Here is a 55,424-nt window from a genome sequence, read left to right as displayed (position 1 = left end):
TCGTCGGCATCGTAGCCCGGCGCCTCTTTCTGCGACGGCATCGTCTCGCGCATCAAGGTCGTCCGGTGCGCTCTCACCGCATCCTCGACATACGCCGGCGGCTGCGTCGAGGCGACCACCTTGGTGACCGCGATCGGTCCGAAAATGCCGTTGGCCAGCCAGCCCGCCGCGACCAGCACGGCCGCCGCCGCGGCGCGCTGCAGCACGGCAAGCATACGCCCCCTCGCTAGCGCCCGCTCCAGCCGTCGCGCCGCTTCGGTCGTGGCCGGACGGGCCATGCCGACGGGTCCGGCAAGCGCGACGCGAAGTTCGTCGCGCGTCCTCAGGTCCGACATCACGCGCGCCGCCGCTTCCGGGCGCGCGGCGAGGTGCGCCTCGACCTCGATGCGGCGGGCGACATCGAGCTGGTCGTCGACATAGGCGTCGAGATCGGCATCGGTCACGGGGTCGACACTAGCGGTCATTGATCGTCTCCCACGATCCTGAGATGTGGCCGGGCTTTCTGCGGCCCGCTATCCTCCATCTCGCGCAGCGCGGCACGCGCGCGGCCGATGCGCGACATCAGCGTTCCGAGCGGCACGCCGATGACCTCGGCCGCCTGCTGATAGGAAAGCCCTTCGATGGCGACGAGATGGAGCGCGGAGCGCTGTTCCTCGGGGAGCGAAAGAAACGCCTCCCTGACCTGCGACAGGCGCACCGAATGGTCCTGCGACGCCGGCACGCTCCGGTCGGCGACGAGACCGGCCTGTTCGATGCGCGCCGTCTCGGAGCGGCGCGAGCGCATGCGGTCGATGAACATGTTGTGCAAGATCGCCAAGAGCCAGGCGCGCAGATTGCCGCCCGAGCGAAAGGTCGTGCGCCGCTCATAGGCGCGCACCAGCGTGTCATGGACGAGATCCTCGGCGTCGGCGCTGTCGCGCGTCAGCGAGCGCGCGTAACGCCGCAGCGATCCCAACTGCCCGACAATATCGAAGCGTGCCATCGACCGTTTCATGCCCTGTTTACGGAGCATGTAGGGAATTTAATCCCCTGCCCGGCATTCTTTTCGTGTCGCCGTCTGTGAGGAAACCGCTGGCGCGGCGGGGGCGATTTGCGTATCACTCCGCCGCCATTGGAGTCCTTTTCGATGTTCGAGACCCTGCAGCCCGCACCCGCCGACAAGATCCTTGCCCTGATCGGCCTCTATCGCAACGATCCACGTCCGGGCAAAGTCGACCTTGGTGTCGGCGTCTACAAGGACATCGACGGCAAGACGCCGGTGATGCGCGCCGTGCGCGAAGCCGAGAAGCAGATGCTGGCCACCCAGGACACCAAGACCTATCTCGGCCTTGCCGGCGATACCGGCTTCAACGCCGCCATGACCAAGCTTACCTTTGGCGACAAGGCCGACCTGTCGCGCATCCGCGCAGCCCAGGCGCCGGGCGGCTCGGGCGCGCTCAGGCTGGTGGCGGAGCTGCTGCAGCGCACGCGCCCGGGCGCGACCGTCTGGCTGTCCGATCCGACCTGGCCGAACCATCCGCCCGTGATGCGCGCCGCCGGCCTTGAGGTTCGCAACTATCCCTATTTCGATGCCGCTTCGGGTTCCGTCCGCTTCGACGAGATGCTGGCGACGCTCAGGACGGCTAACAGCGGCGATGTCGTGCTGCTGCATGGCTGCTGCCACAACCCGACCGGCGCCAATCTCGATCTCGATCAGTGGGCGAAGGTCGCCGACGTTCTCCTGGAGCGCGGCCTGCTGCCTTTCGTTGATATCGCCTATCAAGGCTTTGGCGAGGGCCTGGACGCCGACGCCGCGGGTCTGCGGCTGCTGGCCGGCAAGGTTCCTGAATTGGTCGTCGCCTCGAGCTGCTCGAAGAATTTCGCCGTCTATCGTGACCGCGTGGGCGCCGCGATGATCATGGCCAAGGACGGCGCGCAGGCGGACGTGGCGATGAGCCAGATGCTGGCGGCGGCGCGCGCGCTTTATTCGATGCCGCCGGATCATGGCGCGGCGGCCGTGCGCATGGTGCTGGAAGACGCTGGTCTGAGGAAAGACTGGGAGACGGAGCTCGAGGAGATGCGGCTGCGCATGCTGAGACTCCGCGTCGCCTTCGCAGAGGCGCTGCGCCGGCAGTCCAACTCCGACCGCTTCGATTTCGTCGCCAGCCATCGCGGCATGTTTTCCAGGCTTGGGCTGACGGAGGCACAGGTCGAGCGCCTGCGCACCGAGCATGCCGTCTATATGGTCGGTGACAGCCGCATCAACGTCGCCGGCCTGCCGGAAGACGGCATGGACGATCTCGCCAAGGCGATCGTCTCGGTGCTCGACTGAAGCCTGCGACAGCTGTGGACAAGTCACGCCAGCGAGCCGCCGAGATGGTCGGCTTGCGGGCTGCGCGTTAGGCTTGAGGCTATGAAACCCTCGAAAGACATTTCCCGGCTGATCGAGATCATGGCGGCGCTGCGCGCGCCGAAGACCGGCTGCCCCTGGGATATCGAGCAGAATTTCACGACCATCGCGCCCTACACGATCGAGGAGGCCTATGAAGTGGCCGATGCGATCGCGCGCGGCGATTTCGACGACCTGCGCGAGGAACTGGGCGACCTGCTGCTCCAGGTCGTCTATCACGCGCAGATGGCCGAGGAGATCGGTGAGTTTGCTTTCGGCGATGTCGTCGAGGCCATCACCACCAAGATGATCCGCCGCCATCCGCATGTCTTCGGCGATGAGAAGGCGCGCAGCGCCGGAATGGCCAAGGGCATGTGGGAGAAGATCAAGGCGGCGGAAAAGGCCGAGAAGCGCGACGCCCGCATCGCGCGCGGGCTCGATCCGGAAGATCACGGCAAAGGTTTTCTCGACAGCGTGCCGGTGGCGCTCCCTGCCCTGACACGCGCGCTCAAGCTGCAGGAGAAAGCAGCGCGCGTCGGCTTCGACTGGAGCGAGGCAGCCCCCATCCTGGACAAGATCGAGGAGGAAATCGGCGAATTACGCGAAGCGCTTGCCACCGGCGACGCCGCTCCGATCAAGGACGAGTTCGGCGACATGCTGTTTGCCGTCGTCAATCTCGGCCGCCACCTCAAGCTCGATTCGGAAGTGGCGCTCAGCGGCACCAATGAAAAGTTCCGTTCGCGCTTCCACTATGTCGAGCAAGCCCTGGCGGCTTCGGGCGGTTCCCTGGAGAAGGCCACGCTCGACGAGATGGAAGCGCTCTGGCAGCAGGCCAAAAGCGCCAAGTAATCAGCCGGTTAGCTGCCGTTCTTGCGATGCAGGCGGCTCTCGATCTCCTGCCGGGCGCTGTGCGTGGCCGTCAGCGACAGGGTGACGCTGCCGTCCTCGTTGTCGGTGCGCGAAACAACATCGCCGTTGCGGTAGAGCCAGTCGACCTGGCCGAGCTGGGCCGGGCTCAACGTCACCGTCATCGTTTCCAGCTCGCCCGACACCCGTGTCTCGATGAGCGCCTTCAACGTGTCTATTCCCTCGCCGGTCACCGCCGAAATGGCGATCGGCGGCGACTTGCCGCTTGCGCCCTCCGCAAGCAGCCGCTCGCGATTGCCCTCGTCGAGCAGATCGATCTTGTTCCAGACCTCGATCACGCGGTTCGTGTCGGCGGCGTCGACGCCGAGATCGGCAAGGATGCGTTCTACATCCTCGGCCTGAGCCGCCGTGTCCGGATCGGAGATGTCGCGCAGATGCAGCACCAGATCGGCCTCGACAACCTCTTCCAGCGTCGCCCGGAAGGCGGCGACCAGATGAGTCGGCAGGTCGGAGATGAAGCCGACCGTGTCCGACAGGATGATCGGCGTGCCGTGCGGTAGCCGCACGCGCCGCAGCGTCGGGTCGAGCGTCGCGAACAGCATGTCCTCGGCCAGCACCCCTGCCCCGGTCAGTCGGTTGAACAGCGTCGACTTGCCGGCATTGGTGTAGCCGACGATCGCCACCACCGGAAAAGGCACCTTCTTGCGCTTGGCGCGGTGCAGGTCGCGCGTGCGCCGCACCGTTTCCAGCTCGTGCTTCAGCTTGGTGATCTTGTCCTGCAGGATGCGGCGGTCGGATTCGATCTGGGTTTCGCCGGGACCGCCGAGGAAGCCGGCGCCGCCGCGCTGCCGCTCGAGGTGGGTCCAGCTGCGCACCAGCCGGCCCTTCTGGTAGTTGAGATGAGCTAGCTCGACCTGCAGCGTGCCTTCCTTGGTGCGCGCCCGCTCGCCGAAGATTTCGAGAATGAGCCCGGTGCGGTCGAGCACCTTGGCGTTCAGTTCCTTTTCGAGATTGCGCTGTTGAACCGGCGTCAGCGGATGGTCGACAATGACCAGCTCCGCCTTGCGTTCTTTCACGATGTCGGCGAACTCGGCCACCTTGCCGCTGCCGAGCAGCGTTGCCGGCCGCGGGTCGGCGACCGTCACCACCGCGGTGTGGACCGGATCGAGGTCGATGGCGCTGGCAAGCCCGACCGCCTCGTCATGGCGGGCATCCGCCGAGCGGGTCAGACGCGGACGGCTGGTTTCCTCGTCGCCGCGTGGCTGGCGGGTAAGCACCGGCACAATGACGACAGCCCGGGTCGGATCCTTGGCTTCCGGCCCGAGTTGATGTCCTTGTTTTCCGCGAACGCTGCGGTCCGCGTCCTTATCACGTGCCAATCAGGCGCCCTGGCTTTCCTCGCCATCGAACATCTGAACCGGCTGGCTCGGCATGATCGTGGAAATGGCGTGCTTGTAGACGAGCTGGGAGTGCCCGTCGCGCCGCAACAACACACAAAAATTGTCGAACGAAGTGACGACGCCGGTCAGCTTCACGCCGTTGATGAGGAAGATGGTAAGTGGATTTTTGCTCTTGCGAACTGAATTCAGGAACAGGTCCTGAAGGTTTTGCGATCGTTCCGCCATTTTTCTTGTCTTTCGCCGATCCCCTTCGGTTTGCGGCCAGTGCGCCAAATTACGCGGCACCTGTCAAGCGCACAAACCCCCTCTTGCCGATACAAAGGCAAGCAGAACGAGATAGTTGAGGTTCATTCCAGTTGTGCGGTATCAGGCTGGACTTTTTTCCGCAACGTCAAAAAAGGCCTGCCGCAACGAAAGTGTCATAGAGCCGGGATGGCCATTTGCGATCGGCGCGCCGTCGATTTCGATCACCGGCATGGCGATTGTGGTCGCCGAACTGATGAACGCTTCCCTGGCTGCCTTGGCCTCAGTGACCGAAAAACCGCGCTCCTCGATCTTGAGGCCGAGCTTGGCGGCGACATCGAAAAGCGTTGTGCGGGTGATGCCGCGCAGGATGCCGTGCTCGGCCGGCCGGGTCACCAGGACGCCGTCCCGGGTTACGATCCAGGCGTTCGACGAGCCGCCTTCCTTGACGTTGCCATCGGCGTCGACGAACCAGGCTTCCTGGGCGCCGGCTTCCTTGGCCTTCTGCTTGGCGAGTACATTGGGCAACAGGCCCGTGCTCTTGATGTCGACGCGGTCCCAGCGATTCTCAGGCACGGTGATGACCTTGATGCCGGTCTCCACCCGTTTCGCCGCCGCGGCCGGATCGGCCTTTCTGGCGGTTATGACCAGGGAAGATTTCGTCCCCGCCGGCGGAAAAACGAACTCGCGGCTGGCGACGCCGCGTGTCACCTGCACATAGACAAGGCCGTTCACCACGCCGTTGCGATTGACCACCTCGCGCAGCAGCATCGGCAACACGCCTTCCGATACCGGCCAGGCGATCGACAGTTCCTTCAGCGAGCGCTTAAGCCGGGCAAGATGGCGCGGCATGTCGACGATATGGCCGCGCGCCACCTCGCAGACCTCATAGACGCCGTCGGCGAACTGATAGCCGCGGTCCTCGATGTGGACGCTGGCTTGGGCATGGACGACATAGCGCCCGTTGACATAGGCAATGCGCGGCATGGGCATCCTCAGGGAAAAAACGTCCGGCTTTCTTAGGCGATTCCGCCGTTGCCGTACCGGACAATCGGCTAAGCCACGCCGGTCCTACACACCCAGCGACTTCAGCTTGCGATGCAAGGCCGACCGCTCCATGCCGATGAATTCGGCCGTCTTCGAGATGTTGCCGCCGAAGCGGTTGATCTGGGCGATCAGATAGTCCTTCTCGAACTGCTCGCGTGCCTCGCGCAGCGGCAGCGCCATGATGTGCTGGTCCGACTGATTGGGCGTGCGTGGCATCACGTCGCCGATCTCGGAGGGCAGAAGGTCGGCGGTGATCGGGGCATCGGGATTTTCCCCTCGCGCCAGGATCATCAGGCGTTCGACGTTGTTGCGCAGCTGGCGAACGTTGCCCGGCCAGTTATGGGCCTGCAGCACCGCCAGCGCGTCGTCGCCGATGCGGCGCGGCTTGATACCGGCCTGGCGCGCGATCTGCTTCATGAAATTGTCGACGAGATAGGGAATGTCCTCACGCCGCTCGGCAAGCCCCGGCACCATGACCGGGACCACGGCCAGGCGGTGGTAGAGGTCCTCGCGGAAGCGGCCGTCGGCGATCATCGCCTCGAGGTTTTGCGAGGTGGACGAGATGATGCGGACATCGACCTTGACGCGCTTGGTGCCGCCTACCCGCTCGAACTGCTGTTCGACCAGCACGCGCAGGATCTTGTTTTGCGTCTCGCGCGGCATGTCGGCAACTTCGTCGATGTAGAGGATGCCGCGATGCGCTTCCTCCAGCGCGCCGACCTTACGCTCGGTGCCGTTCGATTCGGTACCGAACAGCTCGATCTCCATGCGCTCTGGCGTGATGGTGGCCGCGCTCAGCGTCACGAACGGGCCAGCCTTGCGCGACGACAGCGCGTGGATGGCGCGCGCCGTCAGTTCCTTGCCGGAGCCGGACGGGCCGACGATCATGACGCGGCTGTTGGTGGGCGCGACGCGCTCGATGGTTTGCCGCAACTGGCTCATGGCCGACGACATGCCGATCAGGTCGAAGGTCTCGCCGCTGCGCTGCTTCAGGTCGGAAACCTCGCGCCGCAACTTGGACGTTTCGAGCGCTCGCTCGGCGATCAGGATCAGGCGATCGGCCTTGAACGGCTTCTCGATGAAGTCATAGGCGCCGCGCCGGATGGCCGAGACCGCGGTTTCGATGTTGCCGTGTCCGGAGATCATCACCACCGGCATGTTCGGATGCATGGTCTTGATCTCGTCGAGCAGCGCCAGGCCGTCGAGGCGCGAGCCCTGCAGCCAGATGTCGAGGAAAATCAGCCGCGGCGCGCGATCGGCGATCGCCGCAAGCGCGCTGTCGGCGTCATGCGCCGTACGGGTTTCATGACCCTCGTCGCTCAGGATACCGGCGACAAGTTCACGGATGTCTTCCTCGTCATCGACGATGAGAATGTCAGACGCCATTACCGACCTTTTCAGTTTCTCGTTCGTGTTCGTTTCGACCTTCACCGCGTGGCGGCGCGGCTACGACCGTCGCCGGCGGCAGGATGATCGAGATCATCGCGCCCCGGCCACCATGGAAATCCACTGGCGCGTCGTGCAATTCGAGACGGCCGCCATGGTCTTCCACGATCTTCTTGACGATAGCGAGGCCAAGTCCGGTGCCCTTCTCGCGCGTCGTCATATAGGGCTCGAGAAGCCTTTGGCGATTCTCGCGCGGCAGCCCCTTGCCGTTGTCGATAACGTCGATTCGTATGGCACCATCTTGGCGCCCCGCTTGAATCCGGATTGTGCCGTCCGAGCGATCCTCCGGATCAAGTCCGTCGATCGCCTCGGCGGCGTTCTTGATGACGTTGCCGAAGGCCTGCGCCATCAGGCGGCTGTCGAAAGTGCCCTTCAACGGCTCGCTGCCGAAATCGCGCTGGAAAGCGATGTCGGGGCGGCTGACCTCGACCAGGAAAGAGGCCTCGCGCAGCGACTCACGAAGGTCGATCGCCTTCATCTCCGGCTTCGGCATGCGGGCGAAGGCCGAGAATTCGTCCACCATGCGGCCGATGTCCTCGACCTGGCGGATGATGGTATCGGTGCACTGGTCGAAGACCTCGCGATCCTCGGTGATGACCTTGCCGTAGCGGCGCCTGATGCGCTCGGCCGAGAGCTGGATCGGCGTCAGCGGGTTCTTGATCTCATGCGCGATGCGCCGCGCCACATCCGCCCAGGCCGAGGAACGCTGCGCCTGGACGAGATCGGTGATGTCGTCGACCGTGACCACGTAGGATTTCTCTTCCTCGCCGTCGTCGCCGGACTCGACGGTGACCTGGACGTTGAACGTGCGCTCCAGACCGGTGCGGAAGAAGGTCACCTGCTCGCGGTAGACCGGCTTGCCCGACTGGCGTCCGATCTCGAAGACCCGGCCGACAAGGGGCAGGACCGCCGAAAGGTTCTGGCCGAGCGTCGCACTTGCCGAAATCGCCAGCATGGTTTCGGCCGAGCGATTGACGATGGTGATAATGCCGTAGGGGTCGACGCCGATGACGCCTGCGGTGACGCCGGCCAGCACCGCCTCGGAGAAACGCCGGCGCTCGTCGATCAGATCCTTGGCCGAAAGGAGCTCGTTGCGCTGCGATTTGAGCTCGAGGATCATGTTGTTGAAGGTCTCGCCGAGCGAGGCGACATCGCCGTCGGATTGGCGCACGGGCACGGCGACGTCGAGATTGCCGGTGGCCACTTCGTCGGCGGCGCCGATCAGCTGACGGATCGGCCGCACGATCCGGTCGGCAACGGCGATGCCGGTCCAGATCGCCGACAGGATAATGATCAGCGTGAGCGACAGGTAAGGCAATGCAAAGGCGACCTGCGAGGTGCGGCGGTTATCCTCGAGGTTGCGGTATTCGTCGGTGTTGGAGCTGACGATCTGGCGCGCCTTGATGACGTCCGGATCTACCAGCCGGATCGTATAGAGGTAGAGCCCTTCGATCTCGCGCAGCTTGATGATGGCGCCCATGATGTTGCGGGTGCGCGGCTCGATCAGCACCGGCTTGCCGGCCGCCGCGGTGTCGACGGCGCCCGCCGGCGGCTCAGGCATGGCGAAGTCGGCGTCGGTCTTGGCTTTCATGACGAACGAGCCGTCAGGCTTGATCAGGGCGGCGTGCGCCAGTCCGCGGCCAACGGCTTCCTTGTTCAACAGATCGAGGAAACCACTGCGGTCGAGGCCGTAGAGCGTGCGCGAGGCGTCGAGATCGTAGGCCATCGACAATGTCGTGCCCTGCAGGTTGCGCGCGTTCTCCTGCACATAGGCGTCGGCGATCGACAGCGACGAGTTGACGATCGTCTTGGTGCGGATCTCGAACCAGCGGTCGAGGCCGATGTCGAGCGTGATTGAGGCGATGATCGCCACCATGATGGCCGGGATGGCGGCAACCAGCGCGAACATCGCGACGATGCGCACATGCAGCCGCGAGGCGGCCCTGCCGTGGCGCCGCGCCAGGACGATGCGGCGCACCTCGCGGGCGATCAGCGCGATCAGGAACAGAACAAAGACAGCGTTGGCCGCGACGAGGGCCCAGGTCGTGTCGGCGGTCGGCGCGATCGGCGTTGCGCCGACCAGGATGGCAAACGAGATCGCCGCCGTGATCACCGCGCCGGCGATGGCGACCACGCCGGGCAGCGCCAGCAGTCGTCGGCCGTCACGCGTGCCGGCCTGACTGAAAAGCGGTTGGTTCAGGGTCGGAGCCTCAGCTGCCATGTCGCGGTACAGAGTCGGTCATTGCGTCGGATGTATGCAACGCATTGTGGCGATTATGCAACAAGTGTGGCCGAGGAGGAAATCTTTCCCCCGTCAATTCGCCAATTACCGCAAGCACGAGGCGGCGCTATGGCTGCCTGGACGACTTGTAGACATTGACGCCAAGCTCGCGGATCTTCTTGCGCAGCGTGTTGCGGTTGAGCCCCAAAAGCTCCGCAGCCTTGATCTGGTTGCCGCGCGTCGCCGTCATCGAGGCCAGCACCAGCGGATATTCGACCTCGGCGAGAATACGCTGGTAAAGCCCCGACGGGGGCAATTCGCCGGCGAAGGAGGCGAAATAGCGCTGCAGGAAATGCTCGACCGCCTGGCCGATCGACAGATCATCAGGAATGAGCGCGCCGCCGTCCGGCACGACCGGCCTCTCGCCGGTCTTGAGCTCGGACTCGATGATCTCCGACGAAATCTCGTCCTGCGAGTAGAGGGCGGCCAGCCGGCGCACCAGGTTTTCCAGCTCGCGCACATTGCCCGGCCAGGGATAGCGCTTCATGAGCTCGATGCCGCCGGACGAAATGCGCTTGGTCTGCAGGCCCTCGCTGGCGCCCAGCTTGAAGAAGTGCCGCACCAGGTCGGGAATGTCCTCCGAACGCTCGCGCAGCGCCGGCAGCCTGAGCGGCACAACGTTGAGGCGATAGAACAGGTCTTCGCGAAACAGGCCCTGGTTGATCAGCGTGCGCAGGTCCTTGTTGGTGGCCGCGACGATGCGCACGTCGGTCTTGATCGGTGTGCGGCCGCCGACCGTCGTGTATTCACCCTGCTGCAGGACGCGCAGCAGCCGGGTCTGCGCTTCCATCGGCATGTCGCCGATCTCGTCGAGGAACAGCGTGCCGCCCTCCGCCTGTTCGAAGCGGCCGCTCGAACGGTTCTGCGCGCCGGTGAAGGCGCCCTTCTCGTGGCCGAACAGTTCCGATTCGATGAGATCGCGCGGGATCGCCGCCATGTTGATGGCCACGAATGGGCCGCCGCGGCGTCGGCCATATTCGTGCAGCGCGCGTGCCACCAGCTCCTTGCCGGTGCCGGACTCGCCGCTGATCATCACCGTGAGATCGGTCTGCATCATGCGCGCCAGCATGCGGTAGATGTCCTGCATGGCGGCGGAGCGGCCGACCAGCGGCATCGTTTCCGGCTGGTCTTCGGCGCGGGCGTCGAGCTTCGGCCGCTTCGGCTCGGACAACGCCCGGTTGACGATGTTGAGCAGTTCGGTGAGGTCGAACGGCTTCGGCAGATATTCGTAGGCGCCGGTCTCGGACGCGCGGATGGCGGTCATGAACGTGTTCTGGGCGCTCATGACGATGACCGGCAGCTCGGGCCGCGCCTTCTTGATGCGCGGCAGCATGTCGAAAGCGTTTTCGTCCGGCATCACCACATCGGTGATCACGAGATCGCCTTCCCCCGCCGCGACCCAGCGCCACAGGGTCGAGGCGTTCGAGGTGACACGCACCTCGTGGCCGACGCGCGACAGCGCCTGGTTGAGCACGGTGCGGATGGCCGCATCGTCGTCGGCGACCAGAATATTGCCGCGAACGCTCATTTGCGGTCTCCTTCAGCTTCATCGCCCAAGCCGGGCGAAGTCTCCTTCCAGGCCGGCATCAGGACGCGGAAAGTGGTGCCGCGGGCAGTCGAATCGCATTCGATGATGCCGCCATGCTCGCCGACGATCTTGGCGACCAGCGCCAGCCCGAGGCCGGAACCATTCGGCTTGGTGGTGATGAACGGATCGAACAGGATCGGCAGGATGTCTTCCGATACGCCGGGGCCATTGTCATGCACGCAGAATTCCAGCGGCAGCGAGACACGGTCCTGCGTTCCAGGTACGGAAACGCGGATGCCGGGACGAAAGGCCGTCGACAGCACGATCTCACCCTGCGGATCCGATCCGATCGCCTCGGCGGCATTCTTGACCAGGTTGAGGAAGACCTGGATCAGTTGGTCACGGTTGGCGAAGACCGGAGGCAATGATGGATCATATTCCTCCAAGATCTTGATCCGCCTGGCAAAACCGTTCTTGGCGATCGCCTTCACATGGTCGAGCACGACATGGATGTTGACCGGAAAACGCTCGATCGGCCGCTCGTCGGAAAAGACCTCCATGCGGTCGACCAGCGAGACGATGCGGTCGGTTTCGTCGGTGATCAGGCGGGTGAGCGCCCGATCCTCGTCCGAGGCCGACAGTTCGAGCAACTGGGCGGCGCCACGAATGCCCGAGAGCGGGTTCTTGATCTCATGCGCCAGCATGGCGGCCAGGCCGGTGACGGAGCGCGCAGCACCCCGATGCGTCATCTGGCGGTCGATCTTGTCGGCCATCGACCGTTCCTGGAACATGACGACAACGGAACCCGGAAACTCGGGCACCGGCGCGACATAGAGATCGACCATCTTCTCGATGCCGAGGCGCGGCGACGACACGTCGACGCGGTATTCGTTGACCGGCGCGCGGCGCTCGCGCACCTGGTCGACGAGCGTCAGCAGCGGGCTGCCGAACGGCACCAGTTTGGAGAGCGTGTTGCGGGCGAGCATGGTCGCGCTGGAGCGGAAGAAGTCCTCGGCATCCGCGTTGGCGAAAGTGATGAAGCCGTCGGGATCGACCATGATCACCGGGCGGCGGATGGTGTTGAGCACGATGTTGGCGGCGTCCGCCATGCCAGTCGGCTGTGGGACATCCGCCTTCATGCCGCGCTCCGCAGGCCGGTCGACTGCGCGCCGTCGACAAACGCGCGGCGCAATGCTGCAACGACTTCGCCGGGTTCGAAGGATGTGAGAATGCGTTTGCGTAGTTCGGCAGAAACATCGGGACCGTGGCGGTCGAGATACCAGCCGAGATGCTTGCGCGCCTGGCGCAGCCCGCTTTCGATGCCGTAGAGCGAAAGCATGTCCTCGTAATGCGAGGCGACGTAATCGGTTAACTCTTGCGGCGTGAATGGAATGCCTTGTGTGTTTGCACCGGCCGCGGCCGTCGCAATGCTGCCCGCGACCCATGGCGTGCCATAATGCGCGCGACCGACCATCACCGCGTCGGCGCCGGAAAGTTCGAGGATCGCCGCTGCTTCCTCAGGCGAGCCGACATCGCCGTTGGCCACCACCGGGATCGAGACGGCTTGCTTGACGCGCGCGATCGCGCGCCAGTCGGCCTTGCCTTGATAGAACTGGCAGCGCGTGCGGCCATGAACGGTCACCATCCTGACGCCGGCCTGCTCCGCGCGGCGCGCCAGCATCGTCGCATTGAGCGCGCTTTCGTCCCAGCCGAGCCGCATCTTGACCGTCACCGGCACCGACACGGCGCCGACCACCGCGTCGATCAGCGACAGCGCGTGGTCGAGGTCGCGCATCAGCGCCGAACCGGCATAGCCGCCGGTCACCTTCTTCGCCGGGCAGCCCATGTTGATGTCGATGATATCGGCGCCCTCGCCCGCCGCGATTCGCGCGCCTTCGGCCATGTGCACAGCCTCACGGCCGGCAAGCTGCACCATATGCACCGGCAGGCCGGAATGGCGGATGCGCAGGTCGCAGCCGGCCCTGCCCTTGGCCAGCTCGCCGCTCGCCACCATTTCCGACACGACCAGTCCCGCGCCATGCCCGTGGGCGCGCTGCCGGAACGGCTCGTCGGTGATGCCCGACATCGGCGCGAGGAAAACGCGATTGCGGATTTTCACGCCGCCGATATCGAGTGGCGATGCCAATATGGTCAGTCCAGCCATGCACAAAAACCAAGCATGTTCGATCGTTGCACATTCTCTAGCCAGAAGTGCGGCGTTGTGCAACGCGCAATGACGTCACATTAAGGCGCATTTTGGAAAATGCTGGCCTTCGGCCATTACCCCGACTAGGACCGATCGGAATGAGTGAGGCAAGCGAAAAGCAAGCGGTGTCCCCAAGCGGCGGGATCGGGGTGGTAATCGTTGCCGCCGGCCGAGGCGCGCGCGCCGGTCAGGCCGAAGGTCCGAAGCAATATCAGCGCATCGGCGGCCGTGCCGTTATCGCCCATACTCTGGATATCTTTCTCTCCCATCCGTTGATCGGCCCGGTTGTTGTCGCCATCCACGCCGACGATGCCGAGCTTCTGCAGCGCTCGGCGGGAGCGCACGCCGAGCGCCTCATTACCGTTATCGGCGGTCCATCGCGCCAGGCCTCCGTCCGGCTCGGCCTCCTGGCGTTGCGGGATCAGGCACCCGCAAAAGTGCTTGTGCATGATGCCGTACGCCCGTTCGTCGACGCCGGGCTGATCGACCGCACCATCGAAGCCATCGGCGAACGCCAGGGTGCGCTACCGGCGCTGCCCGTCGCCGACACGCTGAAGCGGGAATCGGCCACCGGCATGATCGACGAGACGGTGTCGAGGTCAGGCCTTCATGCCGCGCAGACGCCGCAGGGTTTTCCGTACTGGCCGCTGCTTGCCGCGCATGAGAAGGCGTATCATCTGGGCAAGGCGGAATTCACCGACGACGCGGCGATTGCCGAATGGGCACAGATACCGGTCAAGATCGTTCCTGGATCGCCGGACAACGTCAAACTCACCTGGGCAAGGGACATCGCATTGGCCGACCAGCGGCTCTCCAGCGCGCAGCAGCGCTTCCCGGATATTCGCACCGGCAATGGCTACGACGTGCATGCGTTCGAGCCTGGCGACCACGTCACCTTGTGTGGCGTCGCCATTCCCTATGAGCGAAAACTCTCCGGGCATTCGGACGCCGATGTCGGGCTTCACGCGCTGACCGACGCGCTGCTTGCCACCTGCGGCGCCGGCGACATCGGCACGCACTTCCCGCCGTCGGACCCGCAATGGAAGGGTGCGGCCTCAAGGATCTTCGTCGAGCACGCGGCCAAGCTGGTGCGGGAGCGCGGCGGGCGCATCGCCAATGCCGACATCACGCTGATCTGCGAGGCGCCGCGCGTCGGGCCGCATCGCGCGGCGATGACCGAGGCGCTTTCGGCTATGCTCGGCATCGCGCCCGAGCGTATTTCGATCAAGGCGACGACCAATGAGAAGCTCGGCTTTGTCGGGCGCGGCGAAGGCATTGCCGCGATCGCCACCGCCAGCGTGGTCTATCCGGGAGAAGTGCCGGCATGAGCAACGCTGAACTTGCAAACGCCCTGCTCCAGGCCTGCCAGCAGCGCGGCATCATGCTGGCGACCGCCGAAAGCTGCACCGGCGGCCTGATCATTGCCGCGCTGACCGACATTGCCGGTTCGTCCGCCGTGGTCGATCGCGGCTTCATCACCTATTCCAACGAAGCCAAGATGGAGATGCTCGGCGTTTCCGCGGCCACGCTCGACTCGCATGGCGCGGTCTCGCGCGAGACGGTGCTGGAGATGGCCGCGGGCGCGCTGGCGCATTCGCAAGCAAGCCTTTCCCTCGCCGTCACCGGCATCGCAGGCCCCAGCGGCGGCTCGGCGGACAAGCCGGTCGGCCTTGTCTGGTTCGGGATTGCATTGGCCGGGCAGCCAGTCGTCGCCGAACAGCAATTGTTCGGTCAAAAGGGCCGCGAATTCATCCGGCATGAGACGGTGCGGCACGCGCTGCAACTTGGGCTACGGGCGCTTGGAGAGCGTTAGGTCGACTTTGCCGCATAGATGACGTCGGCGCGCTTCTCGAAGGCTTCCGAGAACATGCGGAAGGCGCGGTCGAACATGGTGCCCATCAGCGCGCCGAGAATGCGGCTCTTGAATTCGTAGTCGATGAAGAAATGCACCTCGCAGCCGCCTTCGGCGGGATCGAAGCGCCAGATGTTGCTGAGATATTTGAACGGGCCGTCGATGTATTTGACGTCGATGGCATTCTCGTCGGGCTTCAGCAGCACCTGCGTCGTGAATGTCTCGCGGATCGCCTTGTAGCCGATGCTCATGTCGGCGACCAGGATGGTGCGGCCGTCGCGCTCCTTGCGCGAGCGCACGGTGAGCGATTCACAGAGCGGCAGGAATTGCGGGTAGGCCTCGATGTCGGCCACCAGCGCGAACATCTCTTGCGGTGTATGCGCGACGCGGCGTGTCGCCTCGAATTTCGGCATTGAAGGTCAGCTGGCCTTCGCGAGCTGCGCCTCGCGCGCCGCGCGCAGCCGGGCGAAATCCTCGCCGGCGTGGTGCGAGGAGCGCGTCAGCGGGCTCGATGCCATCAATAGGAAACCCTTGGTCTTGCCGATGGTCTCGTAGGACTTGAACTCGTCCGGCGGGATGAAGCGGATCACCGGATGGTGCTTCTTCGACGGCTGCAAGTACTGGCCGATGGTCATGAAGTCGACATTGGCCGAGCGCAGATCATCCATCAATTGCAGCACCTCGTTCCGCTCCTCGCCGAGGCCGACCATGATGCCGGATTTGGTGAAGATCGAGGGGTCGAGTTCCTTGACCCGCTGCAAAAGCCGGATCGAATGGAAATAGCGGGCGCCGGGCCGGACCGTCAGGTAGTTCGACGGCACGGTTTCGAGATTGTGGTTGAAAACGTCGGGCTTGGCCGCGACGACGATCTCCAGCGCGCCGTCCTTGCGCAGGAAGTCGGGCGTCAGGATCTCGATCGTCGTCGAGGGCGTCGCCGCGCGGATGGCGCGGATGACGTCGGCGAAATGCTGCGCGCCGCCATCCGCAAGGTCGTCACGGTCGACGGAGGTGATGACGACGTGGCTCAGCCCCATCTGCTTGACGGCATGCGCGACGCGCGCGGGCTCGTCCGGATCGAGCGCGGTCGGGATGCCGGTCGCGACATTGCAGAAGGCGCAGGCGCGCGTGCAGATCTCGCCCATGATCATGAAGGTGGCGTGCTTCTTGTCCCAGCATTCGCCGATGTTCGGGCAGCCGGCCTCCTCGCATACCGTCACAAGCTTGTGCGACTTCACGATCTCGCGCGTTTCGGCATAGCCCTTGGAGACCGGCGCCTTGACGCGGATCCAGTCGGGCTTGCGCAGCACCTCCTGGTCGGGCCGGTGCGCCTTCTCGGGATGCCGCGGGCGCGGCCGGTTGGCGATCGTGTCTACGACTGTGACCATCTCAAACCCTTCGCGGCTTTCAGCCGCCAATCTTCGTCATCTAGGACTTTTCAACGCAAAGAAAAAGGCCGCGCCGGCGCATGCCGCCACGGCCGTTTTCGCATAGCGGCTTCCGTTCAGCGACGCATTCGCGCGCCTTAGCGGCGAACAAGCCGCCCCACGAAGATCAGCAGGCAGGCGCCGATGAAGCCGGTGATCAGATAGGCCACCCAGCCGACGCCGAACGACTGAATGTTGAGAGCCTGCAGGATCGCGTTCAGCACGATCGCGCCGACGATGCCCATGATGATGTTCATGAAGATGCCGGTGTTGCTCTTCATGACCATCTCGGCGAGCCAGCCCGCCAGGCCGCCGACGATGATGGCTGCGATCCAGCCGACGCCATTCAAATGCATATGCCAGTTCCTCCTCGATCAGGTGAAAATGCATCCGGATACGAACTGCCTTGCCGTCAGCGTTCTCCGGCTGCCGCGTGTGAGTCTCACCCGACCAATTTAGCACGGATTGGCCATCTATCACCGGTTGGCGGCCTATCACCGATTGGTGACCTGTCATCGGTTGATGACCTGTCATGCGTTTAAAGCGCGGCCATAGGCGTCGAGAACGCTCTCTTTCATCATCTCCGAAAGCGTCGGGTGCGGGAAGATCGTGTGCATCAGCTCTTCCTCGGTGGTCTCCAGGTTCATCGCCACGACAAACCCTTGGATGAGTTCGGTCACCTCGGCGCCCACCATATGCGCGCCGAGCAGCTGCCCTGTCTTCTTGTCGAAGATGGTCTTGACGAAGCCCTGGTCCTCGCCGAGCGCGATCGCCTTGCCGTTGGCGCTGAACGGGAAGCGCCCGACGCGGATGTCCTTGCCCTCGGCCTTGGCCTTGGCTTCGGTCAGGCCGACCGACGCGACCTGCGGGCTGCAATAGGTGCAGCCGGGGATCTTCAGCTTGTCGATGGCATGCACGCCCGGGAAATTGGCGATTTTTTCGATGCAGACGACGCCCTCATGCTCGGCCTTGTGGGCCAGCATCGGCGGGCCGGCGACGTCGCCAATGGCGTAGACTCCCGGCACATTGGTCTTGCCGTAGCCGTCGACGACAACGCAGCCACGGTCCGTCTTCACGCCGAGCGCCTCCAGGCCGAGATTTTCGATATTGCCCTGCACGCCGACGGCCGAGATCATGCGGTCGGCGGTGATCTTCTCGACCTTGCCGTCCTTCATCTCGACATGCGCGGTGACCGAGTTGGCGCCCTTCTCGACCTTGGTCACCTTGGCTTCCAGCAGGATCTTCATCCCCTGCTTCTCGAACTGCTTCTGCGCGAATTTCGAGACCTCGGCGTCCTCGACCGGCATCACCGCCGGCAGCAGCTCGACCACCGTCACGTCCGCGCCCATGGTGCGGTAGAAGGAGGCGAATTCGATGCCGATGGCGCCTGAGCCCATGACCAGCAGCGATTTCGGCATTTCCTTCGGCACCATGGCCTCGAAATAGGTCCAGATCAGCTTGCCGTCCGGCTCGATGCCGGGCAGCGCGCGCGGCCTGGCGCCGGTCGCCAGGATGATGTGCTTGGCTGTGTAGGTGCCCTCGCCCTTGACGCCCTTCGGCACCGGCGGCTGTGGCTCCATCGGCTTCTTCGCGGTCTTCGAAATGACGACCTCACCGGGCTTCGACAGCTTCGCTTCGCCCCAGATGACGTCGACCTTGTTCTTCTTCATCAGGAAGCCGACGCCGTTGTTGAGCCGCAGCGACACTTTTCGCGAACGGTCGACGACGGCCGCCGTGTCGGGACTGACCTTGCCGCCTTCGAGCTTCAGGCCGTAGTCCTTGAGGTGATCCGAATAATGCATGATCTCGGCCGAGCGCAGCAGCGCCTTGGTCGGTATGCAGCCCCAGTTCAGGCAGATGCCGCCAAGATGCTCGCGCTCAACGATCGCCGTCTTGAAGCCGAGCTGGGCGGAGCGCACCGCCGTGACATAGCCGCCGGGGCCTGAGCCGATGATGATGACGTCGTAGGATTCAGCCACGGGTTTTTCTCCCTGATCTTTTTGAAGGTTAGAGTGAGAGCATGACGCGCACGAGAGGCGCCAGAGCCTGACCGATGCACCGCGTGTTCTCGGCATCGAGATGGACGCCGTCGAGCGGCGTGGTGACGGCCACCGTGCCGGCGTCGAAGAAGCCGCAGCCGGCCTCGTCAGCAAGCAGCGAATATTGCGGTGTCAGCCGCTTCGAGGCGTCGTCTCCGCCGGCAAACATTTCCTTGAATTCGGCATTGTCGGTCCGCGTCACCACCGGCGGCGCGACAATGAGGATCTGGGGTGCCGGCCAGTCGAACGGATAGTCATGGCCGCGCACGATGTCGATCAGGCGCTGGATGCCTTGCTTGGCGGCGACCGGATTGCCGTGGATCCACGGCTTCATGTCGTTGGCGCCGAGCATGATGATGATCAGGTCGAGCGGCGCATGGCTGGTCAGGATCGTCGGCAGCACACGGGCGCCGTTGCGGTCGGCGCCGGCCAAATGGTCGTCGAAGGCCGTGGTGCGGCCGTTGAGGCCTTCGGCGATGACCTGGATATCGCCGCCGAGCTCAGCCCCAAGCACGCTCGGCCAGCGGTCTTCCAGCGCATGGCGGCCGAGGCTGGCGGCGTCGTAGCCCCAGGTGAGTGAGTCGCCGTAGCAGAGAATCGTCTTCATGCTTTTGCCACACCCCTGCCGTCACCGGTCGACTAGGCCGCCAGCGCGCGATCCGCCCGACGGAAAGAACAAGGCGAAAAGGCCGGTGAAGAATTTCCGCACGGCCTTTTCCCGTCCTACACCAGCATGCCCATCGGGTTTTCGATCATGCGCTTGAATGCGCCGAGCAATTCGGCGCCGAGCGCGCCGTCGACCGCGCGGTGATCGGTGGACAAGGTCACCGACATCACGGTGGCTATCTTGATATCGCCCTTCTTCACCACCGCCCGCTCCTCGCCCGCGCCGACCGCCAGGATCGTCGCATGCGGCGGGTTGATGACGGCGGCAAAATCCTTGATGCCGAACATGCCGAGGTTCGACACCGCCGTCGTGCCGCCCTGATATTCTTCCGGCTTCAGCTTGCGGCTGCGGGCGCGGCTGGCGAGATCCTTCATCTCATTGGAGATCACCGACAGCGTCTTTTCATCCGCATGGCGAATGATCGGCGTGATCAGACCACCGGGGATCGAGACGGCGACGCCGACATCGGCATGCTTGTGCTTGACCATGGCGTTTTCGGTCCAGGAGGCATTGGCATCCGGTACCGCCATCAGCGCCATTGCCATCGCCTTGATCACCATGTCGTTGACCGAGAGCTTGTAGGCGGGAACTTCGCCCTTGTCGGTCTTCCTCATCGGGGCGGCGGCATTGAGCTGCGTGCGCAGCGCCAGCAGCGCGTCGAGCTCGCAGTCGAGCGTCAAATAGAAATGCGGGATGGTGGACTTCGCCTCGACCAGGCGGCGCGCGATGGTCTTGCGCATATTGTCATGCGGCACAAGCTCGTAAGAGCCCTCGGCGAACAGCTTCAGCACCTGGTCGTCCGACATCGGCTTCGCGGCAGGGGCCGGAGTCGCGCCGGGAGCGCCGGCGGGCGCCTTCGCAGCCGGGGCAGCTTTCGCGCCGCCGGAAGCGATCGCCGCCTCGACGTCGACCTTCACCACGCGGCCATGCGGACCGGAACCCGTCAGCGCCGTCACGTCGACGCCGGCGTCCTTGGCGATGCGGCGGGCCAGCGGCGATGCGAAGACGCGATCGCCGGCGGCGTGGCCGTTGGCGACGGGAGCAGGCTCGGCCTTCGCCGGCGCGGGCGTCGCGGCTGCCGGCTTGGGTGCTTCCTTGGGGGCTTCGGCCTTCGGAGTATCCGCCTTCGGGGCTTCGGCCTTTGGCGCGGCGCTGCCACCGCTCTTGGCCGCAGCGCTTGCATCCTCGCCCTCGCCGGCCAGTATCGCGATCAGCGCGTTGACCTTGACGCCTTCGGTGCCGGCTGGAACCACCAGCTTGGCGACCGTACCTTCATCGACGGCCTCAACTTCCATCGTCGCCTTGTCGGTCTCGATCTCGGCGATCACGTCGCCCGGCGAGACCTTATCGCCTTCCTTGACCAGCCACTTGGAAAGATTGCCCTCTTCCATCGTGGGCGAGAGCGCCGGCATGGTGATGTTGATTGGCATGATGTCCTCCCGACCGGCTCAGCGATAGGTGACGGCTTTGACCGCCTCGACGACCTCACCGACGTTTGGCAGCGCCAGCTTCTCGAGGTTCGCCGCATAAGGCATAGGCACGTCCTTGCCGGCGATGGTGATCACCGGCGCGTCGAGGAAGTCGAAGGCGCGCTGCGAGACCTGGTTGGCGATGTGGTCGCCGACCGAGCTCTGTGGGAAACCTTCTTCCACCACCACGAGACGGTTGGTCTTCTTCACCGAGGCGATGATCGTATCGAAGTCGAGCGGTCGGACCGTCCTCAAATCGATGATCTCGGCGTCGATGCCCATGCCACGCAGTTCGGCCTCCGCCTTGACCGCATAGGTCATGCCGATGCCGAAGGAGACGATGGTGACGTCCTTGCCCTGCTTGTGGATGCGAGCCTTGCCGATCGGCAGCACGAAATCGTCGAGCTTCGGCACCTCGAAGGAATGGCCGTAGAGGATCTCGTTCTCGAGGAAGATGACCGGGTTCGGGTCGCGGATCGCCGCCTTGAGCAAACCCTTGGCGTCGGCGGCCGTGTAGGGCATCACCACCTTGAGGCCGGGGATATGGCTGTACCAGGCGGCATAGCATTGCGAGTGCTGCGCGGCGACGCGGGCCGCGGCGCCGTTCGGGCCACGGAAGACGATCGGCGCGCCCATCTGGCCGCCGGACATATAGAGCGTCTTGGCGGCCGAGTTGATGATCTGGTCGATCGCCTGCATGGCGAAGTTGAAGGTCATGAACTCGACGATCGGCTTCAGCCCGGCCATCGCGGCACCTACGCCGACGCCGGCAAAGCCGTGCTCGGTGATCGGGGTATCGACGACGCGGCGCGGCCCGAATTCCTGCAGCAGGCCCTGCGTGATCTTGTAGGCGCCCTGGTATTCGGCGACTTCCTCGCCCATGACGAAGACGTCGCCGTCGCGACGCATTTCCTCAGCCATGGCGTCGCGGAGCGCCTCGCGCACGGTGGTCGAGACCATTTCGGTGCCGGCGGGAATGTCCGGGTCGGCCGCGACTTCCGTCTTCGGCGCGGCGGCGACAGGGGCCGAAGCCTCGCTCTTGGCCGCGGCGGGGGCCGGCGCCGGTGCTGCCGCTTCAGACTTGGGCTCTTCCTCGCCGATGCCTTCGCCGGCCTTGTCGACGTCTTCGCCGTCGACCGCGAGCACGGCGATCACCGCATTGACCTTGACGCCTTCGGTGCCGGCCGGAACGACGATCTTGGCCAGCGTGCCTTCGTCGACGGCCTCGACTTCCATCGTCGCCTTGTCCGTCTCGATCTCGGCGATCACGTCACCGGCGACGACCTTGTCGCCTTCGTTCTTGAGCCATTTGGAAAGATTGCCCTCTTCCATCGTCGGCGAGAGCGCGGGCATGAGAATTTCGATCGGCATGTCCTTGCCCTCCCCTTACAGTACGATGTCGGTCCAGAGCTCGGACGGATCCGGCTCGGCGTCGTTCTGGGCGAATTCGGCGGCGTCGGCGACGATATCGCGGACTTCCTTGTCGATGGCCTTGAGCTCGTCCTCGCTTGCCCACTTCTTGTCGAGCAGCCGCACCCGAACCTGCTCGATCGGGTCGTGCTCGGAGCGCATCTTCTGCACCTCTTCCTTGGAGCGATACTTCGCCGGGTCGGACATCGAATGGCCGCGGTAGCGGTAGGTCTGCATCTCGAGGATGAGCGGGCCGTTGCCGGCGCGGCACCATTCGGTGGCGAGATCGGCCGCCGACTTCACGGCGCGGACATCCATGCCATCGACCTGGATACCGGGGATCCTGAAGGAGGCGCCGCGATGCGAGAAGTCGGTCTCAGCCGACGAGCGCGACACGGACGTGCCCATGGCGTAGCGGTTGTTTTCGATGATGTAGATCACCGGCAGCTTCCACAGCGAGGCCATGTTGAAGCTTTCATAGACCTGGCCCTGGTTGGCGGCGCCGTCGCCGAAATAGGTCAGCGAGACGTTCTTGTTGTCGCGGTAGCGGTTGGCGAAGGCGAGACCGGTGCCGAGCGACACCTGGGCGCCGACGATGCCGTGGCCGCCATAGAAATGCTTCTCCTTGGAGAACATGTGCATGGAGCCGCCCTTGCCCTTCGACAGGCCGCCGCGGCGCCCGGTGAGCTCGGCCATGACGCCACGTGGCGACAGCTCCATCGCCAGCATATGGCCATGGTCGCGATAGGCGGTGATCATTTGGTCGCCTTCGACCAGCGCCATCTTCATGCCGGTGACGACGGCCTCCTGGCCGATATAGAGGTGGCAGAAGCCGCCGATGAAGCCCATGCCGTAAAGCTGGCCGGCCTTCTCCTCGAAGCGGCGGATCAAGAGCATGTGCCTATAGGCGGAAAGCTCTTCTTCCTTGGTGAAATCAGCGGGCTTGGGGGCTGACAGATTGGGCTGCTTGTCGGATCTGGACTTGTTGTCGGATCTGGATTTGGCAGGCGCTTTTTTGGCGGCGGTGGCCATGCGTCACTCCCTGTTGGCGTCTCTTTGCGGACATTCAGGGAGATCGATCGCCTCCCCACCGATTTGTGAGAAGCTAACATGCAAGGATGCATTGCGCCATGCTGAAAAATGCATGGCTGGCATGCATCTAAGCGATTAGAATCATTGCAAATAAGAGCGATTAACCAGAACTCGGTTATTTCGTCGCGGGGGGCAACATGATGGTGATTTCGTCGGGTTGGGATAGATTGAGCGCCTTTCGGGCCTGCTCGTCAAGCATATCCTTCTCCAGCGTGCCTTCATGCATCAGCTGGACGCGGCGCTCGAAGTCGATCCGGCGCGCCTTCACGGCATCAAGCTGAGCCTGCAGTTCGACCGCCCGGGCCTCGAGCCGATACTTGGAATAAATGCCGAACTCGCCGTGATAGGCATGGAAGCCGAAATAGGCCAGGAAGAGCACGCAAAGCGAAGGGATGATCAGCCTGCCGGTGTTTCTCTGCTTGTGCTGACGTGTCCACATAACCCGAACCCTCGCGGCCGCGAACGCAAGCGGCCATGAGTCGTATTTCGCCCGATTGTGCTTAATGGACGGTTACGGGCGACCTCGTCCGGAGTACCCGGAAATGAAAAAGGGCGGGATGCCCCGCCCTTTTCGAACCCTGCTACCGGGCTGGATCAGCCCTTGACCACCGACTTGCCAGCGTAGCGCGCCTGCTTGCCAAGCTCTTCCTCGATACGGATGAGCTGGTTGTATTTGGCCATGCGGTCCGAACGCGACAGCGAGCCGGTCTTGATCTGTCCGCAATTGGTGGCGACCGCGAGGTCGGCAATGGTCGAATCCTCGGTCTCGCCCGAGCGGTGCGACATGACGGCGGTGTAGCCGGCCTTGTGCGCGGTCTCGACCGCGTCGAGCGTTTCGGTCAGCGAGCCGATCTGGTTGACCTTGACCAGGATCGAATTGGCGACGCCCATGCGGATGCCGTCGCGCAGCCGCGCCGTGTTGGTGACGAAGAGGTCATCGCCGACAAGCTGGGTCTTCTTGCCGATCAGGTCGGTCAGGATCTTCCAGCCTTCCCAGTCGTCCTCGGCGAGGCCGTCCTCGATGGTGATGATCGGATAGTCGGAAGCAAGCTTGGCAAGGTACTTGGCCTGCGCCTTCGGATCGCGAGTCTTCTTCTCGCCCTCATAGACGTAGTTGCCGTCCTTGAAGAACTCGGTCGCCGCGCAGTCGAGGCCGAGCGCGACATCCTCGCCGGGCTTGAAGCCAGCCTTCTCGATCGATTCCATGATGAAATCGAGAGCCGACGGCGCGCTCTTCAAATTGGGGGCGAAGCCGCCCTCGTCGCCGACATTGGTGTTGTGGCCGGCATCCTTCAGCTTCTTGCGCAGCGTGTGGAAAATCTCCGAGCCCCAGCGCACGCCGTCGCGCAGCGTCGGCGCGCCGACCGGCAGGATCATGAACTCCTGGAAGTCGATCGGGTTGTCGGCATGGGCGCCGCCATTGATGATGTTCATCATCGGCACCGGCAGGATGTGCGCCTTGGCGCCGCCGACATAGCGGTAGAGCGGCAGGCCGGCGGCTTCCGCCGCGGCCTTGGCGACCGCCAGCGAGACGCCAAGGATGGCATTGGCGCCGAGGCGGCTCTTGTTCGGCGTGCCGTCGAGCTCGATCATCGTCTGGTCGATATGGATCTGGTTCTCGGCTTCCATGCCGCCGATCGCCTCGAACAGCTCGCCGTTCACCGCTTCGACGGCGCGCTGCACGCCCTTGCCGAGATAACGCGGCCCGCCGTCACGCAGTTCGACCGCTTCGTGCGCGCCGGTCGATGCGCCGGACGGCACCGCGGCGCGGCCCATCGAGCCGTCCTCCAGCACCACGTCGACCTCGACGGTCGGATTGCCACGGCTGTCCAGGATTTCACGCCCGACGACGTCGATGATGGCGGTCATTTGCGATGTCCCCGATTGATCGATTGAAGCGTCGCGCCCCTCTTAGCCAAAGCGGCGCAAAAGGCAATCGGCGGCGCCGCAATTATTGCCGCGGGCCGGATTCACGAAGCGCAAATTTCTGTCATCATAAGTCATGCGCGTCGCGCGGCCTTCTCATCTATGGTCGCGTTCGCGCGGGGCGAAACAGGAGGAGTTTCGCCATGTCCCAGTTGAGCGGTATCGTGAGTTTGTTCCTGATCGCGGCGGCGTTCCTGACGTCATGCGACGATCAGAAGCCGCAGCAGAGCTCGGTGGAATTATCGACGCTCCAAGCGGCGCAGTAGTTCAAAACGCCAAAGGCCCTCGAGTTTTGCCCGGGGGCCTTTGGTTTTTAGGTGCCTATCAGGCGGTCAATGCCAATAGGGCTTCACGTGGTAATACTGGAACGAGGCATCGCGGGCGGCTTCGCCGTCGGCGCCGGTCAGTTCGTCGATCGAGTATGCGGGCGCGGCCTGCAGTTGCTCCTTGGTGAACGGCACGACGTAGCCGCCTTTGTCCTCGTCATAGTCGAGCGTCGCCCACGGAATGGCGTGGTACTTTTCGCCCATGCCGAGGAAGCCGCCGAAGCCGATCACGGCGAACATGATGCCGTTCGACATCTTGTCGAGCATCACGTCCTCGATGCTGCCGATGCTCTTGCCTTCGGTGTTGTAGACAGACGTGCCGATGACGCGCGAGGCGGCAATGGCTTCGGTGTGCCCGGACGGGGTGGTCATGGTGGTGCTCCTCTCGATTGAATGCCTGCATTGACAATGAGAGGAGCGCGCTAAGGTTCCCGACAAGCTTGCTCAGCTGTCGGTGAGGATGAAGGTAACTTTCATGTTGACCCGGTAGGCAGCGATCTTGCCGTCCTCGACGACGATCTTCTGGTCCTGGATCCAGGCGCCTTCGACGTTCTTCAGGGTCTTTGCGGCGCGCGCGATGCCCTTTTCGATGGCATCCTGAAAGCTCACCTTGGACGACGACGTGATTTCGGTGACGCGGGCAACGGACATGGCTTCCTCCTGCCAAGACGCTCAGTTACGGGGCCAAGCGTATAACCGGCCCCCTTTCACGACAAGCTTGGCGGGTGCGGCCTCGCCATTGTCACAGAGGCGCACTGCATGGCATTGTCACGCGAGGGAGTGGCGATGGGCCGCACGCGCAATCGGCGGACAACCATGCAGGCGCCGGCACCGGTGGTCGACGCCAACGCCGCCAATGCGTCCAGCGGATACTTCCTTGCCGCAGGCATGGGCCTGATCGGCATATTGATCCCCTGGTATTTCGAGCTCCCGCTCAACTTCGACGTCACGGATCGCGAATTCAATCCGCTCATCTTCATCCCCGTCGTCTTTCTCGTCATCGCGTTCTACGCGTTGCTGAAGGCGATCCGCGACACCTTGCGGGTTCGCAAGTTCGGTACGACGACACTGATAGCTGGAACCGCAGTGCCCGGCGGGCGCTTCGAAGGCGCGGTGCGCTCGAGCCGCGATCTGACTCCCAACGGCGACTACACCGTGCAATTGAAATGCATCCGCACTTATCGGGTCGGTGGACCGGTCGTGAATGCCAGCGGAACGCAAAAATCGACCTACAAGGACGATCTCAAATGGCGCGAAACGATCGTCGTGCCGAGTACATCGGTCCGCTCGAGCACCGGTATTCCCTTCGCCTTCCAGATTCCACCGGACGCGCTACCCTCGAGAGGCCCACCGATCTATGAACGGGTCCACGGCAATGTTCGATGGATACTGACTGTCAGCGCTCCGATGCAGGGACTGAACTACTACGCTGTCTTCGCAATTGAGATGGGCGGCCCGAGCCACGGCCAATGAGGTGGCCGAGACTTAAAGCGCGTCGCGATCTTTCAGATTCGCTCATGCGCTTTGGGTTTTTGATTTTACGCATGTCTTTATCCCGAAACCGGCTTTAGTGCCCCTTGGCGATGCGGTCGAAGGCCATGAGCTTTTCCAGCAGCGCCGGCATGTCCTTAAGCGGCACCATGTTGGGGCCGTCGGAAGATGTCGAGTTGTCCGGGTCCTGGTGGGTCTCGATGAAGACGCCGGCGACGCCGACGGCAACGGCCGCGCGCGCGAGCGTCGCGACGAAGCGCCGTTCACCGCCCGACGAACCGCCCTGCCCGCCCGGCTGCTGCACGGAATGGGTGGCGTCGAAGATCACCGGGGCGCCGATCTCGGCCATGATCGGCAACGCGCGCATGTCCGAGACCAGCGTGTTGTAGCCGAAGGAGACGCCGCGCTCGGTGGCGAGCACGTTCCCATTGCCGGAACCGGTGATCTTGGCGACGACGTTCTTCATGTCCCAGGGCGCGAGGAACTGGCCCTTCTTCACATTGATGACCTTGCCGGTCTTTGCCGCGGCGACCAGCATGTCGGTCTGGCGCGACAGGAAGGCCGGGATCTGCAGGACATCGACATGCGGCGCCACGATCGCGCATTGTTCCTCGGTGTGGACGTCGGTCAGCACCGGGAGCCCAAACTCCTTGCGCAGATCGTCGAAAATCGGCATCGCCGCGTCGAGGCCGGCACCGCGCGTCGCCGAAAGCGAGGTGCGGTTGGCCTTGTCGTAGCTGGTCTTGTAGACGAGGCCGATGCCCAGCCGGTCCGTCAGTTCCTTCAGCGCACCGGCCATGTCGAAGGCGTGCTGGCGCGATTCAAGCTGGCACGGGCCGGCGATCAGCGACAGCGGCGCATTGTTGGCGAAGACGACCTTGCCGACGGTTACCGATGAATTGGGCGCCAGGGGTTTGCTCATGGGGTCTCCCGGAAGATGAAGGCGGCGCCCTGCCCGGGCGCCGGTGGAACGACGATATCATTGCCGCTCATGTTGTGTCGGACTGCGTTTTCCGCAAGCAGCCGCCTGGCGGCGGCCGTGTCGCCAACCGAGAAAACGATGGCCGTGAAGCGCAGGTTCGGCGATGGCGCGACCGTCAGGCCGAAGCGCGAGCCATAATCTTCGGACGAGAAAACGCTAAGGACCGCATTCGGCAGCCGCACGGCATCGCCGTCGCTCACACCAGCTTCGGCGGCGGTCGCGATCAATCCGATCTGGCCGGCAGGCCTGTCGCTGACCGCTATAATTTCGAGAATACCCGTCACGCCATTGGCGTGCGTCTGCAGCGCCGTGCGATCGATCTTGGGCGCGTTGATGCGCTGGCAGGCGAAGAGGAAGGCCTCGTCGGCCTCCTTGTCGGATACGAATGCCAGCTTGAAGGAAGCCATGTCGCTTTTGCCGTTTGCGTCGGTAAAGGCGCGCGAGAAGCTCAGCATTTCGCCGGCCGAAAGACCGGCTTCGACATAGCGCGTATGATCGGCATCGGCATTGGCCGTTCCGAAGACGACCGCCGAAAAACCTTCATCGCCAACGGTTTGACGGTAAAGACGGTCGCGCGCGACGAAGACATTCCCTTCGCTTATGGCGAGGTCCGCCGTCTGTTCATTTCCGACCGCCAGCGGCTCCAGATAGGTGCCGTCGGTGAAAAAGACGCAGGCATTCTCCGTGCCGAAGGGGTGGAAGCCCGTGGGCGCGACGACAAAGCCGAGCGACGTCAGGCGCGAGCGAACGGCATCAAGATTCTGTGCCGGCAGAACGAGATGGTCGAGCGGATGAGCTGATTTTTTGGTCATGCCGGCGCGGTGTGCCCCATTCCGGCCCACGGTTCAAGAGCAGCGGAGCGCGCTTGCCCGGTTCAGGCCGCGGCCACGACATCGGCCGAATAGCGCAGTTCGCGCAGCGGCTTCACCTTGCTGGTCGTATCGGCATAGATCGGATGCGCCTTATAGGCGGCAAGCGCCGCCTCGTCCTGGAACTCGGCATAGACGACCACGTCGATCGCGTTGGAGAACAGATCGACCTTGGTGTTGAGCGTCACTTCGAAATGCTTGGAGTGCGGAATCTTGCCAAGCGCCAGCAGGCCCGAGCGCACAGCCTCGACATCTTCCTTGCGCCGCACGCTGAAGAAAACGATGTGGCGGATCAAGCCAACCTCCGTGATCGTCGATTCAGCGGTGTTCTTGTGGGAGCGACGCCTGAGCGTCAACCGGCAACGATGTCGCGCCCGCGATGTGCAACCGGCAAGGCTTTATCCGGTGACATGGCGCACGATGCGCGACATTTCCCGCACGGTCACGTCGAGATAGTGACCATGATTGTAGAGGCCATCCCAGATCAGGAAGAAGGCAATGGCTGCGATGACGATTACATAACGCATGGCTAAAACTAGCGCATGTGGCCGGCTGGAACCAGTGGGAGCGGCAGCAGCATCAAAGCGTGATGCGGTATTTGGCAAAACCAGCCTCACCATCGCCGGCAGGTTCGATCTTCAGGGATTTCACCCCGGCGATGAAATCCTTGGCCCTCGGTCCCGTCTCGAAGACGACGCTGGCGCCGGGCAGTGGCACGAAGGACCAGTTGTCGTCGGCGGAAGGATTGATCGTGCCCTCGCTGACGACATAGCGCACGATCACGTCGCGGTTGGTGTCGGGCGCCTCGTAGATGATCTTGGAAGCGTTGATGTCGGGGAAATTGCCGCCGCCGCCGGCACGGTAATTGTTGGTGGCGACGACGAATTTCGCTGCCGGATCAATCGGTTTTCCGTCGAATTTCAAATCGACGATACGGTTGGAGCCGGCATTCGCGACGCTGCCCTTGGCGTCGTATTTCGGCGGCTGCGACAGGTCGATCCTGTAGGTGACGCCATCGATGACGTCGAAATTGTAGGAGGGGAAATCGGTGTTGATGAGCGGCTGGTCCGCCTTGCCCGGCTCGATATGGTTGAAGATGCCGGCCGACATCTCCAGCCATTCCCTCACCTCGGCGCCGGTGATTTCGACGGCACGGACCGTGTTCGGGTAGAGATAGAGATCGGCGACGTTCTTGATGGCGATGTCGCCCGCGGGAACGTCGGTATAGTAGTCGGCGCCGTTGCGGCCGCCGGCCTTGAAAGGTGCTGCAGCCGACAGCAGCGGCACGTCCTTCCACTTCGTGCTCTTCAGTATGTCCTTGAGGTACCAGCTCTGCGCCTGGTTGACGATCTGCACGGACGGATCGTCTGCGACCAGCGCGAAATAAGAATAGAGCGGCGCCGATGTCTTGCCGACCGGGCGGCGGACATAGGCAAGCGTCGCCTGGTGATCCTGCTCGAGCGCGGCGATGATGCGCTTGTCGTCGCCGACCTTCGCCTTGTTCTTGTTGTCGACGCGCTCATAGATCGGCCGCGCCTCGGAGGTGGCCGAGACGACCCGCCATTTCGAGCCGTCGCGTTCCAAAAGCAGGTCGATCAAGCCCATGTGCGAACCCCAGAAGCCGCCCATGACCGCGGGCTTGCCTTGCAGCGTACCCTTTTCGGCGTCGACGCCTTGAAGCGACTGGAAATCCTTTTTGCCCGGAAAGACCAGATGCTGGTGGCCGGTGAAGACGGCGTCGATGCCCTCGACGCCGGCGACGAAGAAGGAAGCGTTCTCCATTTTGTCGCCCTGCTTGATATCGATGCCGGAATGCGAGAGCGCGATGACGATATCTGCGCCCTCTTCCCTGATCTGCGGCACCCAGGCCTTGGCCGCCTCGACGATGTCGCGCGTCTGGACGTTGCCTTCGAGGTTCTTGAGATCCCAGACCATGATCTGCGGCGGCACGAAGCCGATGACGCCGATCCTGATCGGCTGCTCGGTGCCCGACCCGTCCTTGATCTTCCTGTCGAGGATGACATAGGGCTTGAGATAGAGCTTGTCGTCGCGAGGGTTGCTGGCCAGCGTGGTGCGACGGATCAGGTTCGCGCAGACGAAGGGAAAGTTGGCGCCGGCCAGCACCTTGTCGAGGAAGGACAAGCCGTAGTTGAATTCGTGGTTGCCGAGCGTCGAGCACTCATAGCCGAGCAGGTTCATGCCCTTCATGACTGGGTGCAGGTCGCCATCCTTCATGCCCTTCTCATAGGCGACATAGTCGCCCATCGGACTGCCCTGCAGGAGGTCGCCATTGTCGATCAGCATCGAATTCGTGGCTTCCTTACGCACCGCGTCGATCAGCGAGGCGGTGCGCGAGAGGCCCATCGTGTCGTTCGCTTTGTCGGCGTAGTAATCGTAAGGCAGCAGGTTCACATGGATGTCGGTGGTCTCCATGATCCTAAGATGCGCCTGGTTGGTCGCGGCGTGGGCGGAGAATGGGTGCAGCATGATCAGCGCGCCGCCGGCAGCAACGCCGGCCAGGAATTCGCGGCGGGAGAATTCACTACGAGGGGGCGGCAGTCGTGACATCGTGCTCTCCTGTTCGACAATGCTGCAACCCCTGCCCCAGCCGGAGCATGGCGTTGAAGACGCCTTGAGTCCATGTTTGCCGGAGGCCTTACGATCACGACAAGGTGACGCGCCGCGATCACCAAAGGGTCACGCGTCGATGAAACGGACGGCGGCGAGGCGCTCAGCTCTTGTCGTCGTCGCCTTGCGTGATCAGCCGGGCACTGCGCTGGCCCGTGAGATAAATCCATAGCCAGCTAAGCGAGACCGCCAGGCGGTTGCGGAAGTCGATCAGGAAATAGATGTGGGCGATACCCCACAGCCACCAGGCGAGCCAGCCGGTGAGCTTGATCCAGCCGAAATCGATGGCCGCGGCGCGTTTGCCGATCGTCGCCAGATCGCCGGAATGCCGGTACAGGAAGGGACGCGTGGCCGTGTCGCCGGCAAGCCGCGCCTTGATCGTCGCGGCGACATGCTTGCCCTCCTGCTTGGCCGAAGGCGCCACGCCTGGCACCGGCTTGCCATCCGGCCTCAGCACATGCGCGGTGTCGCCGATAACGAAAATGTCTGGATTGCCCGGCACGGTCAAATCGGGTTCGACCAGCACCCTGCCGGCTCGGTCGGCCGGCGCCCGCAGCCATTCGGCGGCTGGCGAAGCGGCAACGCCGGCTGCCCAGATGATGGTCCTTGCCGCTAGCTGCTTGTCGCCGAAGACGACGCCCTCGGCGTCGAGCCTGGTGACGGGGCGCCCGAGCTCGACAGTGACGCCGAGCCGTTCCAGCGCCTCTCGGGCATAGTCGGAAAGCTGCGGCGCGAAATTGGCCAGGATGCGGTCTCCGGCCTCGATAAGCACGACGCGCGCCTGGCGGGTGTCGATGTTGTGGAACTCGCCGCGCAACGTGTCATGCGCCAGCTCGACAATGGTGCCGGCGAGCTCGACGCCCGTAGGGCCGCCGCCGACGATGACCAGCGTCAGCAGCGCCTGGCGCTTCGCCGGATCGGTTTCGCGCTCCGCCTGCTCGAAAGCGAGCAGGATGCGGCGCCGGATCGTGGTGGCATCTTCGAGCGTCTTCAGGCCCGGCGCGAAGGGTTCCCATTCGTCATGGCCGAAATAGGCGTGGCGCGCGCCGGTGGCGAGCACGAGCGTGTCGTAGGGAACCGAGCCGCCGTCTTCGAGTAGCACGCGCTTGCCGGAGCGGTCGACGCCGGTGACAGTGCCGAGAAGCGTTGTCACGTCCTTGCGCCGGCGTAAGAGATGACGGATCGGCCAGGCCACCTCCGAAGTCGCCAGCGACGTCGTCGCCACCTGGTAAAGCAGCGGTTGAAAAAGATGGTGATTGCGCTTGTCGATCATCGTGATGCGCACGGGCGCACCCGCCAGCGCGCGGGTGAGTTCAAGCCCGCCGAACCCGGCGCCGACGACCACGACATGATGGCTGGCTTCGCTCATTCCGATCTACCTCGCGGCGTAAACTACCACACAGAGATGTAGGTATTTTGTGCGCTGCAACAACATCTTGCCGGCTGGGAAACATGCCCCAGAGTCGTCGCGCGGCGTCGTGATTGCACATGTACGCGCACTCCCGTGGGTATAGCGTTAGGCACCACGACAGGAGCCTATCATGGCTGACGACCGCGACGATGAAGGACCGGCGCAATACGCCTCGCCGCCCTGCTTCCTGCACGAACTCGACCCGGAATACCGCGAGCCGCTCTCCGACTGGACGGATGTCAGGCGATGGCGCAAGGCCGAGCGCGAGCGGCTCATCAATGCCCGCCTTACCGTTTCGGCCGACGTTCGCGCCGCGATGTCGGCGCGTATCGCCGATGGCCTCGACGCGCTGATCGGCGACATAGATGGCCGGATGGTCAGCCTCTACTGGCCGTTTCGCGGTGAGCCGGATCTGCGCGGCTGGATGGCCTCGGTCAATGAGCGCGGCGGCCGCACCGCGCTGCCTGTCGTCATCGAGAAGGGCCAGCCGCTGGTGTTTCGCGCCTACAAGCCGGGCGACCGGCTGGAAAAAGGCGTCTGGAATATCCCGATTCCGGCCGAGGGCGATCCGGTCCTGCCCGACATCGTGATTTCGCCGATCGTCGGCATCGATCCAGGCAAGTATCGGCTGGGCTATGGCGGCGGCTTCTACGACCGCACGCTGGCGGCCATACCCTTCAGGCCGCTGGTGATCGGCGTCGGCTATGAATTGCAGCGCATACCCACCATCTACCCGCAGCCGCACGACATTCCGATGACGACTGTGGTGACGGAGGCCGCGACTGCCTAGACGGTCCAGGTCCAGTCGATCGGATAGTTGAAAATCGGGGTGAACGTCACGCCGACCGCCTCCATATCCCTGCGGCCGTCGACGACCATCTCCTTCAGAGTGTCGAGCTGCGCCGCATGCTCTTCGGTGTCCCAGACACTGACCTGCACGATCGAGCCTTTCGGCGAGACGCCGGCATAAAAGTGAAGGAGCCCCGGCAGCCGTCTGATAGCCGGGATTATGTACTGCGAGGTCTTCTTGCTCGCGGCATCGACTTCCGCGAAGCGGCTCGGGTCGTAGCTGGCGCGCGAGACGCGAACGACGGCGGTTGCCGGCAATGACTCGGGCAAGGTGATTCTTCTGTCATATCGCCGCTGCCTCCTGCTGGTTATGAGTCCCTAAGCCATCTCCGGTCTCAAGCCGACAGCCGTGCGATCGACGATCTCGCGCAGCGCGAAGGACGAGTTGATCTTCGTCACATGCGGCATGGCGGACAGCCACTCCTTGTGAATACGCTCATAGTCGACGAGATCCTTCGCCGCGATGCGAAGGATGTAGTCGTATTCGCCCGACATCAGATGGCAGGAGAGCACGTTCGGACAGCGCTTGATCGCCGCCTCGAAATCCGACAGCGTCTTCTCGAATTGCCCCGACAGCGATATGTGCACGATCGCTGTCATCTGGTGGCCGAGCGCGCTGTTGGAAAGCCGCGCATGATAGCCGCGGATGGTTCCGGACTTCTCGAGATTGTCGAGCCTGCGCGAGCAGGCCGATTGCGAAAGGCCGACCTTCTCGGCAAGCGCCGCATTGGGTATCCGGCCATCCTTCTGCAAAGTCTCCAGAATGGCGATATCAATCCTGTCGAGCGGCATTTTTCGTGGTTCCTGCGAATTTACGGCTATTTTGCGCAACGATTATCGAAGAGCGGTCCTTGCCGCAAGTGCATTCGCAAACACATACGGAACGATTCGTGATTGACTGCCATTATTGCGTGTCGCCTCCAAAATCGCGCGGCGTTCCGGAGCTGATGGCATGCACCAATGACAGGGAGAGCGCCCCTTGAAAGGGCGCGGACAGGAGAAGAAAGATGCGTGTCGGCTGCCCCAAGGAAATCAAGAACCATGAATATCGCGTCGGCCTGACGCCCGGCTCGGTCCGCGAATATGTCGCGCATGGCCACGAAGTGCTGGTCGAGACTGGTGCCGGCGCCGGCATCGGCGCCGACGACAATGCCTATCGCGCCGCTGGGGCGACTATCGCCAAGACGGCGGCCGACGTGTTCGCCAAGTCGGACATGATCGTCAAGGTCAAGGAGCCGCAGCCCAATGAATGGGTGCAGCTGCGCGACGGCCAGATCCTCTACACCTACCTGCACCTTGCTCCGGATCCGGAGCAGACCAAGGGTCTTCTCGCTTCGGGCGTCACCGCCGTTGCCTATGAGACCGTGACCGACGATCGCGGCGGCCTGCCGCTGCTGGCGCCGATGTCGGAAGTCGCCGGCCGCCTGTCGATCCAGGCCGGCGCGACGGCGCTGCAGAAGGCCAATGGTGGCCGCGGTGTGCTGCTTGGCGGCGTGCCAGGCGTGCTGCCCGGCAAGGTCACCGTGCTCGGCGGCGGCGTCGTCGGCCTGCATGCGGCCAAGATGGCGGCCGGCCTCGGCGCCGACGTCACCATCATCGACCGCTCGATCCCGCGCCTGCGCCAGCTCGACGACATCTTTGGCGGCCGCGTCCACACTCGTTACTCGACCGTCGAGGCGCTGGAAGAGGAGTGCTTCTCGGCCGACGTCGTCATCGGCGCCGTGCTGATCCCGGGCGCCGCGGCGCCCAAGCTCGTCACCCGCGAAATGCTGTCCGGGATGAAGAAGGGCTCGGTGCTGGTCGATGTCGCGATCGACCAGGGCGGCTGCTTCGAGACCTCGCATGCCACGACGCATGCCGATCCGACCTATGAGGTCGACGGCGTGATCCACTATTGTGTCGCCAACATGCCCGGCGCCGTGCCGGTCACTTCGGCGCACGCGCTCAACAACGCGACACTGCACTATGGCCTGCAGCTCGCCGACAAGGGCCTCAAGGCGCTGGTCGACGACCATCACCTGCGCAACGGCCTCAATGTCCATAAGGGCAAGATCACCAACCGCGCCGTCGCCGAGGCGCTCGGTTACGAAATGGTCGAGCCGAAGGCGGTGCTGGCCGCCTGACGGGCTAGCATAGCTTCATACAGTCGCCCGCCGGTCATTCCGGCGGGCTTTTCTTCGCGCGCGAGCTTGTTCGTCGAGAAATCCGGGCCACAAAAAAGCGGAGCAAAAGCCCCGCTTCCTCGGTGTTGCGATCCGCCGCCGGTCCATCCGCGGTCGACAAATCATCAACCATTACTTTTTAGCGTACTAGTGCGACGAGAATACGACAGTCTTGAACAGCTTCGATCATGTCTTTCGGCCGTTATGCGTCCTTGTGTGAAATTCTTCACATTCGCCCGACGGGAAAGATGCCTAGACACGCAATGCTACTGGCGGTTTGTGCTGCTTGCCGGTTTCGGACAATTCCGGCCTGGCAGCACTAGCCGACAGCTTCTGTCAGACCCTCCAACGGCCCGCCTGACCATCGGCGGGCTTCTTTTTGGGTCATGCCGGTTTGGGATCGGGCCGGATCAGGCCCGCTCGATGCGGCATTGATAGCAGTTATTCCGCGCCGAGCGGACATGGATGTAGGCGATCTCGTCGCGCTCAAGCAGTGTTGTCGCGCGAGCGGCGATGTCGCCCGTCGGTGTGACCGCGCCGCTGCCATAGACGATGCGATCGTCTTCGCCATAACCCCTCATGATATAGTCGCTGCTTGCGAGCATTTCCGGCAGCGCATCCCCGTCGGCGGCGCGTTCGCATTCCTCGGCATGCAGGAAGATCGGGCCGGTTTCGGCATAGGGCTGCACTTGCGGAAACGGCCGATAGGCTAGGATCAGGTAGCCCTCGCCGGCTGCGACGTTCTTCATGCAGTGCCTGCAGGGCACGCCGTCGCCGTCGGAGATCCGGTGTTCCGGGGTGAGGCCATAGGCATCGGGCCCTCCCCGCTGCAGGGCGCGCACGGCTTCGGTCGGCAAGGCTTTGAACTGGATGCTCATGGCAAATCTCCGGTGTCGATGTCGGGAAATTATGCTTGCACGACGGTGTTTCCCACCCGATTCCTGCCTAGAGTGTTTCACCGTTTCACGGAAACGGCGAACCGCTCTAACTCTTTGTTTTTACGCAATTCCGGACGGAAAACCGCTCACACTTTTCCTGGAATTGCTCTGGCGGCGCACACATGCAGAGCCCGGCTGCTTTGCACAGCCGGGCCCTCGACCATCGGCATTGTCGGGCTGAGCGTTACCGCACGAAATCGTCGAAGCGGCGCAGCGTCACGCGGCGGTTGCGCCAGTTCTCCTGCTGGGTCGGCACGAGCAGGAATTCCTCGCCATAGCCGAGGGTTCCAGCGCGAAGGAGGGCACGCCGAACTCGCCTACCAGGGTCCGCTTCAGAGAGGCGGCCCGGCGCTCGGATAGGACCTGGTTCGATTCGAAAGACCCTACGGCGTCGGTGTGGCCCTCGATCAGGATGCGGGCGCCACGGTCGCGTCGCAGGATGCGATGGAGCGCGTCGGCGATGATCTCGACCTTGCCATATTGCGAGGGGGCAATGGCGGCCGAGCCGAACTCGAAATTGATCGACTGGATGTCGATCGAACGCGCCATGCGCCGCAGATCCGGGCGGCGCTTGAACTCGCGAATGGTGACTCGTTCATTGGGGCGCAGCTTCTTTCTGGGAGCGGCCTCGAGCTGCCGCTCGATCGTCGCGGCGGAAGGCGTGGTCGCCTGTGCGGACGCCAGGCTCGGCATGGCAATTGCCGCGATCGCGGCTACGGCAAACATACGTCGGGTCAACATGTCTTTCTCCTGCAAGCTCGGCCTCGTAATGCGGCCGGACAATGACAAAGACAGTCTGAAGCGGCGAAGAACGGAAGGTTCAGGCCCACGGCAATTCCGGGAATGCGTCCGCCGGTCGGGCTCGGCGGCAGCGTAAAACGGGTCTAGGCCCGCATGACGCTGGCCGAACGCTCGGCGAAGGTCAGCGGGTGCACGACTTCCTTCTTCTGCGCCACAGGCGTGAAGCCGAGTTTCTGGTACAGCGGCAGAGCCGCCGGGTGGTCGAGCGTGCAGGTCTGCACGGAAACGAACTTTGGCCCATATGCCCAGGCCGCTGAGATCGCCGCGCCGAGGAACCAGCGACCGAGGCCCTGGCCTTGCGCATGTTCCATCATGCCGAAATAGGCGAGCTCCACTTCGTCCGGCAGATGCGGCTTGAGGTCGAAGAAGCCGGCAGGAGCGCCGTCGAGATAGAGCACCCTGACGTCGCGGTCCTCGCGGTGCAGGCCGGCGGCAAGCTCCTCGTCGCTCATCCTCAGCACATTGACCCAGTGCCATTTGCGCCCGACGCGATCTATCAAATAGCGGTAGAAATGGAGCGGGATGTCCTTGGTCTTCAGCAGCGCGATCTGGCGGTTGTAGGGGATCGGCGGCGAAACCGCTGGTGCGGCATGCATCTCCAGGAACGTGACCGTGACGTCGATATCTTTCGGCACGCCGTTTTCCATCATTCTTTCCCCGTCACCACCGGCGTGTCGCTCAGACCGCCCCATTCCGTCCAGGATCCGTCGTAAAGCCGGTTGTCGGTATGGCCGAGCGTCTCCAGCGCCAGCGTGATCGCCGCCGCCGTGATGCCCGAGCCGCAGGACGTGACCACTGGCTCCGACAAATCGATGCCGGCATCCTCGATCACCTTGCGCAAGCGGTCCTTGGGCAGCAACTCGCCATTCTCTGCAAGCGCCGTGATCGGGACGTTGTGCGCGCCTGGCATATGGCCCGAACGGACGCCGGGACGCGGCTCCGGATCGGTTCCGGCGAAACGGCCGGCCGAGCGCGCGTCGGCGATCTGGCTCTTGCGGCCGTCGACGATCCTGCGCATCTCGTCGAGGCCGACGACCCGGCCCTCGTCGAAATCGGCATGGAAGACGCTCGGCGCGATCTTGGTCGGCTCGGAAGTCACTGGCCGCCCCTCGGCCTTCCAGCGGTCGAAGCCGCCGTTCAGAATATAGACCTGGAAAACGCCCATGACCCGAAACATCCACCAGGCGCGCGGCGCCGAGAACAGGCCAGGCCCGTCATAGACGACGATTGTGTCATCAGCCGTAACGCCCATGGCGCCGACATACTGGGCAAAGTGCTGCGGCGAGGCCAAGGTGTGCGGCAATTTGGAGTCCGGGTCGGAAACCGCATCCTGGTCGAGGAAGCGCGCGCCGGGAATGTGCGCGGCATCGTATTCGGCGCGGGCATCTCGCTTTTGCGCCGGCAGATACCAGGAGGCGTCGATGATGGTGAGGCCGGGCTCGCCAAGTTGCTTTTCCAGCCAGTCGGCGTCGACGATGAAGGGACTGTCCTGCGCCATTTTGTTATCTCCCTGGGCCGCCTCGGTTTAGAGCATGATGCCGAAAAGTGCGAAGCGGTTTTCGGGCGACATCATGCGTCATAACTTCGAGCATCAATTCGCCGGCATTGGCCCGAAGCGGATGCGGAAGCGCCGGTTCTCGCGGCCCTTCTTCTCGATCTTGCCGATATGGATCTCGCCGACCTCGCCGGTCGACTTCACATGCGTTCCACCGCAGGGCTGGCTGTCGACCGAGCCGTTATCGCCGATGCAGACCAGGCGGATTTTTCCTGTGCCGACCGGCGGGCGGACGTTCTTCGATTTGACCAGGCCGGGATTGGCGGCGAGTTCGTCGTCGGTGATCAACCGGGTGAAGATCGGATGATCGGCGCGCACCAGCTCCATCAGGCGGGCCGTCACATCTTCCTTGGTGAAGCCGGTGTCAGGGATATCGAAGTCGACACGGCTATCGTCCTCGGCGACCGCCGCCCCAGTGATCGGAAATGGGCAAACGACCGTCAGCAGGTGGCAGGCGGTATGCATGCGCATCAGAAGGTGCCGCCGTTGCCAGTCGATCGAGAGCTTCAGCCTTTCGCCGACAGCGGGCAGTGGCCGCTCCGGCGTCGGCACGTGGATGATCTCGTCCTTGGTCTCGCCGGTGATGGTGGCGGCGATCGCGATGCGGCCGCCGTCCGCTCTTTCGAGCATGCCGGTATCGCCCGGCTGTCCACCCGACGTGGCGTAAAAGATCGTGCGGTCGAGAAGGATGCCGCCGCGATCGTTGATGGCGACGACCTCGGCCTCGGCCGTCGTCTGATAGGCGTCGTCGCGAAACAGCGCCTCGGTCTTGTGCGCCATCATGCTACCTTTTCGAACGGCAGGGAAATGTCGGCCTTCTCTTCCATCCAGCCCGGCACCGGAAGATTCTTGCCGCGCAGGAACTCCGGATTGAAGAGCTTGGACTGGTAGCGTGTGCCGTAGTCGGCAAGGATCGTCACGATTGTGTGGCCGGGTCCGAGCTCGCGCGCCAGCCGGATGGCGCCGGCAATGTTGATGCCTGTCGAGCCGCCGACACAGAGTCCCTCTTCCTGGATCAGGTCGAAGATGATGGGCAACGCTTCCTCGTCCGGGATCTGGTAGGAGAAGTCCGGCGTGAAGCCTTCGAGATTGGCGGTGATGCGGCCCTGGCCGATGCCCTCGGTGATCGAGTTGCCGTCGGATTTCAACTCGCCGCTGGTGTAGAAACTGTAGAGCGCGGCGCCCAGCGGATCGGCGAGCGCGATCTTGACATCCTTGCTCTTGCCCTTGAGCCCGAGAGCGACACCGGCGAGCGTGCCGCCGGAGCCGACGGCCGAAACGAAGCCGTCGATCTTGCCGCCGGTCTGGGCCCAGATTTCCTGCGCGGTCGTGCGGACATGGCCGTCGCGGTTGGCGACATTGTCGAACTGGTTGGCCCAGATCGCGCCGTTGGGTTCGGAGCGCGCCAGTTGCTCGGCAAGGCGGCCCGACAGTTTTATGTAATTGTTGGCGTTCTTGTACGGCACGGCCGGCACTTCGATGAGCTCCGCGCCCAGGATCTTGATCGTGTCCTTCTTTTCCTGGCTCTGCGTGTCGGGGATGACGATCACGGTGCGGTAGCCGAGCGCCTTGGCGACCAGCGTCAAGCCGATACCAGTGTTGCCGGCGGTGCCTTCGACGATGAGCCCGCCGGGCTTGAGCAGGCCGCGCTGCTCGGCATCGCGGATGATGAACAGGCCGGCGCGATCTTTCACTGATTGCCCAGGATTCATGAACTCGGCCTTGCCCAGGATTTCGCAGCCGGTCGCTTCCGAAGCCTTGTTGAGCCGGATCAGGGGCGTGTTGCCGATCGCTTCGATCACAGAACGGGGCATGCGGGATTCCTTCATGTGTGCGGCGAGACCCTAAAAACCGGACGCCGCGGTTTCAAGGCAAGATTTTGCCTGGTCCAGTCGCATTCCGGATGGTGCAACGCACGCGATCATTTCGGTGACAGGTGCAAAACCGCTCTTTTCAACCGATTTCTCCGCCGCTAGAGCAAACCGGAACATCCGCAGGACACCCCATGACACTCTACCGGGCCAATCCGAAAGACGGCGTCGCCTGGATCACGGGCGGCAGCAGCGGGCTTGGTCGCGCGTTGGCCAAGGATCTCGCCAATCAAGGCTATGCCGTGGCGGTGACGTCGCTGCCGGAAGATCCAGCCGACACGCTGATCGTCGAAACGGCGCAGATGTCCGGGCATGTGAAGTCCTTTCCCTGCGACGTCACCGACGAGCACGGCATGGCGCGCACGGCCGCCGCGATCGAGGAGCAGATGGGCCCGATCGTGCTGGCCGTCTTCAATGCCGGCAACTACATCGCCACCCCCGGCGAGAATCTGGTGGTGCGCGATTTCCATCGTTCCTTCGCCGTGAACTATTTCGGCATCGTCAACGGCGTGGTGCCTGTCGTCGAGCGCATGCGGGTGCGCGGACGCGGCCATGTCGTTCTTGTCGGATCGGTCACCGCCTATTCCGGCTGGCCGACGACGGCAGCCTATGGCGGCACCAAGGCCGCGATCAACATCCTGGCGGAGTCGCTGAAATACGACTTCGACAAGATGAACATCCGCGTCCAGGTCATCAATCCGGGCTTCATCGACACGCCGCTGACCGAAAAGAACAAGCTGCCGATGCCGGGTCTCATGCCTGTGCATCGCGCCTCGCGCCGGATGGCCCGCGGCATCAAGAAAGGCGGCTTCGAAGTCACCTTCCCCTATCACATAAGCTGGCCGCTGAAGTTGCTCGGCCTGCTGCCGCGGCCGATCGGCCGCTTTGTCATCGGGCTCACCACCCACTGGTGGGGGCGGCCGTTGCATTTCGATCGCAGGCCGGCGGGCAAAAAAGCCGCATCCCGCGACGAGGCGGCATAACCGCCGCAACATAAGCCGGCGAAACGGCGATTGCCTGCCGGCGGGGACGGCCATAGGTTGAGAATCATTGCTTGGAGACTGGAATGGGGCGGCGGATCGTGCTGGCGGTGCTTGGTCTTGCAGTCATCCTGGTCGCCGGCTTCTTCCTCGGCCCCCGCGTGCCGGTCGATACCACGATCAAGTTCAATCCGTCGGTGATCGGCGACGATCCGCAGGCCTACCTGGCGCGGGAAGAGGCTGCCGTGCCCAACATCCGCGACGGGCTCGACAAGGAGATTATCTGGGCAAACCCGATGGTCCACGCCAAGACGCCTTTGGCCATTGTCTACGTCCATGGCTTTTCCGCCTCGAAGGGCGAGGTCCGCCCCTTGCCGGACGACATTGCGGATGAACTGGACGCCAACCTCTTCTACACGCGGCTGACCGGCCACGGCCAGGACGGCGCGGCCATGGCGCAAGGCAGCGTCAATGCCTGGATCAACGACTATGAGGAGGCTTTGGCCATCGGCCGCGAAATCGGCGACAAGGTGATCGTCATCGGGACGTCGACCGGCGGCTCGCTGGCAGCATGGGCAGCGACGCAGCCGGGTGCTTCGGACGGTGTCGCGGCAATCGCGTTCATATCGCCGAATTTCGGCGTCAAGGCCTCCGGCGCGGAGTTGCTGACCATGCCCTGGGGCGGACAGATCGCCGAGCTTGTCGGCGGCAAGGAGCGCAGTTTCCTGGCGCGCAATGCGCTCCACGAAAAATTCTGGACCACCAGATACCCGATGAAAGCGGTGTTGCCGATGGCCGCGCTCACCGAGCTTGCCTATGGGGCGCCGGTCGAGAAGGCAAAGATCCCTGCCCTGTTCGTCTTCTCGGATTCCGACAAGGTGGTGCGGCCGGATCGCACACGCGAGATCGCCGGGCGCTGGGGCGGTCCGCACGAGCTGGTGCCGGTCGACGATACCGGCGATCCGGACAATCACGTCATCGCCGGCGATGTGCTGTCGCCGCAGACCACGGCCTTCCTCACCCAGCGTATCGTGGTGTGGGTGAAGGCGCTGATGCAGCAGCAGGCAGGCCAGTGAAATCGGCTGGTTAAATCGAGCCGGTGAAATCAGGCCAATAAAACGGGGCCGGTGAAATGAAAACGGCCGGAGCATCGCCCCGGCCGTTTCTTCTTGCGTCGTCTTGACCGGCTCAAGCGGCCCGGTTCGCCGGACGCTTGCCGCCGAAGCGGCGCTTGTTGTTGCCCTTGAAGCGCTTGAAGCCGTCGGGCTTGCCCGAGCCATTCGGCTTGGCGGCAGCCGGGCGGTCGCCCTGCGGCTTCGGTCCGCGCTCGCCATTGGGCTTGCCGGCGAAGTGCTTCTTGCCACCGCCATTGCCCGGTCGGCGGCCATCGCGGCGGCCGCCATGATGCTCGCGGTCATTGGCCGGCTCGAAATAGCGCTCGGTCTTTTCCCTAGAGTCGCGCTGCGGATCCGGGCTGCCGAGATGGTCGGCAATGACCGGCAGCTTCATGCGGATGATGCGCTCCACCTGCCGCAGCTTGGCGTTCTCCGAGGGATCGCAAAGCGTGATCGCGATGCCGTCCCTGCCGTTGCGGCCGGTGCGGCCGATGCGGTGGACATAGCTTTCCGCTTCGTCCGGCAGGTCGAAATTCACGACATGGCTGATGCCGGGCACGTCGATGCCGCGCGCCGCGATATCGGTCGCGACCAGGATCCGGACCGAGCCGTCGCGGAAATCGTTGAGTGCCTTCTGACGGGCGTTCTGCGACTTGTTGCCGTGGATGACGGCGGCTTCAAAACCGTCGCGCACAAGGTCCTTGGTGACACGATCGGCGCCATGCTTGGTGCGCGAGAACACGATCACCGTACGCATCGCCTCGTCGGCCAGCATCTTGGACAGCACCTGGCGTTTCTGCCTGGTGCGGGCAAGCACCACGCTCTGAACGATCTCGGCGGCCGTCGTGCTCTGCGGCGAGACCTCGATACGGACCGGATGCTTCAGGAGGCCCTTGGCAAGCTCGGCGATCTCGTCCGGCATGGTGGCCGAGAACAGCGCCGTCTGGCGGTCCGGCGCGGTCGCCTTGGCGATGCGCTTGACGTCGTTGATGAAGCCCATGTCGAGCATGCGGTCGCCCTCGTCGAGGACGAGCCATTTGGTGTCGGCAAGGATAAGGTCGCCTTCACGCACCAGATCGGTCAACCGTCCAGGCGTGGCGATCAGGATGTCGACGCCGGGCGCGATCTTCTTCACCTGGCTGAAACGCGAGACACCGCCGAGCACCAGCGCGGTGGAGATGTGCGCGCCCTTGGCGAGCAGCTTGATCGTGTCCTCGATCTGCACGGCAAGCTCGCGCGTCGGCGCCAGAATCAGCGCGCGCGCCGTCTTCGGACGGCGCTTGGTGCCGAGGCCGATGATCTTCGACAGGATCGGCAGCGCGAAGGCGGCTGTCTTGCCCGAACCGGTCTGGGCGATACCGAATATGTCGCGGCCGTCGAGCTGCGGCGGGATCGCCTGCACCTGGATCGGCTTCGGCTCGGTGAAGCCGGCGGCCAGCGTAGCCTTCAGCAGCGCGCCGCCAATGCCGAGGGCCGCGAAACCGGAGAGTTCCCCAGCGTCGTTGTTGGGGAGGGTGTTTTCGTTGGTCAAATTTATCTTCTTTCAAGCGGCGCAATCGCCGCAAACGTCAATGGCGGCAGGGCGCAACCTGCCGTCGAAACAATCATCAGGAAACGACAAGGCGGCGGACGGGAAACGTCCGCGCGGCTGCGCTGTCGTGCCCGCGGACTTCATGCCCCGGGGCTTTTTCGCCGTCTTGCCGATCGACCTGGGTCGACTTGAAAGAGGGAAAACAGACGCAACCAGTCTCATTCATGGAGAAAGCCGGACATACCGGCCCAAGCGCCTATACGCCGCATATGGCCGAGTCCGGCCCGAAATGCAAGGGGCCATGTTGCAATGCAGCAAAAACAGAGCCGTTACGATCTCAGACTCAGACCTCGTCCGGCCATTTCCGCGCGCCGTGCTGGACGAAAAGGATTTCTATCTGAGTTTCCTTCACTCGATATGCAACGATATAGGGCGTACCGGGGATCACCAGTTCACGAGTTCCGTTGATCTCGCCAACCCGCCCGATAAAGGGATTGGCCGACAATAGCCGAGCTGTCTTTGAATGAATCTCGTTGACGACCCGGGCTGCCGCTCGCGGGTTGTGTCGGCCGATATAGTCGCCGATTGATGCGAGCTCGATCAGATAGTGTCGGTCCAGACAATCCGCACCGATCGCTATGCCTGACCGTATTTGTTCAAAACGGCTGCTATCTCTTCCTCATTTGCAAAGTCCCCACGATCGGCGGCCTCTATTCCCGCCTGGATGCCGGCGATCCACTTCTCCTGCCACGCGAGCGAGCGTCCGTGGGACAGGGCATCTTCAATGATCTGATCGCGAGTGAGTGTCGAGCGCGACGTCAGCATTTCGATCCGACGACTCAAATCTTCGGAGATTTCCACATGGTTCTTCATCGCTTCATTGTGCCATATACGGTTCCCGGCTGCCAAGATCGCCCACTGCCGGTTTGCGCAAGCCTCGAGAGCCGAACGAAATGGAGCGCTTGCGCTCCTCTGCCCTCGCCATTACCACAAATCACTTATCCGTTTTGGGGACCAGCGATGAAAGACGTGCTGAAGGAACTCGAGCGTCGCCGCGAGATTGCCCGCATGGGCGGCGGCAAGGACCGCATCGACGCGCAGCACAAGAAGGGCAAGCTCACCGCCCGGGAGCGTATCGAGATATTTCTCGATGAAGGCTCGTTCGAGGAGTTCGACATGTATGTCGAACACCGCTCGACCGATTTCGGCATGGAGAAGACCAAGATCGCCGGCGACGGCGTCGTCACCGGCTGGGGCACCGTCAACGGCCGCCCGATCTATATCTTCGCCAAGGATTTCACCGTGTTCGGCGGCTCGCTGTCGGAAGCGCATGCAGAAAAGGTCATCAAGGTCCAGGAGATGGCGCTGCGCAATCGCGCGCCGATCATCGGCCTCTATGATGCCGGCGGCGCCCGCATCCAGGAAGGCGTGGCGGCGCTTGGCGGCTATGCCGAGATCTTTCAGCGCAATGTGCTGGCCTCCGGCGTCATCCCGCAGATATCGCTGATCATGGGCCCTTGCGCCGGCGGCGACGTCTACTCGCCCGCCATGACCGATTTCATCTTCATGGTGCGCGACACCTCCTACATGTTCGTCACCGGACCGGATGTGGTGAAGACGGTGACCAACGAGACCGTGACCGCCGAAAGCCTCGGCGGCGCCAGTGTGCACACCACCAAATCCTCGATTGCCGACGGCGCGTATGACAACGATGTCGAGGCGCTCTTGCAGATGCGCCGGCTGGTCGATCTTTTGCCGGCGTCGAACACGGCCGAGATTCCCGAGATCGAGTGCTACCAGTCGGTGACGGACCACGACCTGTCGCTCGACCGGCTGATCCCCGACAACGCCAACAAGCCCTATGACATCAAGGAACTGATCCTGAAGGTTGCAGACGAAGGCGATTTCTTCGAGATCCAGCAGAGCTTTGCCAGGAACATCGTCACCGGCTTCGGCCGCGTCGAGGGCCGCACGGTGGGCTTCGTGGCCAACCAGCCGATGGTGCTGGCCGGCGTGCTCGATTCCGACGCCAGCCGCAAGGCGGCGCGCTTCGTGCGCTTCTGCGACTGTTTTTCGATTCCGATCGTCACCTTCGTCGACGTGCCGGGCTTCCTGCCGGGCACCGCGCAGGAATATGGCGGGTTGATCAAGCATGGCGCCAAGCTGCTCTTCGCCTATGCCGAAGCGACGGTGCCGAAGATCACCGTCATCACCCGCAAGGCCTATGGCGGGGCTTATGACGTCATGGCGTCGAAGCATCTGCGCGGCGACATGAATTATGCCTGGCCGACGGCGCAGATCGCCGTGATGGGCGCCAGGGGCGCGGTCGAGATCATCTACCGCAAGGACATCGGCGATCCGGAGAAAATCGCAGCCCATACAAAGACTTACGAGGATCGCTTCCTGTCGCCCTTCGTCGCCGCCGAGCGCGGCTATATCGACGAGGTGATCATGCCGCATTCGACGCGGCGCCGCGTGGCGCGCGCGTTGCGCATGCTGCGCAACAAGGACATGCAGAACCCCTGGAAGAAGCACGACAACATTCCGTTGTGAGCAAACCTCCGTCAGCCGAAATGACCACCACCGCTAAATGAGCGCGGAGACGACATGCGTATAACACTCGCGGCCCAGGGCCTTATTCCGTGCAAGGGCTATGGCGGCATCCAGCGGCAGGTCGAATGGCTGACCACGGAAATGGTCAAGATGGGGCATCAGGTGACGTTGATCGCCGGCCCGGGATCGTCGCATCCGATGTGCGAGGTCCGCCACGCGGTCACCAATGACGAATGCCGCGCGGCTGTGCCCAAGGACACCGACATCGTCCATCTTCATGCCTGGAAGGTCGAGGTTCCTTTTCCGACGCTCAACACCGAGCGCGGCCATTTGCCGGATTACCCGAGGCCGCAGCCGAACTGGAGCTTCATCAGCGCCCGCCATGCGGAGCTGCACGGCCGCAAGACCTTCGTCTACAACGGTTTTCCGGTGGACGCCTATCGGCTGGCGCCATCGAAGAACGACCATCTGTTCTTCATGGCGGCCATCGCGCGGGCTGGAAAAGGCCTCAACCGGGCGGTGGACCTGGCAAAAAAATACGATTTCAAGCTCGATATCGCCGGCGGCTCTCGCTGGAAGCTGCTCGGCCGCAGCAAGACGCGCCGCGAGGGCGTCTTCTTCAAGAGCCTGTCGTCACGATTCCGCTACCACGGGATGGTCGACGGCGAACCGAAGGTGCGGCTGTTGGGCGAGACCAGGGCCTTTCTCAACCCGATTTCCTGGGAAGAGCCTTTCGGCAACGCGCCGGTCGAATCCATGCTGTGCGGCACACCAGTCCTGACGACGGCGCGCGGCGCGCTGCTCGAAACGGTCGACGCGGAAACCGGCCGCTTCTTCGACACGGATGACGAGTTCGCGCGCGGCCTTGGCGAAATCGGCGGTTTGTCGGCGCGAAGATGCCGCGAATCCGCGGCAGACCGGTTTCCGATCCAGAAGGCCGCAAAAGCCTATCTGGAGCTCTACCGCCGCATCCTTGATGGCGAAGCGCTTCCGTGAGACATCACGCGGGCGCTTCCTGTCAACGGCGGCTGTTCCGGATCGAAAAGGTATCGCGCATTGCGCCCCATCCTGGTCTTTTGCCTGCCGGCGATCGGTGATTTCATCCGCTGCCACGCGGCCATCCAGATCATCGCCGGGAGATTTCCCGGACAGCCGATCGACATCATCACCTCGAGGATCGCCGCGCCGCTGGCGCGGCTGATGCCGCATGTTCGCAAGGTCTGGATAGCGGAGAAGCACTGGAAGCCGGGGCTGAAAGAGCGAGCAGCACTCGCGCGAAAACTGCGCGAGGAGAATTATCAGGCGGCCTATTTGCTCACCAGCAGCACCAAGGCATCCCTGGTTCCGTGGCTGGCCGGAATACCTGAGCGCATCGGCTATCCGCGCGAGTTCCAGTTCGGCATGGTCAACCGCCTGCCTGTCGGCTGGCTGAAATCGATGATTGCATTCGGCCCGCGCAAGACACGGCTTGCCGAACAGGTCTGCGCAATCGCATCTCTCGGCGAAAGGCCCGCTGAAGAAAGACCGCTGCCGGCGCCGCAGCTTGTTGTTTCTCCTGAGGAACTTGCCGGCTGGCGCCAGCGCAATGGCATCGACCCGGCCAGGCCGGCGATTGCCCTCTACACGTCCGACTTTGCCAACAAACGCTCATGGCCGATGGAGCGCTTCGTCTCGGTCGCGCGCGATTATGCTGGCCGCGGCTGGTCGGTCTGGCTTGTCGGCGGACCGCGGGAGCGGCAGGCCGCGGCGGAAATAAAGGCTCATTTGCCGGAGGCGATCGACTTCACCTCGACGCCCGATATCGCGGAGGCCATGTGCCAGATCGCGGCCTCGACAATTTTCCTCGGTGTCGACGGCGGCATTTCCCACGCCGCCGGCGCGCTTGGCGGCCCGTGCGTGCTCATATACGGCTCGAATCGGGCCTATGTGCATGGTCCGGTGAACGAACAGGTGATCTTTCTCGAGCCGCGGATTTCGACACCGGGCTGGGTTGAGAACACGCGCGCCGTCAGCGAAGACCGGGTTCGCGAGGCGCTGGCGACAGCGATCCGAAAACACGCACCGCAATTCGCCTGACCTTATTCCTCGGCTGCGGCGCCGAAGCCGGCGCCCATGCTCGCGCGGGCCGTGGTCGCCCATGGCGTGGCGTGGTTGTCGATGCGCATCTGGAAGATGAAATAGGTCGGCGAGCAGAAGCCGACGCCCTTGACCTTGGCCGCGCCCGGCGTGTCCGGCGGCAGCGACTGGCACATATAGTCCTCGCGGCAGAAATGATCGGCCGAGCAGGCTGGACGGTTGCCGCGATTGACCGCGCCGCCAAGACACTGGTCGAAATTGTTGGTGGCCACGCAGATGTCGAACTTCTTGCCGCCGACCAGGCCGCAGATTTCACTGGGCATCGGCTTGCCCGGTTTGAAGTCGGAGAAGGCGCGGTCCTTGTCGTCGCAGGCGCGGTAGGCAAAGCCTCCTGGAACGCCGATCTTGGGTGGACGGCAGGTATAGGCGGTCCGCGAAATCGTTGGCGCATGGGCGGCGAACTGGCCGGTAATCCTGTAGCGGTCGTTGAACGGCTGCGCCGCATTGCTGGCGATGGAGCCGGTCAGGCATGGGTGGCCGGAAAACATCGCGGGACTGTCTTTCGGGAGCAGGCATTGCGCCAGCTTGATCCTCACCCCCGAGGCGGTGGCGATCGGCGTGCATACCGTGCCGCCGCCGCATTGCCAGGTGCTGCCGAAGCGAGCCGCGTCCTCCGGCATCAGGCATGGCATCGCCGTTTCGGCTGGTGCATAGGCGACCTCGCCACTGTCCTTCCAGGCGGCGGGCGGGGCGAAGGAGAGCGGGCGAAAGCGGTTGGGCTCCCTGCCCTCGGCCGTCGCCTCGAGCCAGGCCTCGCGGCGCGGGATCTCGGCATGGAGATGCGGCGAGATGCCGACCTCGAGCCGGTTCAGCGGCGAGGTCGTCGCGTCGTCGAGGCCGATGAAATGGAAGCCGGCGGTCGAACCTGCCTGATGGCAGCCCTGGCAGGCACCGTTGTCGAGGCGCTCGACCAGGGCTTCCGGCGTGCTGACCAATGAAAATTTCGAATAGTCAAGCCCGGCGAACGCCTTGGGATCGAGCAACGGTGTGAACGGATGATTGGCCTGCCTTGCGCTGCCGAAGGTCGACCAGGAGATGACTTTTCTCGCCAGGAACTCGTCCGGGATTTGATAGACGCCGAGATCGACCGCAGCGGCATTGGCGCGGACATAGTCGGCAAGCCGCGCCTTCAGGGCCGCATCGTCGGTGAGCCGTGCCGTGTCCGGCGTATTTTCCAGAGGCTTCTCTGCGACCATCGCGCCGTCGATGCTGAAGATGCGCATCAGGTAGGCAGCCTGCCCGCCGAACTCGGTTTCCTGGCCGGAAGGAAAGCGCACGACCTGCGCATTGAGCTCGATCTGCTTGAAGGATAGCGAGGCCTTTTCGAGCGGTCCACCGGTCAGCCAGCCGGCATCGATCGTTTCGTCGAGCTGCGGCGTCCAGCGGCCGGCTACGCCGGCGCAGCTGCCGTCGGCGTCCGGAGCGACGCGGTATATCGCGCTGAAGTTGAATGGCAGGCGCGAGGCCAGTTGCTTGCCGTTCTTCTTGAACGAGTATGCAAGGCGGTAGATGAGCCGCACCTCGCCGCAGCTCGTCTCGTGGCCAAGCGCCGCGAAATCGCGCCGGTCGAGCCGGTTGACGACGCCGACAAGCCGGAAGCGCGCCGCGTTCGTCTTCAGCCAGCGCATGTCGATGATGCGGCCGACATTGCCGTCGGTCACCTCATAGAGGGTACGACCGCCGGCCTTGATGTCGGCGCGAAGCGCAGCAACGTCGGCAGAGACGGTTTCGACGATGGCATGATAGGCCGGCGCCGCGTCGTAGAGGGTCTTCAGGTCGTCCTTGCCATCGACGCCGAAGACGCCGGCGAAACCGTATCCCTTGGCGTCGAGCGTGGCGAGCACACGCGGGTCGTCGATCATGGTGACGGGATGACCGGCGGCATGGGCAAATTGCGCAGCGAAAGGCGCCAGGAGAAAGGCCGCAATCACGAGCCCCAGCCGTTTCATCGGATAGGGTTCTGCGTCAGGTCGCGAAGAACCGGCACCATGGCCAGGGGCAGGTCTTCGGCTATCAGGCCCGGCCCAAAGCGACTGCCCGCCTCGGCATGGATCCAGACCCCGGCGCAAGCCGCTTCGAAGGCCGGCATGCCTTGGGCAAGCAAGCCCGCGATGATGCCTGCCAGCACGTCGCCCGAACCGGCGGTTGCGAGCCACGGCGCGCCATTGCCGTTGATCGCCGCGCGGCCGTCCGGCGCGGCGATCACGCTATCGGCCCCCTTGTAGACGACCACGGCGTTGGCGCGTTGCGCGGCGGCGCGCGCCTTGGCCAGCTTCGACAACGCCTTATTGCCTGCAATGTCCGCGAACAGCCTGCCAAACTCACCCTCATGCGGCGTCATGATCAATGCCGGCGCGTCCGGCCTGCCGGCTGCCTCGAACAGCGTCGAGGCCGCATTGCGGAAAGACGTGATGCCGTCGGCGTCGAGCACCAGGCCCTCGACGCCGCCGTCCAGGCGGTTTTTGGCGAGCACAGCGAGCGTGAAATCGCGCGCCTTGTCGCCGACGCCGAAGCCGGGACCGAGGATGAAGGTGGACGGCCGGCGATCACCGATCAGGTCATGCACGTCCTCGATCGCGTCAACCTTGCGCAGCATGATGGAGGTGAGATGCGCCGCGTTGACCTGCATGGCGTTTGCCGGAGAGAGCACGGTGACGGCCCCGGCCCCGCTTCTTGCGGCCGCCAGCGCTGAGAGGCGCGCCGCGCCCGTCGCCGATGGTCCACCCGAGAAGACGCTCGTATGGCCGCGCTTGTATTTGTGCGCGTCCACGGCCGGCGCAGGAAAGTTCGCGATCCAGAGCCCGGGCCGGTTCTCAAAGGTCCTTGGCGCGATCTCGTCGATGATCTCGTTGCGAATGCCGATATCGGCCAACACGATCTCGCCGCATCGCTCTCGGCCCGGCAGCAGCAGGTGCCCGGGCTTCTTTCGCGCGAAGGTCACGGTGAGAACCGCGCGAAATGCCGAGCCGAGGACTTCGCCGCTATCGCCGGAAACGCCCGAAGGCAGGTCGATCGCGACCACAGGCAGGTTCATCCCTGTCACGATTTCGACCGCGGCCTTGGCGTCGCCGGTGAGAGGCTTCGACAAGCCTGCGCCATAGATCGCATCGACGACCAGCGAACCGGCTTCGGCCGCGAGAGCCGACAGCGGGCGTCGCTTCAGAGTGCAGGTGGCCGCCGCGAGCGCGGCGTCACTGCCTGCCCGCGGTTCGCCCGACGTCCACAGAGCCACATCGACGCCGGCCTCGGCCAACAGCCGCGCCACGACATAACCGTCGCCGCCATTGTTGCCGGGGCCGCATAGCACATGCACCTTTTTGGCCGCCGGGTAGCGCGCCAACACGACGGCCGCGACGGCCTCGCCGGCGCGCTGCATCAGTCCGTAGCCGTCGAGCGGCCCGGCCGCGATCGCCAGTCTGTCCGCCTCGGCCATCTCGGCCGTGGATAGAAGTTCATTGCGCATGGGATTGCCGATCTCCGTGCGATCAAGCATTGTCCAGTTTTCGGTTCGAAGCAAACCACCGCAGCCGCGCATCGTTTGCAAACGCGGTCGCATTCGAGAGGGGTCTGCCTGCCAATTGCGCTTCCTGCCCATTTTTTACGCAGGATTGAGGAGGGGCGATGTATAGGGTTTGGGCGTCCATGCCGCATCCGACGCAGCGGATGACGCGAATTTGCATCCGGGCGCGATCCGGTATCGAAAACGCCCTGTACCGTCTCCACTCCCCTGGATTGGCACGGTTCGTGCTAGATGGAGGCGCAAGCGGGGTACACAACCCGTCTTCTTGGCAGTGGAGGCCATTTTTTACATGAAAAAGATCGAAGCGATCATCAAGCCATTCAAGCTGGACGAAGTGAAGGAAGCGCTTCAGGAGGCCGGACTGCAAGGCATCACCGTCACCGAGGCCAAGGGTTTCGGCCGCCAGAAGGGGCACACCGAGCTCTATCGCGGCGCCGAATATGTCGTCGACTTCCTGCCCAAGGTGAAGATCGAGGTGGTGCTCGGTGACGAAGCCGTCGAAGGCGCCATCGAGGCCATCCGCAAGGCGGCGCAAACTGGCCGTATCGGCGATGGAAAAATCTTCGTTTCCAACATAGAGGAAGTCGTGCGCATCCGTACCGGCGAGACCGGCATCGACGCCATCTGACGTCACCATCTTTCTGCAACGTCATCATCAAAAACACGTCATCACACAGGGATACATGACATGACGACAGCCAAAGACATCATGAAGCAGATCAAGGACAACGACGTGAAATTCGTCGACCTGCGCTTCACCGATCCGCGCGGCAAGCTGCAGCATGTGACGATGGATGTCGTCGAGGTCGAGGAAGACATGTTCGCCGACGGCGTCATGTTCGACGGCTCCTCGATCGCCGGCTGGAAGGCAATCAACGAGTCCGACATGGTGCTGATGCCCGACACGGATACCGTCCACATGGATCCGTTCTTCGCGCAGTCGACCATGGTCATCCTGTGCGACATCCTCGATCCGATCTCCGGCGAGGCCTACAACCGCGACCCGCGCGGCACCGCCAAGAAGGCCGAAGCCTACATGAAGTCAGAAGGCATCGGCGACACCATCTATGTCGGCCCCGAAGCCGAGTTCTTCGTCTTCGACGACGTCAAGTACAAGGCAGACCCCTATAACACCGGCTTCCGTCTGGACTCCACCGAACTGCCGTCCAATGACGACACCGACTACGAGACCGGCAATCTCGGCCACCGTCCGCGCATCAAGGGCGGCTACTTCCCCGTGCCGCCGATCGATTCCGCGCAGGACATGCGCTCCGAAATGCTGACAGTGCTCGCCGAGATGGGCGTGCGGGTCGAAAAGCATCACCATGAGGTCGCCGCCGCCCAGCACGAGCTCGGCATCAAGTTCGACACGCTGGTGCGCAACGCCGACAAGATGCTGATCTACAAGTATGTCGTGCACCAGGTCGCCAATGCCTACGGCAAGACGGCCACCTTCATGCCGAAGCCGGTGTTTGGCGACAACGGCTCGGGCATGCACGTGCACCAGTCGATCTGGAAGGGCGGCAAGCCGACTTTCGCCGGCAACGAATATGCCGGCCTCTCGGAAAACTGTCTCTATTACATCGGCGGCATCATCAAGCACGCCAAGGCGATCAACGCCTTCACCAACCCCCTCACCAACTCCTACAAGCGTCTGGTGCCGGGCTATGAGGCGCCGGTGCTGCTCGCCTATTCGGCGCGCAACCGCTCGGCTTCCTGCCGCATTCCGTTCGGCTCCTCGCCGAAGTCGAAGCGCGTCGAGGTGCGCTTCCCCGATCCGGGCGCGAATCCCTATCTCGGCTTCGCCGCCATGCTGATGGCCGGCCTCGACGGCATCAAGAACAAGATCCATCCCGGACAGCCGATGGACAAGGATCTTTACGACCTGCCGCCGAAGGAGCTGAAGAAGATCCCGACCGTCTGCGGCTCGCTGCGCGAGGCGCTGCAGAATCTCGACAAGGATCGCGGATTCCTGAAGGCCGGCGGCGTCTTCGACGACGATCAGATCGACGCTTATATCGAGCTCAAGATGGCCGAGGTGATGCGCTTCGAAATGACTCCGCATCCGGTCGAGTACGACATGTACTACTCGGTCTGACGACCGAACTTCTCCGCATCGGCGACGAAGACGGACCCCGGCGTTTCGCCGGGGTTTTCGCTTGGGCAGTCCATTGGAGGGCTATCGCCCTCCCGCAAACGATCGGAGCCATGCAGCGTCCGGCCGGTCCGCCGCTGCAGGAAGCAGCAGTCATGCCGAAGTGGTCGCGGCGCTCCATCGCGCGGCATTTGGATGCAAAAAAGCCCCGACGTAGAATGAACTGACCCCCGAAAGTTGGACACAACCTTCGGGGGTTTTGCATGTCCAAGCACAGTCCGCGTTTCAAGCGCTCGGTTGTCGACAGCTATTTGTGTGGGAATGAAAGCTACGCGAGTGCTGGGTC

Annotated in this window: 54 protein-coding genes and 2 pseudogenes (1 of these 56 running past the window's edge); 15 read left to right on the top strand and 41 right to left on the bottom strand. The window is 63.6% G+C overall.

Features of this window, described 5'->3' with window-relative positions:
• Both EN852_RS31790 and EN852_RS31785 read right to left on the bottom strand, forming a co-directional pair.
• Window positions 1-464, bottom strand: partial view of an anti-sigma factor gene (locus EN852_RS31790; RefSeq protein ID WP_127879835.1) — the 5' portion only. 310 nt of this gene lie to the left of the window's left edge; 464 of the gene's 774 nt are visible here — the first part of the coding sequence; it begins with the start codon at window positions 462-464; its stop codon lies beyond the left edge, outside the window.
• Window positions 461-982, bottom strand: coding sequence for a sigma-70 family RNA polymerase sigma factor (locus EN852_RS31785; RefSeq protein ID WP_246694468.1), 522 nt, complete (start codon window positions 980-982; stop codon window positions 461-463). Before EN852_RS31785 ends, EN852_RS31790 begins: the two co-directional genes overlap by 4 nt.
• Window positions 983-1,126: 144 nt before the next feature.
• On the opposite strand from EN852_RS31785, the gene EN852_RS31780 reads away from it, so the two are divergent.
• Together EN852_RS31780 and mazG are read left to right on the top strand one after the other, a co-directional pair.
• A complete protein-coding gene (locus EN852_RS31780) occupies window positions 1,127-2,311 on the top strand; it encodes an amino acid aminotransferase (RefSeq protein WP_127879837.1) in 1,185 nt (394 codons plus the stop codon).
• A gap of 81 nt (window positions 2,312-2,392) precedes the next feature.
• Window positions 2,393-3,217 carry a nucleoside triphosphate pyrophosphohydrolase gene (gene mazG / locus EN852_RS31775; RefSeq protein WP_127879838.1) on the top strand — a complete coding sequence of 275 codons (825 nt, stop codon included), beginning with the start codon at window positions 2,393-2,395 and terminating at the stop codon, window positions 3,215-3,217.
• A gap of 8 nt (window positions 3,218-3,225) precedes the next feature.
• On the opposite strand, the gene hflX is transcribed toward mazG, so the two are convergent.
• From hflX to dusB, 8 genes are all read right to left on the bottom strand, one after another.
• Window positions 3,226-4,614 carry a GTPase HflX gene (hflX, locus tag EN852_RS31770; RefSeq protein WP_127879839.1) on the bottom strand — a complete coding sequence of 463 codons (1,389 nt, stop codon included), beginning with the start codon at window positions 4,612-4,614 and terminating at the stop codon, window positions 3,226-3,228.
• Window positions 4,615-4,860, bottom strand: a complete 246-nt coding sequence (gene hfq / locus EN852_RS31765; protein ID WP_006202172.1) for an RNA chaperone Hfq — start codon at window positions 4,858-4,860, stop codon at window positions 4,615-4,617.
• Window positions 4,861-5,001: 141 nt separating this feature from the next.
• The gene (locus EN852_RS31760; RefSeq protein ID WP_127879840.1) at window positions 5,002-5,865 is read right to left on the bottom strand and encodes a D-amino-acid transaminase; all 864 of its coding nucleotides are present in this window, start codon (window positions 5,863-5,865) and stop codon (window positions 5,002-5,004) included.
• Window positions 5,866-5,949: 84 nt separating this feature from the next.
• On the bottom strand, window positions 5,950-7,311 hold the full coding sequence (locus EN852_RS31755) for a sigma-54 dependent transcriptional regulator (protein WP_042642304.1): 1,362 nt from the start codon (window positions 7,309-7,311) through the stop codon (window positions 5,950-5,952).
• Complete coding sequence (locus tag EN852_RS31750; RefSeq protein ID WP_127879841.1) at window positions 7,301-9,592, bottom strand: PAS domain-containing sensor histidine kinase; 2,292 nt, start codon at window positions 9,590-9,592, stop codon at window positions 7,301-7,303. Before EN852_RS31750 ends, EN852_RS31755 begins: the two co-directional genes overlap by 11 nt.
• A gap of 127 nt (window positions 9,593-9,719) precedes the next feature.
• Window positions 9,720-11,180 carry a nitrogen regulation protein NR(I) gene (ntrC, locus tag EN852_RS31745; protein WP_127868013.1) on the bottom strand — a complete coding sequence of 487 codons (1,461 nt, stop codon included), beginning with the start codon at window positions 11,178-11,180 and terminating at the stop codon, window positions 9,720-9,722.
• Window positions 11,177-12,319, bottom strand: coding sequence for a nitrogen regulation protein NR(II) (locus tag EN852_RS31740; RefSeq protein ID WP_127868012.1), 1,143 nt, complete (start codon window positions 12,317-12,319; stop codon window positions 11,177-11,179). The genes ntrC and EN852_RS31740 overlap by 4 nt, the downstream gene beginning before the upstream one ends.
• Window positions 12,316-13,344, bottom strand: coding sequence for a tRNA dihydrouridine synthase DusB (dusB, locus tag EN852_RS31735; protein WP_127879842.1), 1,029 nt, complete (start codon window positions 13,342-13,344; stop codon window positions 12,316-12,318). The genes EN852_RS31740 and dusB overlap by 4 nt, the downstream gene beginning before the upstream one ends.
• A 140-nt stretch (window positions 13,345-13,484) precedes the next feature.
• Here dusB and EN852_RS31730 point away from each other — a divergent pair, with 140 nt between their 5' ends.
• Together EN852_RS31730 and EN852_RS31725 are read left to right on the top strand one after the other, a co-directional pair.
• Window positions 13,485-14,714, top strand: a complete 1,230-nt coding sequence (locus EN852_RS31730; RefSeq protein WP_127879843.1) for a bifunctional 2-C-methyl-D-erythritol 4-phosphate cytidylyltransferase/2-C-methyl-D-erythritol 2,4-cyclodiphosphate synthase — start codon at window positions 13,485-13,487, stop codon at window positions 14,712-14,714.
• Complete coding sequence (locus EN852_RS31725) at window positions 14,711-15,199, top strand: CinA family protein (RefSeq protein ID WP_127879844.1); 489 nt, start codon at window positions 14,711-14,713, stop codon at window positions 15,197-15,199. The genes EN852_RS31730 and EN852_RS31725 overlap by 4 nt, the downstream gene beginning before the upstream one ends.
• On the opposite strand, the gene EN852_RS31720 is transcribed toward EN852_RS31725, so the two are convergent.
• The 10 genes from EN852_RS31720 to eno form a co-directional block, all read right to left on the bottom strand.
• A complete protein-coding gene (locus EN852_RS31720; RefSeq protein ID WP_127868008.1) occupies window positions 15,196-15,651 on the bottom strand; it encodes a type II toxin-antitoxin system RatA family toxin in 456 nt (151 codons plus the stop codon). The two genes, EN852_RS31725 and EN852_RS31720, sit on opposite strands and share 4 nt — an antisense overlap.
• A gap of 6 nt (window positions 15,652-15,657) precedes the next feature.
• Window positions 15,658-16,623, bottom strand: a complete 966-nt coding sequence (gene lipA, locus EN852_RS31715; protein ID WP_112129187.1) for a lipoyl synthase — start codon at window positions 16,621-16,623, stop codon at window positions 15,658-15,660.
• A 137-nt stretch (window positions 16,624-16,760) separates the two neighbouring features.
• Window positions 16,761-17,018 carry a GlsB/YeaQ/YmgE family stress response membrane protein gene (locus tag EN852_RS31710; protein WP_042642286.1) on the bottom strand — a complete coding sequence of 86 codons (258 nt, stop codon included), beginning with the start codon at window positions 17,016-17,018 and terminating at the stop codon, window positions 16,761-16,763.
• 174 nt (window positions 17,019-17,192) lie between these two features.
• Window positions 17,193-18,641 (bottom strand): dihydrolipoyl dehydrogenase, encoded by a 1,449-nt coding sequence (gene lpdA, locus EN852_RS31705; RefSeq protein ID WP_127879845.1) that lies wholly within the window; start codon window positions 18,639-18,641, stop codon window positions 17,193-17,195.
• Window positions 18,642-18,669: 28 nt separating this feature from the next.
• Window positions 18,670-19,308, bottom strand: coding sequence for an SGNH/GDSL hydrolase family protein (locus EN852_RS31700; RefSeq protein ID WP_127879846.1), 639 nt, complete (start codon window positions 19,306-19,308; stop codon window positions 18,670-18,672).
• 116 nt (window positions 19,309-19,424) lie between these two features.
• Complete coding sequence (locus tag EN852_RS31695) at window positions 19,425-20,798, bottom strand: pyruvate dehydrogenase complex dihydrolipoamide acetyltransferase (protein ID WP_127879847.1); 1,374 nt, start codon at window positions 20,796-20,798, stop codon at window positions 19,425-19,427.
• Between the two features lie 18 nt (window positions 20,799-20,816).
• The gene (locus EN852_RS31690) at window positions 20,817-22,208 is read right to left on the bottom strand and encodes a pyruvate dehydrogenase complex E1 component subunit beta (RefSeq protein WP_127879848.1); all 1,392 of its coding nucleotides are present in this window, start codon (window positions 22,206-22,208) and stop codon (window positions 20,817-20,819) included.
• A 15-nt stretch (window positions 22,209-22,223) separates the two neighbouring features.
• A complete protein-coding gene (gene pdhA, locus EN852_RS31685; RefSeq protein ID WP_127879849.1) occupies window positions 22,224-23,279 on the bottom strand; it encodes a pyruvate dehydrogenase (acetyl-transferring) E1 component subunit alpha in 1,056 nt (351 codons plus the stop codon).
• Window positions 23,280-23,454: 175 nt separating this feature from the next.
• Entirely contained in the window at window positions 23,455-23,778 is a 324-nt protein-coding gene (locus EN852_RS31680) for a septum formation initiator family protein (protein ID WP_127879850.1), read from the bottom strand.
• Between the two features lie 155 nt (window positions 23,779-23,933).
• A complete protein-coding gene (gene eno / locus EN852_RS31675; protein WP_127879851.1) occupies window positions 23,934-25,208 on the bottom strand; it encodes a phosphopyruvate hydratase in 1,275 nt (424 codons plus the stop codon).
• A gap of 200 nt (window positions 25,209-25,408) precedes the next feature.
• Here eno and EN852_RS43260 point away from each other — a divergent pair, with 200 nt between their 5' ends.
• Window positions 25,409-25,531, top strand: a complete 123-nt coding sequence (locus EN852_RS43260) for a hypothetical protein (RefSeq protein WP_280952541.1) — start codon at window positions 25,409-25,411, stop codon at window positions 25,529-25,531.
• Between the two features lie 66 nt (window positions 25,532-25,597).
• Here EN852_RS43260 and EN852_RS31670 read toward each other — a convergent pair whose 3' ends face one another.
• Window positions 25,598-25,963, bottom strand: coding sequence for a PRC-barrel domain-containing protein (locus EN852_RS31670; RefSeq protein WP_127867998.1), 366 nt, complete (start codon window positions 25,961-25,963; stop codon window positions 25,598-25,600).
• A 72-nt stretch (window positions 25,964-26,035) separates the two neighbouring features.
• Window positions 26,036-26,242, bottom strand: coding sequence for a dodecin family protein (locus EN852_RS31665; RefSeq protein ID WP_127879852.1), 207 nt, complete (start codon window positions 26,240-26,242; stop codon window positions 26,036-26,038).
• A gap of 108 nt (window positions 26,243-26,350) precedes the next feature.
• On the opposite strand from EN852_RS31665, the gene EN852_RS31660 reads away from it, so the two are divergent.
• On the top strand, window positions 26,351-27,064 hold the full coding sequence (locus EN852_RS31660; RefSeq protein ID WP_127879853.1) for a hypothetical protein: 714 nt from the start codon (window positions 26,351-26,353) through the stop codon (window positions 27,062-27,064).
• 94 nt (window positions 27,065-27,158) lie between these two features.
• Here EN852_RS31660 and kdsA read toward each other — a convergent pair whose 3' ends face one another.
• From kdsA to EN852_RS31635, 6 genes are all read right to left on the bottom strand, one after another.
• Window positions 27,159-28,004, bottom strand: coding sequence for a 3-deoxy-8-phosphooctulonate synthase (gene kdsA, locus EN852_RS31655; protein ID WP_127879854.1), 846 nt, complete (start codon window positions 28,002-28,004; stop codon window positions 27,159-27,161).
• Complete coding sequence (locus tag EN852_RS31650) at window positions 28,001-28,876, bottom strand: VOC family protein (RefSeq protein WP_127879855.1); 876 nt, start codon at window positions 28,874-28,876, stop codon at window positions 28,001-28,003. The genes kdsA and EN852_RS31650 overlap by 4 nt, the downstream gene beginning before the upstream one ends.
• 62 nt (window positions 28,877-28,938) lie before the next feature.
• Window positions 28,939-29,229 carry a Dabb family protein gene (locus tag EN852_RS31645; RefSeq protein WP_127879856.1) on the bottom strand — a complete coding sequence of 97 codons (291 nt, stop codon included), beginning with the start codon at window positions 29,227-29,229 and terminating at the stop codon, window positions 28,939-28,941.
• A 102-nt stretch (window positions 29,230-29,331) separates the two neighbouring features.
• Window positions 29,332-29,460: a hypothetical protein gene (locus tag EN852_RS43255; RefSeq protein WP_281004619.1), complete on the bottom strand. Its 129-nt coding sequence runs from the start codon at window positions 29,458-29,460 to the stop codon at window positions 29,332-29,334.
• Between the two features lie 52 nt (window positions 29,461-29,512).
• Window positions 29,513-31,501: a bifunctional 2',3'-cyclic-nucleotide 2'-phosphodiesterase/3'-nucleotidase gene (locus EN852_RS31640; RefSeq protein ID WP_127879857.1), complete on the bottom strand. Its 1,989-nt coding sequence runs from the start codon at window positions 31,499-31,501 to the stop codon at window positions 29,513-29,515.
• A 163-nt stretch (window positions 31,502-31,664) separates the two neighbouring features.
• A complete protein-coding gene (locus EN852_RS31635; RefSeq protein WP_127879858.1) occupies window positions 31,665-32,930 on the bottom strand; it encodes an NAD(P)/FAD-dependent oxidoreductase in 1,266 nt (421 codons plus the stop codon).
• 172 nt (window positions 32,931-33,102) lie between these two features.
• Here EN852_RS31635 and EN852_RS31630 point away from each other — a divergent pair, with 172 nt between their 5' ends.
• The gene (locus tag EN852_RS31630; RefSeq protein WP_127879859.1) at window positions 33,103-33,762 is read left to right on the top strand and encodes a 5-formyltetrahydrofolate cyclo-ligase; all 660 of its coding nucleotides are present in this window, start codon (window positions 33,103-33,105) and stop codon (window positions 33,760-33,762) included.
• Here the strand turns inward: EN852_RS31630 and EN852_RS31625 are convergent.
• Together EN852_RS31625 and EN852_RS31620 are read right to left on the bottom strand one after the other, a co-directional pair.
• A complete protein-coding gene (locus EN852_RS31625) occupies window positions 33,759-34,091 on the bottom strand; it encodes a hypothetical protein (RefSeq protein ID WP_127879860.1) in 333 nt (110 codons plus the stop codon). The genes EN852_RS31630 and EN852_RS31625 overlap by 4 nt on opposite strands.
• Before the next feature lie 48 nt (window positions 34,092-34,139).
• Window positions 34,140-34,613: an Lrp/AsnC family transcriptional regulator gene (locus EN852_RS31620; RefSeq protein ID WP_040994689.1), complete on the bottom strand. Its 474-nt coding sequence runs from the start codon at window positions 34,611-34,613 to the stop codon at window positions 34,140-34,142.
• A 215-nt stretch (window positions 34,614-34,828) separates the two neighbouring features.
• On the opposite strand from EN852_RS31620, the gene ald reads away from it, so the two are divergent.
• Window positions 34,829-35,944: an alanine dehydrogenase gene (ald, locus tag EN852_RS31615; RefSeq protein WP_127879861.1), complete on the top strand. Its 1,116-nt coding sequence runs from the start codon at window positions 34,829-34,831 to the stop codon at window positions 35,942-35,944.
• 449 nt (window positions 35,945-36,393) lie between these two features.
• Here the strand turns inward: ald and EN852_RS31610 are convergent, their stop codons facing one another.
• The 6 genes and pseudogenes from EN852_RS31610 to EN852_RS31585 all read right to left on the bottom strand — a co-directional run bounded on the left by EN852_RS31610 (window position 36,394) and on the right by EN852_RS31585 (window position 41,091).
• Complete coding sequence (locus EN852_RS31610; protein WP_127879862.1) at window positions 36,394-36,861, bottom strand: DUF1203 domain-containing protein; 468 nt, start codon at window positions 36,859-36,861, stop codon at window positions 36,394-36,396.
• 244 nt (window positions 36,862-37,105) lie between these two features.
• Window positions 37,106-37,662, bottom strand: a pseudogene (locus tag EN852_RS31605) (OmpA family protein).
• A gap of 143 nt (window positions 37,663-37,805) precedes the next feature.
• Window positions 37,806-38,369, bottom strand: coding sequence for a GNAT family N-acetyltransferase (locus EN852_RS31600; RefSeq protein WP_127879874.1), 564 nt, complete (start codon window positions 38,367-38,369; stop codon window positions 37,806-37,808).
• A complete protein-coding gene (sseA, locus tag EN852_RS31595; RefSeq protein WP_127879863.1) occupies window positions 38,369-39,220 on the bottom strand; it encodes a 3-mercaptopyruvate sulfurtransferase in 852 nt (283 codons plus the stop codon). Before sseA ends, EN852_RS31600 begins: the two co-directional genes overlap by 1 nt.
• Before the next feature lie 93 nt (window positions 39,221-39,313).
• Window positions 39,314-40,057 carry an alanyl-tRNA editing protein gene (locus EN852_RS31590; RefSeq protein WP_127879875.1) on the bottom strand — a complete coding sequence of 248 codons (744 nt, stop codon included), beginning with the start codon at window positions 40,055-40,057 and terminating at the stop codon, window positions 39,314-39,316.
• Window positions 40,057-41,091 carry a cysteine synthase A gene (locus EN852_RS31585; protein WP_127879864.1) on the bottom strand — a complete coding sequence of 345 codons (1,035 nt, stop codon included), beginning with the start codon at window positions 41,089-41,091 and terminating at the stop codon, window positions 40,057-40,059. Before EN852_RS31585 ends, EN852_RS31590 begins: the two co-directional genes overlap by 1 nt.
• A 191-nt stretch (window positions 41,092-41,282) precedes the next feature.
• Between EN852_RS31585 and EN852_RS31580 the strand changes: the two genes are divergently transcribed.
• Together EN852_RS31580 and EN852_RS31575 are read left to right on the top strand one after the other, a co-directional pair.
• A complete protein-coding gene (locus EN852_RS31580; protein ID WP_127879865.1) occupies window positions 41,283-42,131 on the top strand; it encodes an SDR family oxidoreductase in 849 nt (282 codons plus the stop codon).
• An 83-nt stretch (window positions 42,132-42,214) separates the two neighbouring features.
• A complete protein-coding gene (locus EN852_RS31575; protein ID WP_127879866.1) occupies window positions 42,215-43,204 on the top strand; it encodes an alpha/beta fold hydrolase in 990 nt (329 codons plus the stop codon).
• 112 nt (window positions 43,205-43,316) lie between these two features.
• On the opposite strand, the gene EN852_RS31570 is transcribed toward EN852_RS31575, so the two are convergent.
• The 3 genes and pseudogenes from EN852_RS31570 to EN852_RS31560 all read right to left on the bottom strand — a co-directional run bounded on the left by EN852_RS31570 (window position 43,317) and on the right by EN852_RS31560 (window position 45,647).
• Window positions 43,317-44,774 carry a DEAD/DEAH box helicase gene (locus EN852_RS31570; protein ID WP_127879867.1) on the bottom strand — a complete coding sequence of 486 codons (1,458 nt, stop codon included), beginning with the start codon at window positions 44,772-44,774 and terminating at the stop codon, window positions 43,317-43,319.
• 343 nt (window positions 44,775-45,117) lie between these two features.
• Window positions 45,118-45,404, bottom strand: a pseudogene (locus tag EN852_RS31565) (type II toxin-antitoxin system RelE/ParE family toxin).
• 6 nt (window positions 45,405-45,410) lie between these two features.
• Window positions 45,411-45,647 carry a transcriptional regulator gene (locus EN852_RS31560; protein ID WP_127879868.1) on the bottom strand — a complete coding sequence of 79 codons (237 nt, stop codon included), beginning with the start codon at window positions 45,645-45,647 and terminating at the stop codon, window positions 45,411-45,413.
• Window positions 45,648-45,794: 147 nt separating this feature from the next.
• Here EN852_RS31560 and EN852_RS31555 point away from each other — a divergent pair, with 147 nt between their 5' ends.
• Genes EN852_RS31555 through waaF form a run of 3 tightly spaced genes read left to right on the top strand, consistent with a single transcriptional unit; the run spans window position 45,795 to window position 49,403 of the window.
• Window positions 45,795-47,327 (top strand): acyl-CoA carboxylase subunit beta, encoded by a 1,533-nt coding sequence (locus tag EN852_RS31555; RefSeq protein WP_127879869.1) that lies wholly within the window; start codon window positions 45,795-45,797, stop codon window positions 47,325-47,327.
• A gap of 54 nt (window positions 47,328-47,381) precedes the next feature.
• On the top strand, window positions 47,382-48,323 hold the full coding sequence (locus tag EN852_RS31550) for a glycosyltransferase (protein WP_127879870.1): 942 nt from the start codon (window positions 47,382-47,384) through the stop codon (window positions 48,321-48,323).
• Window positions 48,324-48,383: 60 nt separating this feature from the next.
• Entirely contained in the window at window positions 48,384-49,403 is a 1,020-nt protein-coding gene (waaF, locus tag EN852_RS31545) for a lipopolysaccharide heptosyltransferase II (protein WP_127879871.1), read from the top strand.
• Between the two features lie 2 nt (window positions 49,404-49,405).
• Here the strand turns inward: waaF and EN852_RS31540 are convergent, their stop codons facing one another.
• Together EN852_RS31540 and EN852_RS31535 are read right to left on the bottom strand one after the other, a co-directional pair.
• Window positions 49,406-51,412: a hypothetical protein gene (locus EN852_RS31540; RefSeq protein ID WP_127879872.1), complete on the bottom strand. Its 2,007-nt coding sequence runs from the start codon at window positions 51,410-51,412 to the stop codon at window positions 49,406-49,408.
• Entirely contained in the window at window positions 51,409-52,926 is a 1,518-nt protein-coding gene (locus EN852_RS31535) for an NAD(P)H-hydrate dehydratase (protein ID WP_127879877.1), read from the bottom strand. Before EN852_RS31535 ends, EN852_RS31540 begins: the two co-directional genes overlap by 4 nt.
• Window positions 52,927-53,272: 346 nt before the next feature.
• Between EN852_RS31535 and EN852_RS31530 the strand changes: the two genes are divergently transcribed.
• Together EN852_RS31530 and glnA are read left to right on the top strand one after the other, a co-directional pair.
• Window positions 53,273-53,611 carry a P-II family nitrogen regulator gene (locus EN852_RS31530; protein WP_018428041.1) on the top strand — a complete coding sequence of 113 codons (339 nt, stop codon included), beginning with the start codon at window positions 53,273-53,275 and terminating at the stop codon, window positions 53,609-53,611.
• A gap of 60 nt (window positions 53,612-53,671) precedes the next feature.
• Window positions 53,672-55,081, top strand: coding sequence for a type I glutamate--ammonia ligase (gene glnA, locus EN852_RS31525; protein WP_127879873.1), 1,410 nt, complete (start codon window positions 53,672-53,674; stop codon window positions 55,079-55,081).
• Window positions 55,082-55,424: the final 343 nt, after the last annotated feature.

Origin of the sequence: Mesorhizobium sp. M2E.F.Ca.ET.209.01.1.1, from assembly GCF_004010375.2 — a bacterium.
Taxonomy (GTDB): Bacteria; Pseudomonadota; Alphaproteobacteria; order Rhizobiales; family Rhizobiaceae; genus Mesorhizobium.
Note: the sequence above shows the minus strand (reverse complement) of the source record. Positions and strands in the feature narration are given on the sequence as shown.

What these genes read in the sequence shown, in the direction of transcription:
- EN852_RS31785 (WP_246694468.1), bottom strand. Translation starts at nt 982, where the DNA reads ATGGCACGCTTCGATATTGTCGGGCAGTTGGGATCGCTGCGGCGTTAC.
- EN852_RS31535 (WP_127879877.1), bottom strand. Translation starts at nt 52,926, where the DNA reads ATGCGCAATGAACTTCTATCCACGGCCGAGATGGCCGAGGCGGACAGA.
- EN852_RS31690 (WP_127879848.1), bottom strand. Translation starts at nt 22,208, where the DNA reads ATGCCGATCGAAATTCTCATGCCCGCGCTCTCGCCGACGATGGAAGAG.
- ald (WP_127879861.1), top strand. Translation starts at nt 34,829, where the DNA reads ATGCGTGTCGGCTGCCCCAAGGAAATCAAGAACCATGAATATCGCGTC.
- EN852_RS31580 (WP_127879865.1), top strand. Translation starts at nt 41,283, where the DNA reads ATGACACTCTACCGGGCCAATCCGAAAGACGGCGTCGCCTGGATCACG.
- EN852_RS31695 (WP_127879847.1), bottom strand. Translation starts at nt 20,798, where the DNA reads ATGCCAATCAACATCACCATGCCGGCGCTCTCGCCCACGATGGAAGAG.
- EN852_RS31590 (WP_127879875.1), bottom strand. Translation starts at nt 40,057, where the DNA reads ATGGCGCACAAGACCGAGGCGCTGTTTCGCGACGACGCCTATCAGACG.
- EN852_RS31730 (WP_127879843.1), top strand. Translation starts at nt 13,485, where the DNA reads ATGAGTGAGGCAAGCGAAAAGCAAGCGGTGTCCCCAAGCGGCGGGATC.
- EN852_RS31650 (WP_127879855.1), bottom strand. Translation starts at nt 28,876, where the DNA reads ATGACCAAAAAATCAGCTCATCCGCTCGACCATCTCGTTCTGCCGGCA.
- EN852_RS31700 (WP_127879846.1), bottom strand. Translation starts at nt 19,308, where the DNA reads ATGAAGACGATTCTCTGCTACGGCGACTCACTCACCTGGGGCTACGAC.
- EN852_RS31575 (WP_127879866.1), top strand. Translation starts at nt 42,215, where the DNA reads ATGGGGCGGCGGATCGTGCTGGCGGTGCTTGGTCTTGCAGTCATCCTG.
- hfq (WP_006202172.1), bottom strand. Translation starts at nt 4,860, where the DNA reads ATGGCGGAACGATCGCAAAACCTTCAGGACCTGTTCCTGAATTCAGTT.
- dusB (WP_127879842.1), bottom strand. Translation starts at nt 13,344, where the DNA reads ATGGCTGGACTGACCATATTGGCATCGCCACTCGATATCGGCGGCGTG.
- EN852_RS31740 (WP_127868012.1), bottom strand. Translation starts at nt 12,319, where the DNA reads ATGAAGGCGGATGTCCCACAGCCGACTGGCATGGCGGACGCCGCCAAC.
- EN852_RS31725 (WP_127879844.1), top strand. Translation starts at nt 14,711, where the DNA reads ATGAGCAACGCTGAACTTGCAAACGCCCTGCTCCAGGCCTGCCAGCAG.
- EN852_RS31720 (WP_127868008.1), bottom strand. Translation starts at nt 15,651, where the DNA reads ATGCCGAAATTCGAGGCGACACGCCGCGTCGCGCATACACCGCAAGAG.
- EN852_RS31635 (WP_127879858.1), bottom strand. Translation starts at nt 32,930, where the DNA reads ATGAGCGAAGCCAGCCATCATGTCGTGGTCGTCGGCGCCGGGTTCGGC.
- EN852_RS31620 (WP_040994689.1), bottom strand. Translation starts at nt 34,613, where the DNA reads ATGCCGCTCGACAGGATTGATATCGCCATTCTGGAGACTTTGCAGAAG.
- ntrC (WP_127868013.1), bottom strand. Translation starts at nt 11,180, where the DNA reads ATGAGCGTTCGCGGCAATATTCTGGTCGCCGACGACGATGCGGCCATC.
- glnA (WP_127879873.1), top strand. Translation starts at nt 53,672, where the DNA reads ATGACGACAGCCAAAGACATCATGAAGCAGATCAAGGACAACGACGTG.
- EN852_RS43255 (WP_281004619.1), bottom strand. Translation starts at nt 29,460, where the DNA reads ATGCGTTATGTAATCGTCATCGCAGCCATTGCCTTCTTCCTGATCTGG.
- EN852_RS31640 (WP_127879857.1), bottom strand. Translation starts at nt 31,501, where the DNA reads ATGTCACGACTGCCGCCCCCTCGTAGTGAATTCTCCCGCCGCGAATTC.
- EN852_RS31540 (WP_127879872.1), bottom strand. Translation starts at nt 51,412, where the DNA reads ATGAAACGGCTGGGGCTCGTGATTGCGGCCTTTCTCCTGGCGCCTTTC.
- lipA (WP_112129187.1), bottom strand. Translation starts at nt 16,623, where the DNA reads ATGGTCACAGTCGTAGACACGATCGCCAACCGGCCGCGCCCGCGGCAT.
- EN852_RS31660 (WP_127879853.1), top strand. Translation starts at nt 26,351, where the DNA reads ATGGCATTGTCACGCGAGGGAGTGGCGATGGGCCGCACGCGCAATCGG.
- EN852_RS31755 (WP_042642304.1), bottom strand. Translation starts at nt 7,311, where the DNA reads ATGGCGTCTGACATTCTCATCGTCGATGACGAGGAAGACATCCGTGAA.
- EN852_RS31600 (WP_127879874.1), bottom strand. Translation starts at nt 38,369, where the DNA reads ATGGAAAACGGCGTGCCGAAAGATATCGACGTCACGGTCACGTTCCTG.
- kdsA (WP_127879854.1), bottom strand. Translation starts at nt 28,004, where the DNA reads ATGAGCAAACCCCTGGCGCCCAATTCATCGGTAACCGTCGGCAAGGTC.
- EN852_RS31550 (WP_127879870.1), top strand. Translation starts at nt 47,382, where the DNA reads ATGCGTATAACACTCGCGGCCCAGGGCCTTATTCCGTGCAAGGGCTAT.
- EN852_RS31560 (WP_127879868.1), bottom strand. Translation starts at nt 45,647, where the DNA reads ATGAAGAACCATGTGGAAATCTCCGAAGATTTGAGTCGTCGGATCGAA.
- EN852_RS31670 (WP_127867998.1), bottom strand. Translation starts at nt 25,963, where the DNA reads ATGACCACCCCGTCCGGGCACACCGAAGCCATTGCCGCCTCGCGCGTC.
- eno (WP_127879851.1), bottom strand. Translation starts at nt 25,208, where the DNA reads ATGACCGCCATCATCGACGTCGTCGGGCGTGAAATCCTGGACAGCCGT.
- pdhA (WP_127879849.1), bottom strand. Translation starts at nt 23,279, where the DNA reads ATGGCCACCGCCGCCAAAAAAGCGCCTGCCAAATCCAGATCCGACAAC.
- EN852_RS31610 (WP_127879862.1), bottom strand. Translation starts at nt 36,861, where the DNA reads ATGAGCATCCAGTTCAAAGCCTTGCCGACCGAAGCCGTGCGCGCCCTG.
- EN852_RS31680 (WP_127879850.1), bottom strand. Translation starts at nt 23,778, where the DNA reads ATGTGGACACGTCAGCACAAGCAGAGAAACACCGGCAGGCTGATCATC.
- EN852_RS31585 (WP_127879864.1), bottom strand. Translation starts at nt 41,091, where the DNA reads ATGCCCCGTTCTGTGATCGAAGCGATCGGCAACACGCCCCTGATCCGG.
- EN852_RS31530 (WP_018428041.1), top strand. Translation starts at nt 53,273, where the DNA reads ATGAAAAAGATCGAAGCGATCATCAAGCCATTCAAGCTGGACGAAGTG.
- EN852_RS43260 (WP_280952541.1), top strand. Translation starts at nt 25,409, where the DNA reads ATGTCCCAGTTGAGCGGTATCGTGAGTTTGTTCCTGATCGCGGCGGCG.
- EN852_RS31630 (WP_127879859.1), top strand. Translation starts at nt 33,103, where the DNA reads ATGGCTGACGACCGCGACGATGAAGGACCGGCGCAATACGCCTCGCCG.
- EN852_RS31760 (WP_127879840.1), bottom strand. Translation starts at nt 5,865, where the DNA reads ATGCCGCGCATTGCCTATGTCAACGGGCGCTATGTCGTCCATGCCCAA.
- EN852_RS31780 (WP_127879837.1), top strand. Translation starts at nt 1,127, where the DNA reads ATGTTCGAGACCCTGCAGCCCGCACCCGCCGACAAGATCCTTGCCCTG.
- EN852_RS31750 (WP_127879841.1), bottom strand. Translation starts at nt 9,592, where the DNA reads ATGGCAGCTGAGGCTCCGACCCTGAACCAACCGCTTTTCAGTCAGGCC.
- EN852_RS31665 (WP_127879852.1), bottom strand. Translation starts at nt 26,242, where the DNA reads ATGTCCGTTGCCCGCGTCACCGAAATCACGTCGTCGTCCAAGGTGAGC.
- EN852_RS31555 (WP_127879869.1), top strand. Translation starts at nt 45,795, where the DNA reads ATGAAAGACGTGCTGAAGGAACTCGAGCGTCGCCGCGAGATTGCCCGC.
- EN852_RS31710 (WP_042642286.1), bottom strand. Translation starts at nt 17,018, where the DNA reads ATGCATTTGAATGGCGTCGGCTGGATCGCAGCCATCATCGTCGGCGGC.
- mazG (WP_127879838.1), top strand. Translation starts at nt 2,393, where the DNA reads ATGAAACCCTCGAAAGACATTTCCCGGCTGATCGAGATCATGGCGGCG.
- sseA (WP_127879863.1), bottom strand. Translation starts at nt 39,220, where the DNA reads ATGGCGCAGGACAGTCCCTTCATCGTCGACGCCGACTGGCTGGAAAAG.